A 57671-nucleotide genomic window follows, 5' to 3' on the forward strand; every position below is an offset into this window, starting at 1 on the left:
AAAAAAAAGCCCAGAAATGGGCTTTAAATATCTTCTTTATTGGCTACCCGTAGAAATCAGAAAGCCTGGCAAGTCCTTTTCGGTTCAATAAAATTATTTTCTTTCCTTGAAGGTCTATAAGCTTGTCTTTTTTAAATTCTGATAATAACCGAATCACTGTTTCAGTAGCTGTCCCAACAAGCCCGGCAATCTCTTCACGTGTAAGCGCTATATCAAGCCGCTGTCTATCTCCACCATCAACACCATAACTATCACCCAATTGTAGCAAGGTCAAAGCCAGACGTTCTCTAATCGATTTCTGGGTCGCATCTGTCAATTGGCTTTCCATAAGCCCCATGTCATGACAAAGTGCCTGGGTAAGTCGCTGATGAAAATCACCGTCTTCTGACATTACCTTCAAAAACACCTCCTTAGGTACAAAACAAACCCCTGCATCTTCCACAATGGTAGCAGTAGTCGAATAGGACTCCTCACCTATCAAGGATGAATACCCCACTAAATGACCCTTTTGGGCAAGTCGAATTATCTGGTCCTTGCCATTGGAGGCCGTTTTAAAAATCTTAACCACGCCACTATTGACACAGAAAACACCTAAAGGCTTGGTATTTTCATAATAAAGGATCTGACCTTTTTTGTGCGATATGAAATTTTTCCCTTCAGAAATATTGCATAAATGCTCATCTCCAAGTCCTGAGAATAAGGAAAGCTTCCTGCTCAAGCACATTTCGCAAGGGGTACTTTTAACTTTATTCATCATAATGAAACACCATTTAATAAGTGACTAGGCAAATTTAACAAATTACATGACTAACGTCACTTTTATTTTCAAAATTCAGGACCTTAAAATACTGAGATTTATTCAAATATTGGGAAATGACTAATTTGAGAATACTTGCCTGTTATTGGTTCTCGCTCAAGGCAGAAATGCATGCGACCGTTGCTTATGCAAATAAAGGGCGCTTTGAAGTTGTTATTGTATAGGCAAACCTGCTCAACAGTCTTTTGATTTAGTTTGACATCCGGCGCTTTGCATTCGATCAAAAAAAAGGCCTCCCCAGATCTGTCCAAGACCAATATATCAAAGCGTTTTTGCAAAGCATTGTATTTCAACCCTTTTTCTAAGGAGATCAAACTGCCGGGATAATTCATGTTCTTGACGAGATAATGGATTATGTGTTGCCTCACCCATTCTTCAGGGGTTAAAAGCAGCTTCTTTTTCCTAATCGGATCAAAAACATAATACTTACCTTGCTCTCCCTTTTCAATATCCATGGGATAAGCCGGTAAATTCAGCTCAATTGAGGCCAAATGTTGAACCAAATCCTTCATTGGACAAATTTCCAACAAATAATCGGACGGCAAAACTTATGGCAAGAATAAAACTCAAAAGGACAGGTAAGGCGTAATCCTATCAACCCAGGCCTCGTTGAAAATTTTAATGTTTAACAAATCCTTCGCTGAATCGTAATTCCCATGCTGATTTCTATAAGCCAAAATAACTTTGGCAGCTCCATAATCTATGTAGGGATGCTTAATTAACTGTTTAAAATCCGCCAAATTGACATTTAATTGTCTTTCAATCTTGGGTTCAAAGGTAAATACATCGTAAATTTTCTCTGCCAGTTCAGCATTCACACCATACACTTCCAAAAGTTGCTCAGGCGCATTGAAGCCCCCTAAATTGTCTCTGTATTCGGCTATTCGAGCAGACAAAACCGGCCCAACACCTTGCACCATCTGCAACTCCACAGCAGTAGTCTCAGCAAAAGATATTTTATTCAAGCTGGGTTTAGTAGGTCTTTTAAGTGTAGGAGTAGCATTGCCTTTCTTTTCACTTCCCCTCCGCTCCTGGCTTGACTTCTCATTGCTCTCCTGAGAAGAAGATTCTTGAGAAAATAAAGTTTTATTCTCAGCAATATAAGCAAGATAGGAAGCTTGGGCTGCTGAACGGTTATGCCTCTCAATAAAATAGGGAGCGGCATACAACAAGGTTAAAACGGGGATCACAAAGACAAATCCACGCATTTCCCGTCGGGTAAAACCCAAATAAGATTTCAACACATAAAACCATTTATTCAACATAGTTTTCCCTATTACATAGTTAAATTAAGAATAATGGAATGTTATTCCAAAAAATCGCCTTATTGTATAAGGAATAAAAAGAGGACGAATTTATTTAGAAGCATTATAAATTAAACTCCCTTTGCTGAATTAATTCATTTCGTCCCAATTCTATAATAAATTTGTAGCTGAAAGTTGGTTATCATGCAGTCAAAGTTTAAAGCTTTAAGTCTATCATATAAAAATGCCCCTGTAGCAATCCGGGAGTTGGTATCTTTGGATGATGGTGCGGTACGCTCACTTTTGGGAAAATTGAGAGAGTTTTTTAGTCTTACCGACACCCTGATTCTATCTACCTGTAACCGTACAGAAATCTATTACAGCCACGAGCTGGATCTTTCCACAGAAATCATCAAGCTTGTAGGGCTAGAGAGAGGCCTGATGGACACCATATCCTATCTGGAGTACTTTGACATCTTTCATGATGACAAATCTGCCATATCGCACCTTTTCAGGGTTGCAATGGGACTTGAGGCTCAGGTAATCGGTGACATGCAAATATCCAATCAGGTGAAACGTGCCTATCAGACTTCGGTAGACATGGACATGGCAGGACCATTCCTGCATCGCCTCATGCATACCATCTTCTTCACCAATAAGAAGGTTGTACAAGAAACGGCCTTTAGGGACGGGGCTGCTTCAGTATCCTACGCAGCAGTAGAGTTGATTGAAGAGCTCACCTCCAACACCCATCAACCAAGAGTACTATTAGTAGGCTTGGGCGAAATTGGAGAAGATGTAGCCAAAAACCTGGTTTACCTGAAAGACGCAAAAGTAAAAATTGCCAACAGGACCTATTCTAAAGCATTGGAATTGGCCATTGAATATGATTTCGAAGCCATCCCTTTCGAGGAATGTTTTGAAGCGATGAAAGAGGCAGATGTAATCATATCCTCTGTAGCAATGCCTGAGCCATTGATCAGCAAACAACTTATCAGCAGCTTCAATATTAAAAGTTATAAATTACTGGTAGACCTTTCTGTTCCTAGAAGCATAGATACGGCAGTGGAAGACCTCCCTGGAGTATTGCTTTACAATGTGGACAATATCCGTAGCAAGGCTACCGAAACCTTGAGCAAAAGGAAAGCGGCTATACCTCACGTAGAAAACATTATTGTAGAGAACATTAAAGAGTTTTACGATTGGAAAAAAGAAATGATGGTCTCCCCTACCATCAATAAACTTAAAAACAGCCTTGAGCAAATCCGTAAGGAAGAGCTTGAAAGATACCTTAAGAATGCTGATAGTCAGCAATACGACATCATAGACAAGATGACCAAAAGTATGATGCAAAAGATCCTTAAAGTACCTGTGGTGCAATTAAGGGCTGCCTGCAAACGTGATCAAGCTGAAGAAATGATCGGTATCATCAATGACCTTTTTGATTTAGAAAAGGAAGAAGTCAAAAAAACAGATCACTAGTAAAATTCCACCACCCGAAAGATTTAGATTTTTTATGAGGCAATTAAAATAGCCTTATTGTTTTATTCGGAAAGCTGTAATTTCTTTTTTACTTTCACCCCAAAACACGCTAAAATGCACAAAATTCACCTGTTTAAATTTTTTATAGCCTTGCTATTGTTTGTTATGTTTGCGAGGGAAGGGTCTACCCAAACCTGGGAAGTATTTGACAGCAACTTTCACTTGGAAAAAAAGCTTTCAAAGGGTGAGATTTTTTTACTTGGGAATAGCCTTAGAATCAATGTATGGAACAATGATCTTTCATTTTTGGATTCAAAATATGAACCCTTTACCGTTATAGAAGATGCTAGTCTATATCAATTTCTTGAACCTTGGATCATCATCAAAAATAACGATAAATTCGGGGCGCTTCATGAATATGGCGAGCAGGTTTTACCGGCCATTTACGATGAGATAGATACCTATTACACCCTATTACTTGCCAGAAAAGGAGAAGAATACTTCGTATACGATCGGGGAAAAAGATCAACATTTTCAATTGGGAATTTTGCTTCAGCAAGAATAGCCAGAAATGGACAGGTAATAGCACAAAACAGCGATGGGAGCTTTATTTTACCCCTCTCAGAAACGCCTGAACACAAGTATGTGTCACTGACCGATCCAACAGACGATGTAATTGTTGCCAGGGAAGCAACAGGCCTTGGTCTAATCAATATGGAAGGGAAATACATTCTCAAACCTGTAATTGATGAATTGACCCATTTGGAAGACAGTTATTTTTACGCCAAAAACAGCAATGAATACCTTTTGATCAACGCTCTGTCAACCACTGCCGACATCAGGTACAATAGCTTTCACCGGATCAGCATAGAAAATGATGTGATGGTAGAATACATTCATGGTAAGTTAAGGCGAATCATGAAAAATGACGGTATCCTTTTGGATATCGTGGGAATGGATTCCGTACGAAAATCAGGAGATTATTTCAATGTTCACTTTAGGGATGGCACTACAGGATTACTTAACAAAGAAGGTGACTGGGAAGTAAGGCCAACAAAAACAGCTACCGGTATTTTGCCTGGAAATGAAGGTGCTTATGGAGCGAAAATAGGAGATGGTTTTGGCTTTATCAATGCCAATGGAGATACCTTGGTTTCTCCCAAATTTGATCAGGTAAAAATATTCTCCGAAGGTATGGCCAGTGTAAAAACAGGAACCAAATGGGGCTATATAAACCAACAGAATGAGTTGGTTATTCCTTACACTTACAACACAGTAGGGCCATTTCTTCAGGGCATCGCTATAGTTCAAAATGATGGCACCTATAATTTGATCGATAAAAGTGGGGAATCAATGCTTGAGACCCCTTACACTAGGGTCAGCAGAATGATGGATGGTTATTACTTGTTGGAAGATAAAGGGCTCTTTGGCCTTGCAAAGCCTGATGGCACCGTTATAAGCAACCCTGTTTATGAAGAGATCAGAAGAGAAGCAAAGGATAAAATATTAATAAGGAAAGATGGTAAATACGGCGTTATAAAAGAAAATGGGGATTTCGAATTGCCACTTTTCTACAATGCCATTCTGTTTGACAATAAAAACGATAAGATTTTAGCAAAAAGCGAAACAGAAGCAGTTCCTGAAGTATTGAGTAAAAAAGAATTGAAAAAAGAATGAGAAAAAAGAAAGGGGCTTAAAACCCCTTTCTTTTTTGTTATTTATTTTTATCGTTTCCTCGTGACCTGTCTGACGATTTGTTTTCATCAGATTTTGCTATTGAATCACGCATGCTGGTATCAGATTTTACATTTTCCATTTTGTAATAATCCATTATACCAAGATTACCAGATCTAAAGGCTTCAGCGATCGCTTTAGGAACCTCAGACTCAGCCTCGGTTACTTTCGCTTTCATCTCTACATTTTTAGCCTTCATCTCTTGCTCTAGCGCTACAGCCATAGCTCTTCTTTCTTCGGCCCTTGCTTCAGCTACTTTCAAATCTGCAGTAGCCTGATCTATTTGAAGTTTTGCTCCAATATTTGATCCAACATCGATGTCTGCAATATCAATTGATAATATTTCAAAGGCAGTACCAGAATCAAGTCCTCTTTCCAAAACAAGTTTTGAAATTTTATCAGGGTTTTCAAGCACACTCTTATGGTTCTTTGCAGAGCCTATGGAAGTCACTATACCTTCACCAACCCTTGCCAGGATGGTCTCTTCACCTGCTCCACCTACAAGCTGAGCAATGTTTGCCCTAACAGTCACTCTCGCCTTAGCGATAAGCTGAATACCATCTGCAGCTACCGCAGCTACATTGGGCGTATTGATTACTTTTGGATTTACAGAAATCTGTACCGCTTCAAAAACATCTCTTCCCGCAAGGTCTATTGCTGTTGCTTGCTTAAAGGAGAGGGAAATATTGGCCTTGTCTGCAGAAATCAATGCCCTGATTACATTGGGCACATTACCACCGGCCAGAAAGTGTGTCTCAAGATCATTTGTTGTAAGGTTGAGTCCGGCCTTCGTTGCAGTGATCAGAGAGTTGACAATCACCCCTGGTGGCACTTTTCGAATACGCATACCTACTAGTTCCAATAGTCCAACTTTAACATTTGAGAAAATAGCAGTAATCCAAAGATTTACCGGAACGAAATAGAGAAATACAAATAATAAAATTAGACCGCCAAAAGCAGCGACCAGTACTAATACCGAATTAGAAATATCCATAATTTAGGGTTTTATGATGATTTTATTGTTTTCAATTTTTGAAATGGTAACGCTTGTTTTTGAGGGAATAAATCCACCTTGAGACTTTGCCTCATAAATCTTGTCTGCTATAATTATTTTCCCATAAGGCTTAAAATCAGAAATCGTCTCACCTACTTGCCCCACTTCGAGTCCAAGCAAACGGTCTTCATAAGCACTTCCGAGAGAGGTGTCTTTAAGTGCAAAACGATCCCAAACCCCGGATTTGAACCCGTAAACGATCATCCCGAAATTAATCAGTCCCGCAGCCGCCAATACCCCATAGGCTACCATAGGGGTGAAATTTTGAAAAGCATGATAAATGCCCAATGCGGTAAATATCAGCCCTAATATTCCTACAACAGTGGTCCCAGGAACAAAAATAACTTCCAACATTACCAAAAGTGCACCAAAAACTATTAAACTTATTAATATTAACCAGTCCATGAAATTCGTTTTTTAAAGGCGCCCCTATTTTCTATGAGGTTAGCTTTCTGTAAAATTACGAGAATTCGCAACAATAGAAAGCCAAATGAAATGAATCATTTGGCTTTCTATTGAGGAAAATCCCCAGAAATCATAAGTACTTCACAATGCTTAACTAAAACTTCTTCAGAATCAGACCTAATGGATGCTATTCAATGCTACCCCAAGGTGAAAGCTTTTTATTCAAAACATGCTGTAAAGCCGCTAATATGCGATGAGAAAGTTTCTTGTGATTTCATCATTGATTTTTACAAGATTCTACCCATAGCTCCCATTTCCCTACAAGATTTTTCACCTTTTCTGGATAATTATTAGCAAGGTTGGTTGTCTCGGTGCCATCAGCAGCTAAATTATAAAGTTCCCACGGACTGTTTTCATCCTCCGAAATGATCTTCCAATCACCGGAACGTAAAACCCTATTTTCAGGCACTCGCCAGGCTAAAAAATCAGGAGGGGAAAGCTTCTTTCCTTGAAAAATTGGGCTAAGGCTTTGGCCATCAAGTGGGAGGGGCTTACGACCTTCAAGTTCGCTTGGATAAGTTCCATTTGCTAATTCAAGAAATGTTGGCATAAGGTCTATAATATGCCCCACATCATTGACTATTTCACCACGAGCCTGAATACCTTTGGGCCAATGCGCTATTAAAGGTGTTCTGATACCACCTTCGTACCCCGTCATTTTAGTAGACCGAAAGGGAGTATTGCTCATAAGTGCCCAATCGAGGCCATAAGCCTGAAAGGAATCTGCCGGACCAGGAAGATTGTCAGGCCCACTCCCTAACTGTACAGCTTCACCGTTAAGACGCCAGGTTCCACTCTCATTTTGTCCAAAAAATCCATTTGTCGTTGGTTTCTCTCCACCATCAGGGGCCGCACCATTGTCGGAAAGGAATAGGATTAAAGTATTTTCAAACTGCCCACTTTTCTTCAGCATATCAACAATCCTCCCTGTACTTTGGTCAATGGATGCTACCTGAGCAGCATATACCGCCATTCGCTCAGCCTCCCAGTTCTTTAAGGAGTCCATCGTCCAGTCATCATCATTGTCTGGCCGAGGATTAATAGGCCAATTTTGGGGGATCAATCCTAATTCAGTTTGTTTTTCTAAGCGCTTAATGCTCCATCCATTCCATCCCTCTTCGCGGTAGCGACTACGATGGGGAACAATATCGGCTTCATTAGCATGTAATGGCCAGTGTGGGGCAATATGAGAAACATAAAGAAAAAATGGTTTTTTATCTGTGGCAGCTTGCAGCTCGGACTCCTTTAAGAATTCAAGGGCATAATCTGTAAGGTCATCTGTAAGGTAAAAGTCATCAGGTAGCTCAACCTTGGATTCATTGAGAAAAAAGGGGTTGGGCTCCACCTCGTCAAAATAACTGATTTTACCTGCACACATGGGGCCATAAAAACGGTCAAACCCACGTTTGGTAGGCATATCAGGATCTTGCCATTTCCCAACCATCATCGTATGATATCCTGCCATTTGTAGCCCCTCACCCAGATTTATAGACCGTGAATAATCTGTGGGTTCATTCCAGTTAGTACCTGTATGCCCAATTCGTTGCGCATATAGTCCTGTCAACAGGGATGCCCGTGAAGGCCCACAAACAGAATTGTTGTAAAATTGAGTAAAGCGCAAACCATCGGCTGCCAATGCATCAAGGTTAGGGGTTGGGATTTCTCCACCATAACAACCTAAATCAGACCAGCCGAGGTCATCTGCAAAAATGAGAACGATATTAGGAACCTTTGCTTTATTAGTAGGGATATCATCAATCAGACCACCTGGTGTTTTTTTATTAGGTGCTTGTTGCGAAAAAACATTTTCAGTGAATAAGCCACTGATCAGGGCCATAAACAGTAAAAAAACATTAACGATTGGTCTATAATTTACCTGCATATCTAATATTAGTTAATAAGCTTCACAATAACTTGTCCCCCTAAGTAGAAGTATTTCAATTCTTAATGTCCTAGCATTATAAAAAAATAGGGCCATAATCTAAAATTATGACCCTATTTTCATCTCCTATCTTGTAATCGGGAAAAGTCTGTCCAAGGGATTCAACTTTTTCCTTAAGGGAATAAGCCCCCCTTAATTTTATCAGAATCATTGTTTTATTATTAAATTCCTATCAAAACCCGATTCAAGTAAATTAACATTGGCAATCAATGCTTTTAAACTTTCTTGATCAATAAGCTCTTGCGAATAGCACTCTTCCTGTAGAAGGTTTTCCTGAAACGATACAAAGACCGTCCTCTTTTACCTGATCAAGAGGAATACATCGAATAGTCGCTTTTGTTTTTTCCTTGATCTTTTCCTCAGTTTCAGCAGTACCGTCCCAATGGGCCGCTACAAATCCCCCTTTGTTATCCAAGACATCTACAAATTCCTCCCATGTATCCACAGAAGTTGTTTTTTCATCGGTAAACGATTTGGCCTTTTGGTAAATGCTATCTTGGATATTGTCCAGGGTATCTTTAATAATAGTTATCAAATCTTCTGTTTCAAAATTGATAACAGTTTTGGAAAAATCATCCCTACGGGCTAATTCTACTGTTTTGTTTTTAAGATCCCTGGGCCCTATTCCAAGCCTCAACGGTACGCCTTTCAATTCATATTCAGCAAATTTCCATCCTGGCTTATAGGTGTCTCTGTCATCAAATTTCACAGAAATACCTATATCGTCCAATTGATCAACTATTTCTTTCGCCTTAACGCTAATTTCTTCGAGTTCTTCTTCACTTTTGAATATTGGCACGATTACTACCTGAATTGGAGCCAATTTAGGAGGTAATACCAAGCCTTTATCATCAGAATGAGCCATGATCAAGGCACCCATTAATCTGGTACTTACTCCCCAGCTGGTTCCCCATACATGCTCCAGGCCTCCTTCTTTGGTAGCAAACTTTACATCAAACGCTTTGGCAAAATTCTGTCCTAAGAAATGAGAGGTACCAGCCTGCAAAGCTTTTCCATCCTGCATCATCGCTTCTATACAATAAGTAGACTCAGCTCCTGCAAATTTTTCACTTTCGGTTTTTACTCCTTTAATGACAGGCATGGCCATAAATTTTTCGGCAAAATCCGCATAGACATTTAGCATCTGTACTGTTTCTGCTTCTGCTTCTCTTTTGGTAGCATGAGCAGTATGCCCTTCTTGCCATAAAAATTCTGCTGTCCTAAGAAAAAGCCTTGTTCGCATTTCCCAACGCACCACATTTGCCCACTGATTGATAAGCAAAGGCAAATCGCGGTAAGATTGAATCCAGTTTTTGTATGTACTCCAAATAACAGTCTCTGAGGTAGGTCTAACGATCAACTCCTCTTCTAATTTTGCTTCCGGATCTACGATTACTCCTTTTCCTGAAGGATCGTTTTTAAGTCGGTAATGCGTAACGACAGCACACTCCTTGGCAAAGCCTTCTACGTGGTTGGCTTCTTTGGATAAAAACGATTTTGGGATAAATAATGGAAAATAAGCATTGCTATGACCAGTTTTTTTAAACTTGCGATCCAGCTCTGCCTGCATCTTTTCCCATATACTAAATCCGTATGGTTTTATAACCATACACCCTCTAACGGCACTATTTTCAGCGAGGTCTGCTCTTTTCACCAATTCATTGTACCACAGGGAATAATCCTCACTACGCTTGGGTAATCCTTTACTCATTATTATTTCTTTGTTGTAATAAAAAAACTCTTTATCTTAGATTCTTGATTTGTGACAAATATAAATTAAAAAATGATAACCTTCTTGTTATATCGTCGTATATAGTAAGTGAGGAATAAACTAAATATCTATATGATTAATTTCAATCCAATTCGGACAATAGGCGCATTTGCGATTTTAGGCCTTGCTGCCTGTAGCACTAGCTACCAAGCCAGCAATATGGGCGGTGAAGTCGACAACTTGTACTTTATGGCTTCAGATTCAAGAATAGCGACTGAATTTGCTGTGAAAAATAATAATCCGGAAAATTTTAAGGAAATTGAACAAATCCGTGATATTGACGGAGACGTAGAAAATTTTTCTGCAAGAAATGTAAATCCGGAATATATAGCTAAATACCAACGGTCAGCGGATCCATCTGTTGACGAGTCTACGGTATATTTTGATGATTCTCAAAGTGGAACAAACTTAGCCACGGGAGAACCAAACATTAATGCCTATGACAACTACACAGGTACAAATGGAAGTTCTGTTACTAATAATAACTTCTTCATGAGCCCAATGATGAGTTATGGAATGTCTTCCATGATGATGGGAAGCATGTACAATCCTTACTTCGGATCAGGATTTGGTGGAATGGGTTATTATGATCCATTTTACAGTTCAGGATTCGGCTTTAACTCAGGTTTTGGTTACAGATCAGGTTTCAACCTTTCCCTTGGAATGGGATTCGGTTTTGGCAATCCTTATTTCGGACGTGGATTTGGAATGTATGACCCATTCATGAACTACGGATATGGTTACAGACCAGGTTTTGGAGGTTTATATGGAGGTGGATATTATTCTCCGGTAATTGTATTGCCAGGTGGATCTGAAGCAAACAGACGTCAGGTTGTTCAAGGAGCAAGGGGTTACAGATCTTCTTCTTTGGCCAATTCAAATTCCTCTAGTAGAAGCAGGAGTATTGCAAGCCCAACCTCATCAAGGGCTACTGCTAGAAGAGACGCATTGTCTAACAATTCTAGTGTAGTATCTAGAAACAGATCGTCTGCAACCAACAATTCATTCAGCAGATCTCAAAATGATTATTATAACTCAGCCTCTGCTACCCCTTCCAGAAGAAATATTAATTCTCCTGCAATGAACAGGTCAGGGAACACTTCTACAAGAAGTAGTTATGGTAACTCAAGTAATAGTAGCACATACAGATCAGCTGCGCCTTCAAGCAATAGCAGGTCAAGAAGTATAAACTCAACCAATAGCAGGTCTCAATATGCAGCACCTAGCTCAAGCAGTAGAAGTTCTTCACCTTCTTACAATAGAAGTAGGAGTTCAACTACACCAACTTATCAACAACGTTCTACTACACCTAGTAGAAGCAGTACATATTCTGCACCTTCCAGGTCTTCATCTACCTATAGCGCTCCAAGGAGTAGCAGTGGATCTTCATCAAGAAGTACCGGAAGCAGCAGTAGCAGTAGTAGAAGAGGGAATTAATTCCCTCTTTTTTTTCTCTTCTTTAAAAAATCACCCCCATCGTATATAGTACTTTTTTACACTTAATCCTCAGCTGTGGATGCTAGTGGCATCTTCTTATTGACTTTATTTACTTAAATACCTACCCTTGAAGTAACGTTTTACCTTAACCTAAACACGTGAATATCCGTTTCGGATAGTATCGCTTCATTATTTCAAAACCTAAGAAAAGATTGAGGGCAATGGAAACCCATGTATCAAATCACATGGGGATTAAAACAAAAAAAGGATTTAATAGAATTGACATGAAAGGATTTAAATTGATTTTATCTTTATCTGCTTTGGCTGCATTTCATATAAATGATGTCAAAGCTCAAAGTGGCTACGTCGAAGACGCACTCCGGTTTAGCCAATATGGATCTAATGGTACCGCAAGAATCACTTCACTTGGAGGCACTGGCAATTCACTTGGGGGAGACTTAAGTAATATTCATAATAACCCGGCTGGTTTGGGTTTTTATCAAAATTCAGAATTTAGTTTCACTGCAGGATACAGTGATTGGAATGCCTCCACTTCACTGTTGGGGCAAACAGAAAACTTTAATAAAACAAACTTTTCTTTACCAAACCTTGGCGTGGTCATTAGTAGGGCAAAAGGCCCATTAGAAGTAGGCGATTGGCGAGGAGGCTCCTTTGGTATCAGTATCAATAGACAGGCTACCTATAACAACGATTTTGGCTATTTCTCCAACCAATTTGACCAAGGATCCATTTTAGATTATTACGTTGATGTCTATAATGATATAGGTGTCCCTGGTGGAACCGATGGTTTGTTTTTTGATGCGTTCCTCATCAACCCTGTTAGTGGAGGAGGATATGATTATTCTCCAAATGCTACGCTGGCATTAGAAAAAACAGAGAAGGTACAGAATGAAGGGACCATGTCTCAAATTGGATTTTCCTATGGAGGAAATTATAAAAACAAGTTATTTATCGGTGCATCCATAGGGATCAATTCTATATCCTATAGCTCTACAAAGACTTACGATGAAGAATTTCTAGATGACAATAACCAAACTTCCCTTTTAGTTCTTTACAAGAAAACCTAACCCTTACAGGTTCAGGCGTCAATGTTGGATTGGGAATTATTTACAAGCCAATAGACGAATTAAACGTTGGGTTAAATTTCAAATCCCCTACCTGGACGCAGTTTAACGAGGAATATGATGCAGATATATTTGCCAATTTCTTCCCCCCTTTCCAAGATCCAGAATTCGGGAATGTCTCTGAGTCAGATGCGCAAACTGATATTTTTATGAGTAGCTATAGTTTAAGAACACCGATGCGTATCGGAACTGGATTAACCTATTTCTTCGGTAAAAATGGATTCATTACTGCTGATGCGAATTTCCTGGATTACAGTTCAGCCAATTTGAGGTCAAATGTATTCAATACGGAACAAGATAATATTGAAATCAGTAACCTTTATGGTCAAACGATAAACTATAGTGTAGGTGGAGAGTTGAGAGTAAAAATGTTTAGGCTACGGGCTGGCTACGCCTATTTCGGGGATCCAATTAAAGATCCTGGAAACCTTGACAGAAGCACCAATCAAATCTCGGGAGGAGTAGGCGTGAAATTATCGGGCTTTAGTATAGACTTAGGACTTGTGAATAGTAAATTTAACAGTTACTATTCTTCATTCCCTGGTGCTGATTTAGCCATCACTGACAATAACAGAACTACTGGACTGCTAACCCTAGGGTTTAGTTTTTAACAAAGGCAGCCATTCAGAAATCAACAACTCAGGGGAACTGTCTTCTCCCCTGAGTTTTATTTTTGCCATTTCATAAAATACACTTCTTTGTGCATGCATGTTTTTAAGCTTTAAAATTATTTGAGGAGTATCCAGACTTGAGAACAAAGGCCTAATAGACACTTCAGTATGCGTTAGCCGCTGAAGTATACTATTTAAAGGCACATCCAAGTAGACTGAAACCCCTTTATTATTAATCAGCTCCATATTGTCATTGTAGCAAGGAGCCCCACCTCCAGTTGCTAAAACAAAGGCCTCTTCTTTATTAAGAATACCCTCCAAAACGGTTGACTCCAATTTCCTGAAATACCCCTCACCTTCTGTTGAGAAAATTTCAGCAATTGCTTTTCCTGCTGCCGCCTCTATTAAATCATCTAAATCATAAAAAGGCCAATTTAACTTTAAGGCAAGGGACTTTCCTAAAGTGGATTTCCCACTACCAGGCATCCCTACAAGTATGATTTTTTTTGAATCCATTATTTAAAAAATATGTTTTTCGCTATTTCAGGTGATGGTGTATTTCGGTAATGAAACTTTTTGAGAATGGTTCCCTCTTCCAAAAACACCAAACCCGGATTGGACCTAATGATGGTCTTTACGACGGTTGCATCTGCCATATAGTAACCAATATTAAGGCCTTTATCCTTAAGATAGTTTTTCATTTCCTCCTCCGAAGAAGCGGCTACCAAAATCACCTTTACTCCAGTTCCCTGGAATGAATTGATCAACGCACTAATCCTGTCCAGTTCGTTTACTGAGAGTACTATCTTTTCTATATTACTGGATAGGATCAATAATTTTTTACCTTGAAGAATTTCATCGGTATGATCTCCAGCATCACTCCAAACAGCAAAATCAGAAATTTTAGGAAGCACTTCAGGATTCTTCAAAGTCATTTCCAAAAAGGTATAACTTTCATCAGAAGGGTATTGATCAAATGAAACTTTTTCCCCATCCTTTTCCATAAGGTAAGAATATTTCAGCTCGGCCGATGGCTGCATCGCTTGATTGATATTGACGCCTTCTTTAAAGGCTCTAAAATCAATGAATGGAAGATTTCTAATGGCATAGATGGCCATAGTAAGGGAGATAACGAAAGTACCTATCGTTACCCATTTGCCAAACCGTGAATAGTTACTTGGCAGGTATTCTTTAAATACCAGCATAAATACAATTAACACCAATAAGACAATGTCTTTGTAAAACGACTCCCAGGGTGTAAGTTTTATAGCATCTCCAAAACATCCACAATCCGTTACTTTATTAAAATAAGCAGAATAAAAGGTAAGGAAAGTAAAAAACAGAATCATCGCCACTAAAAGGAAAATGGCGCGTTTTAATCGCCAACCAACGATAAGCATCACACCCAAAGCAACCTCCACCACTACCAGAAACACGGCTATGGGTAAGGATATCGCTTTCAAGGGTTCAAATATGGGGGTAATGTCAGTGGCAAAAACATCGAAATATTCTTGCATTTTTATAGAAGTACCAACAGGATCATTTACCTTGATCAGCCCAGAGAATATGAAGAGCCCTCCAACCAGCACACGAGAAATTGCTATTAATGTTTTAATGATCATTTTGATTTAATTTAATCATACAAAAGACCGCATAGTTAAGCATGTCCTGATAATTGGCGATTACTCCTTCTGACACGAGCGTTTGACCTTGATTGTCTTCAATTTGTTTTACCCGGTAAAGCTTCATCAGAATAATATCTGTAATTGAAGAAATACGCATACCTCTCCAGGCTTCACCATAATCATGGTTTTTATTGGCCAATAAATCTTTAGTATCCTCTACCCATTTGTCATATACAGGCTCCAATTCTTCAAATGTTAACTCCATCCTTGAATCGGCTGCCAAATCATTTTGCATCAATGCAATCAGGCAATAATTAATTATCCCAATAAACTCATCTTTAATAGGGTCCTCGACCTTCTGGGTCCCTTTTTCCTGAATGGACCTTATTCGTTGGGCTTTTATAAAAATCTGATCTGTCAATGAGGGAAGTCTTAGAATCCTCCATGCAGTACCATAATCTTGGGTCTTCTTCTTAAAAAGTTCTTTACAAAGGCCAATAACTTCATTATATTCGCTTGCGGTTTGCGTTTCCAAAGCACCGGTGTTTTATGTTAGAAAATTCACATTCAGTTTACAAGTTCGAAGATACTTTATTTCCCCCAAAAATAACACTTCAAATCAAAGGAAAGCTTTTTGCTTTGGACCAGCCTTGGATCATGGGGATAATAAATAGTACCCCCGATTCCTTTTACAATAAGAGCAGAACTACTGGTCAAGAACAGGATATTTTAGCGAAAGCATCTAAAATGATCGAAGAAGGTGCTCATATTTTGGACATTGGAGGCTATAGTTCCAGACCTGGTGCTGCGCCTGTATCAGAAAAAGAGGAACTTAAAAGAGTAATTCACGTTATTAAGAGTATAAAAGATAGGTTTCCTGACAACTTGGTTTCTATTGATACTTTCAGATCCACAGTTGCCAAAGAAGCTGTATTAGCAGGTGCTGACATAGTTAATGACATTTCAGGAGGTGGACTTGATGCTGAAATGTTTGATACAGTGGGTAGTTTGGATGTTCCATATATATGTATGCATATGGTAGGAACACCTCAAACAATGCAACATTTTTCTAATTATATCGATATCGAAAAAGAAATTTCATATTATTTTTCGGAAAAAGTTAAAAAATGTCATAAAGCTGGCATAAAAGATGTAATACTTGATATTGGATTGGGATTTTCCAAAACCTTGGAACAGAATTACGAGCTTATTAGAAATTTTTCTTATTTTAAATCATTAAAATTGCCATTGCTAATAGGGGTTTCCCGGAAATCCATGATTTATAAATTGTTAGAAACCAGCCCTGAAAAAGCGTTGAATGGAACTACAGCCCTACACATGGCTGCACTCATCAATGGCGCAAATCTTTTAAGGGTACATGATGTAAAAGAAGCAAACGAAACTTTAAAATTATATAAACAAATCTACACTTGAATTTACTCTTTAAAATAGGCTTTCTGGACATCTCTCTGGTAAACCTCATAGATATTACACTGGTCAGTGTACTCATTTATCAGGTTTACAAATTGATGCGAGGTAGTGTGGCCATTAAGATATTTTTAGGATTTCTCTCCATTTATCTAATCTATTTGGTTGTAAGTGCTGCCCAAATGGAACTCCTTACAATAATCTTGGGGCAGTTCATGGGTGTAGGTGTATTGGCTGCTATTATTTTATTTCAACAAGAAATCAGGAAGTTTCTCCTCATTGTGGGTAAGTCTTCCATATTTTCAAATGAAAACCTATGGCAGGAATTATTGTTTTGGAGAAAAAGAGAAAGTCAAGCCTTCAATGTCACCCCATTAATAGAGGCGTCTAAAACCCTATCAGGTTCTAGCACCGGAGCATTGATTGTACTGTCAAGAAATTCTGAATTGAAATTCTATGCAGAGAGTGGGGATTTGATAGATGCTTTGGTTTCAAAGCGACTCTTGGTATCTATTTTTAACAAATACAGTCCCCTACATGACGGTGGGGTAATTATATTTAATGGTCGGGTAAAAGCAGCAAGGTGCATACTACCTGTCACAGAACGTGAAGTGCCAGCTCAATTTGGGCTTCGCCACAGAGCGGCCATAGGCATGTCTGAAGCTACAGATTCTTTAATACTTATTGTATCAGAAGAAACTGGCCAAGTCTCTTTGGCCAAAAATGGAAAAATACTTCACAACCTCTCTTTCCAGGAAGTACGGGAATTGATAAACAATTACCTGACCGGAGAAGAAATTGATGATAAATTCGAGCCCCTCAATCAATCAGAAAGAAGGGCTGAATTGAAACGAATTTCCGAACTATAGCAATCAATCAATTACACCTAAGGATTTGCCTACTTCCTGAAATGCGTTGATCGCTTTATCAAGGTCTTCTATTTCATGCGCAGCTGAAAGTTGTACCCTGATCCTTGCTTGTCCCTTAGGCACTACGGGATAATAAAATCCAATTACATAAATGCCCTTCTCCAACAATTGATCTGCCATTTTTTGGGCCAGCGGTGCATTATATAGCATGATCGGTACTATGGGATGGGTTCCTTCTTTTATTGCAAAGCCAGCTTTCTGAATCCCGGCTCTAAAATACATCGTATTTTCTTCCAGCTTGTCCCTTAGTGAAGTTGTTTCTGTTAACAAATCAAAAACACCAATTGACGCGCCGGTGATTGCCGGTGCTAGTGTATTGGAAAACAAGTACGGTCGCGATTTCTGGCGAAGCATTGCTATGATCTCTTTTCTTCCAGAGGTAAAACCACCCGATGCACCTCCCAGGGCTTTGCCCAAAGTTCCAGTAATAACATCAATTTTCCCCATCACACCTTTAAGCTCATGGACTCCCCTACCAGATTTACCTATAAATCCTGTGGAATGACATTCATCTGACATTACCAAAGCATTGTATTTCTCTGCGAGGGCTACAATTTTATCCATTTGAGCAATTGTACCATCCATTGAGAAGGCACCATCAGTAACGATCATCTTTTGCTTGGCACCTTTTTCGTCAGCGGCTTTAAGCTGCTCTTCCAAATCCTGCATGTCATTGTGCTTGTACCTAAAGCGCATGGCTTTACACAACCTTACGCCATCTATGATGGATGCATGGTTCAAAGCATCAGAGATAATCGCGTCTTCTGCACCGAGAATAGGTTCAAACACTCCTCCATTTGCATCAAAAGCTGCTGCATAAAGAATGGTGTCTTCCGTACCCAAAAATGCTGTGATTTTATCTTCCAGGGTTTTATGAATGTCCTGCGTTCCACAAATGAACCTTACGGACGACATCCCATAGCCATGGCTATCAATGGCAGCTTTAGCCGCTTCTATTACTTTTGGATGACTAGAAAGGCCAAGGTAATTATTTGCGCAAAAGTTTAATACTTCACGACCACCCTCAAGAGTGATTTTGGCTCCTTGTGGGGACTCAATAATCCTTTCATTTTTGTAAAGTCCTTCTGCCTTAAGGCTATCTAATTCTTTCTGAAGTTTTTCTTTTAATGTGCCAAACATAAGTCTGAAATCTGTTAATTAATGGGAACAGTTGATAAGGTTTCAATAGAACCTAAACTTACGATTTTTAAAGATTAATGACACATAATTGTAATAAAATTCTGAAATTGGCATTTATAACACACTGAATCAAAATAAAGCCAATGGACAAAATACTAGTAACTGGATCTGCAGGGCAGTTAGGAACTGAACTTATACAAATGCTTTGTGAGGTCTACGGACCTGATGCAATCATTGCTTCTGACATCAATCACAATGCTGCGAAAAAATTTCCTTTTTGTTCATTTATTGCCCTGGATGTTATGGATCAGGTGAGTTTGAGGAAAGTAATTATCTCTGAGAATGTTACGCAGGTTTATCATCTTGCCGCGGTATTGTCAGCCTCAGCTGAACAAAAGCCACTTATGGCTTGGGATTTGAACATGGACAGTTTGTTGATCTTACTTGACTTGGCCAAAGAACTAAAGTTGGACAAAATATTTTGGCCTTCCTCAATCGCTGTATTTGGTAAAGAAAGCCCTAAAGAGAACACTGGGCAAAATTCAGTACAGACACCTAACACCGTTTATGGGATTTCAAAAATGGCAGGTGAAAGATGGTGTGATTATTACCACCAACACCATCACGTAGACGTACGAAGCATTAGATTCCCAGGTCTTATTGGCTATAAAGCAAAACCAGGAGGAGGTACCACCGACTATGCCGTAGACATCTTTCATAAAGCAATAAGTGGAGCGTCTTTTCAGTCCTTTCTAAAAAAAGACACCCGATTACCGATGATGTACATGCCGGATGCTATTCAAGCCACTTTGGACTTAATGGAAGCGCCAAAGGAAAGCATCACAGTTAGATCCAGCTACAATCTGGCGGCCATGAGTTTCACTCCGGAAGAGATTTATTTGGAATTAAAAAAATATTATCCGGATTTTAGTATAAATTATGTTCCGGATTACCGACAGGAGATTGCCGCAAACTGGCCCCAAACCATCGATGACCTTCAAGCCAGGAAAGACTGGAATTGGCAGTCAAAATTCGACTTATCACAAATGACTAAAGACATCTTAACAAACCTCCCAAATTGGCTGGATAAATTCTAAACTCCATGAAGAACCAACTTATACTTGTTCTGGCGCTTTTAACTTTTGCTTGCGACAGCCCTACAGAAGAGAAAAAATACGAAGGAGAAGCTGAGCCCCTCACTGAAAAAGAAATCGTTCTTGATAACACAGGAACTACCTGGATGTATTATTCGGGAGTGCTTCCCTGCGCTGATTGTTCAGGAATTAAGACTGAATTAAAGCTTGAAAATAGTCCAGAGAAATTAGAGCGCAGCTATGAATTGACAGAAACCTATCTTGAAACCAAAGACGGTGACCGTAAATACGTTACTACTGGGATTTACGAAGTCATTTATGGCCTTGAAGACCAGCCTGGAGCCATGGCCATTAGGCTTTTAGATGACAGTTCATCAACTGTCAAAAGTTTTTCACAAGACAAAACTGGGAAACTCACCCTTCTGGACCAGGACGAGAAAACCATTTCTTCCAAGCTCAATTATTCCTTGGAAATGGTTAGTCCATAAACAGAATAAGCAAAACCTTAGGAAACGAATTTCAGTTCATATTGTACTTTTCTTTTCGCATTGGCCAATATTCAAGCTTCTTTTGCTTCTATTCCTATCAGATAAAGACCCATTAACTAAAAAAATAATGTCTCGGTACATTCTGTCATTCACAATTGTATTGCTGCTGTCCTCTTGTTCCAAATCAATACAGCCTAGGTTAGTTATTCCTTTTTCGGAAAATGAAATAACACTTGATGGCCAAATTGACTCACAGGAATGGGGTCAAGCTGCCTATATTGAGCATTTAATTGCTCCCTGGGAAAACAATTCCACGGATAAAACAGAATTCAAGGCTTTTGTATCTGACCATTATTTCAATTTTAGCTTTCAGGTTTCTGACCTTACCCTGGTTACCATCCCTTTTGAAAAAGAATTGTCTGTGGCTGCTGGAGACAGGGTTGAATTGTTTTTTTCTAACAATAAAACTTTGAAAAAGTATTATTGTGTTGAAATGGATCCAAATGGCAACGTGCTTGATTATGCAGCTAAATTTTACCGTGACTTTAGTGAGGCATGGGATTTTGAAAGTATAAAAGTGGCAACCAAAATCACGGAAGCAGGTTATGTTTTGGAGGGTAGAATCGCCCTAGAAGAACTTAAGGAATTGGGAATCTCAAACCCTTTTTATTTGGGGATTTTCAGAGCAGATTTTAAAAAACCACATGGGAAAGCGGTTAGCTGGTATTCCTGGATAAATCCCAATAACCCGACACCTGATTTCCATATCTCATCAGCTTTTGGAGAAGCTGAATTCATAGAAAAAACCAAATAAATCCCTTCGTTCTCGGTGCCTATTCCATGGAAATAGTATTCCCCCCGCAATTAATAACTTCACATCTTAGTGGAAAGCTAAACTTGATGAAAAATTGAGAATATAGCATTACAAAGAAATCCTATCCCAACTTCCAACCCATTGCAACGGTCAGCTTTTTAAATTATATTGACCCTTCTAAGCAAAGGTTCCCTGTCAAAGGAATAACGTTAAATGCAATATTTTAAGTATTTTGTTAAATCCGCTTAACTGGGTTGTAGCTTGGCCAGAAAGTCAATTAAAAGCCCTGACCAATAAACCCTTTCAATAACTGTATTGTCAATTAATTCCTGAAATAAAGCTATTTAAATGAATTATCACGGACAATCCACGTCAGAAATATATCAACAATTGGAGACCAGCACTCAGGGGTTGGAAAATTCGGAAGCTGAAAGAAGGCAAAGAAAATACGGCAAGAACGAACTGGCTCAGAAAAAGAAATTTTCAGTTTTTAACTTATTGCTTCATCAGTTTAAGGATGTGATGATCTTTATTTTGCTTGTAGCAGCATTAATTTCTTTTGTTGTCGGAGACAGCTCTGATACCATCGTGATTTTAATCATTGTTGTACTGAATGCTGTAATCGGTTTTGTACAGGAATATCGTGCTGAGAAAGCCATGGAAGCTTTAAATAAAATGTCCTCCCTTCATGCGACCGTTCGCAGAAGTGGAAACATTGTGCAGATACCTGCTATTGAAGTTGTACCTGGCGATCTTGTACTACTTGAAGCTGGGATGCTAGTACCTGCTGATCTTCGCTTGATAACAACCCATGCTTTAAAAATTGAAGAAGCATCACTCACAGGTGAATCTCATGCCGTCACCAAATCCACTGAAGCGATCACCGCTGATGATGTCCCCCTTGGCGACCGCTTAAACATGGCTTTTAAGAGCACAGTAATAACCAATGGAAGAGCCGAGGGAATTGTTGTGGCCACAGGCATGAATACAGAAATTGGGCGAATTGCACAACTTCTGCAAGAGGAGAAAATAAAAACACCATTGCAAAAACGATTGGCTAAATTTGCAAAAACATTGTCTTTTGCAGTTATAGGGATTTGCATTGCACTTTTCTTCACCGGTTGGATGCGTGGTGAAGAAGCAGTACAAATGTTGCTCACAGCCATATCCGTTGCAGTGGCGGCCATTCCCGAAGCATTACCAGCTGTAATTACCATTGCTTTGGCCCTTGGAGCAAAACGCATGGTGCGCAAAAATGCACTCATCAGAAAATTACCTGCTGCCGAAACTTTGGGAGCTGTAAGTTATATATGTACGGATAAAACAGGGACGATCACCCAAAATAAAATGACAGTGGTAGATTGTTGGGTATCCCCAGAAGCCAAAAAAGTCGCTGATTTTAATCCAGAAGAATTACTAATTCTGGCAATGGAGCTCAATCATGATGTTATAACGGATGAAAACAACAAACTGAAAGGCGACCCAACCGAAACAGCTTTGGTTGATTATGCTCGAAATAACAAGAATTATAACAAGCAATGGCGGACTGATTTTAAACGCTCCTATGAATTCCCTTTTGATTCGAAACGAAAGAAAATGACTACGGTTTACCCACTGAATGGAAGTTGGTTGGTGGTGACAAAAGGAGCGGTAGAAAGGCTACTCACAATATGCAATGCAAGTAATGCCACAGAAATAAATACTACTACAGAAAAATACGCCAAACAAGGAAAGCGAGTATTGGCTTATGCGCTTAAAGTAATTGACCAATTGCCCCAGCAATTAACGGTAGAAAATTTTGAAAGTGAATTATCATTTATTGGCCTAACCGCCATGATTGATCCACCTCGACCAGAAGCCATTCAAGCCGTTGCGGATTGCCATACTGCAGGAATTACACTGGTAATGCTAACCGGAGATCATCCGATAACCGCGAAAGCCATTGCTACCGAAACTGGGATTTTACAGCAGCCTACAGACAGGGTCATCACAGGCACTGAACTTGCTAAATTTTCGGAGCAAGAATTTCAAGAAAACCTGGAATCCATAAAGGTATTTGCACGTGTTTCTCCCGAGCAGAAACTGAAAATTGTAAAGGCGCTTCAGGGTAAAAATCATTTTGTTGCCGTCACCGGAGATGGGGTAAACGATGCTCCTGCATTAAAACGGGCAGATATCGGCATTGCAATGGGCATTACGGGAACTGATGTATCAAAAGAGGCCGCCGATATGATTTTATTGGATGATAATTTTGCTACCATAATACAAGCTGTCCGCGAAGGCCGCAGAATATTTGATAATATCCGAAAATTCATAAAGTATATCCTAACAGGTAATAGCGGTGAAATTTGGACAATTTTTTTAGCGCCACTTCTCGGTTTACCCATTCCTCTTATACCCATACAAATCTTATGGGTTAATTTAGTCTCAGATGGTTTACCGGCCCTGGCTTTTGCTTCTGAACCAGCTGAAGAGAACATTCTAAAACGCCCTCCTAGAAAACCAAATGAAAGCGTATTTTCTGGCGGCATTGGCATACATATTTTATGGGTAGGGTTACTTATGGGTGCGGTGTGTCTCGGAACACAGGCTTGGGCCATTCACGTAGAGAATCCCAAATGGGCAACCATGGTTTTTACAATCATTAGCATTTCACAATTGGGACATGCTTTGGCCATACGAAGCAATGATAAATCCATTTTCACATTAGGATTTTTTGGCAACAAGCAATTGGTTATTGCTGTTCTGGTAACAATTGGTTTACAGTTAGCTGTGATTTATCTACCATTTTTGCAAAGTGTTTTCAAAACCCAAGCCCTAACCTTTTCAGAATTAGCGATATGCCTAGGTTTATCAAGCATCGTATTTTGGGCTGTAGAATTCGAGAAATGGACAAAAAGGCTTAAAAAGAAAAATGCATCTTCAGAAAAACAGCTATAAAAGGCCATTCCCAACAATGAGCAACAAAGGACGTATGCTAATTATAATTACGTTTAGGTAAAAGGATATAAAAACTAATTGATAAATTAGACTTAAAGAACAACAATCTCTCTCCTAATAAAAGAGAGCAACAAGCAAATACAATTGAATGGACAATAATGACTTACTAAAGAAATTCTACACCTCCTTTTCAAAAGGTGACAGCAAAGGAATGGTCGAATGCTACCACAAAGACATCGTATTCAAAGACCCCGTCTTTGGAACACTCAAGGGAGATCGCGCATTCAAAATGTGGGAAATGTTGCTTTCCAATAAAAAGGCGGATACGAAGATTAGTTTTGACATCAGGCGGGTTTCTGATGAAAGAGGCAAGGTAAACTGGGTAGCAGAATACGTTTATGGCGAGAAAAAAAGAGAAGTAACCAATAAGGTTAGTGGAGAATTTAAATTTAAGGACGAAAAAATAATTGAACATATAGATTCCTTTAATTTGTGGAAATGGACCAAACAAGCGATGGGAATCGTAGGTTATTTGATTGGCTGGACCCCATTTATGAAAAGTAAAATTCAAAAAACAACCAATAAAAGATTGGATAAATTTATTGCTGAGCAAAGTAAAAACTAGATACCGTAGTATTCATCCCTTTTAACGAACCAAAACAATGTGATCCACCTGAAGCCCTCATCCCGTTGCTTAAACAAAACTTAATGGCGGCATAGGTTTGTCATGACAACTGTGGTCGAATACTGATTCCCAATTCCATTCATGAAAGAATGGAATTTAAATTTGCTGAAAAGCGGGTCTTCAACGAAGCAGTTTATTATATATCAAAGGTCTAAAGATCCCAAAAGGTGTTAATTCCTCCATTACTGGATAAAATATACCCCATGAAAAATTCAATTTTTATCATCTGCATCCTACTACTTTTCGGCTGCAATCAAGAGCGTACTATCGAAGACGATGAATCTCGGCCGAATATCATTTTAATAATGGTAGACGACTTGGGCAAGGAATGGGTCAATCATTATGGAGCAGAGGACATCTCCACCCCCAATATTGATGCATTGGCAGAAAGTGGCGTATCCTTCAACAATGTTTATTCCATGCCTCAATGTACGCCCACAAGGGTTACCTTATTAACGGGCCAATACCCTTTTAGGCATGGCTGGGTAAACCATTGGGATGTCCCACGCTGGGGAGGAGGCGCACATTTCGATGAAACAATGAATCCGTCCATTGGTAAGGAAATGAAAAAAGCAGGTTATACAACCTGTATAGCAGGTAAATGGCAAATCGATGATTTTCGAGTTGAGCCAGATGCACTGACAAAAAATGGCTTTGATGAATTTTGTATGTGGACTGGTTACGAATCAGGAATAGAAGCAAGCGCTAACCGCTATCAAGACCCTTATATCTATACAAAAGAAGGCAGTAAAACCTACAAAGGAGCATTTGGACCTGATGTATTTAAAGATTTCATTATTGACTTCATAGACCACAATAAAAAGAAACCATTGTTTATTTACTTCCCAATGGTCCTGACACATACACCCTTCGTGAATACACCAACAGACTCCGCTACGGACAATTTGGGAAAGCACAAAGCCATGGTAAAATACACTGATCGAATTACCGGTGAGATAATTCAGGCGCTGGAAGACGCAGGCATCCGAGACAATACCATTGTCTTTTGGACCACTGACAATGGTACAACTGGAGCGATCACAGGTAGAAGAAATGGGGTAGATGTAAATGGAGGAAAGGCAAAAACAATTGAACCAGGAATCAGTGCGCCATTTATTGCCAGCTGGCCTGGGACAATCAAACCAAATAGGGTTTCGAATGCATTAATTGACTTTACTGATTTTTTCCCAACTTTTCTTGACTTAGCAGAAGCAGGACCACAAAAAAAATTGACTGGTGATGACAATTCCTATAAAATCGATGGCCATTCTTTTAAGGATGTTTTACTGAATAACAATGAAGAATCAAACCGCGATTGGATCCTTGGTATGGGCGGAGGAAACAATGCCGCGCTCACCCAAAATGGGGTTGAAAATCAATACCTGTTCAGAGATAGGGTATTGCGAAACAAAAGGTTTAAACTGTATATCAATTCTAAAAGAGAGCCCGAAAAATTCTTCGATTTACTTGAGGATGCTGAGGAAAGCAAAAACCTGTTAGACAGCCTTAATTCTGAAGAGCGAAAAAATAACTTCAACGAACTTTACGAAGTTATAGCGACTTTCCCTGAAAAAGACAATGACCCCAAATATCATCCAAATCCCTCTCAGGCATGGGATGTAGAAGTTACTGAAGAAAGTCAACTTTGGAAAAAGTAGGCAGAACAGTCATTTGAGTATTATGCCTACTTTATAACAGCCAAAACATTTTACAATAACGCTTCCTAAAAAGCATCACTAGTCATTATCCCTGCCCACCCAATTGATTGCATTGCTTAGGATTTGTTGAAACTCAGGAGTGCTAAAAGACTTGGCATCATGACCTAAGAGCGTTTGAAAAACCCTCCCTTCACCATAGTTGTACACCCAAGCCAATGGTTCGTCCTTTCCTGTAACCGTAGAACGAGCACTAAACAAAGGCACAATTGGTTGATCCCCTTTTTGATTAAAATACAATTCATCAAAAGTAGAGAAATCCTTTACTCCTGAAGTAATAGGATGCTTGCTGTTTGAAATATGGACAGAAAACTCTCCATATTTATCGTGTCCACTATCGGCATCGTGATCCCAAATCCTACGCACTATTTCCCTGTACTCGGGCCAATCCGATTCTCCTGCATTTGGAAGAGAGGAATGAAACGCTCCATTGGCAAAATGAAGCACCATTAAGCCTCCTCCTTGATTCAGGTAATTTACAAATGAATCCTTTGATTTGTCTGAGAGTTGGTTGGGGTCTTCCCAATTCGCATAGTTTAAAATTAAAGCGTCATAATCATCTAGGTCATATTGAGAAAGATTTTCAATGTTTGTTGAAATGTCCACATAGAAATCACTATTGCTTTCAATGGCAGATTTAATGAGCGGAGATGTTTCCTGCCAGGGGTGTGCAGGATGATGATTCCCCGTTAATAGCAATGCTTTCCGTGACTTTTGATAAAGGTGCTGGGTTACTTCTTCATCTTCATAAAACTTTGCTTCTACTCCACTCGTGGGAACGTCGGCACCTGCAGCCCAGACGATTCCATTGAGGATCATTTTTCTGTAATTGGCATTTTTCCAGTTGGAATAGAAATGCCCCATGGTGGTGCTAAAGCCCCTACCGCCATCTTGTCTTTCAACTGCCCAAGCTACGGTGTTTCCACCCTCCTCTCGTCCTCCTAATGCTGGCAACTCAGCTATTCCCTTTAAGCGATTGTCAGGGTCTTGAAAACGAATATTGTAATAATATTCGTCTTTCAGTTTGAATGGTTGAAGGCCGGATAAAATGGGGTGATCAGCATTGGGGAATACAAGTTCACTCTCCATGGTTTTAATTGCGGAATACCAATTTCTTTCCCCTTGATCATCTTGCCAATCAAAATAACCCCTCCCCAATCCAAAACTTTTTCACCCATTTCGTCTGAAGCAAAAGTTGAGAAATGAATCAGCGACAGACCGCAGCCCCTATCCATCTGCCGCTTCATTACTTCCATGCGATCATTTGTCATGAATGGCACTTCATCAAATAAAGGACCATCACGGCCATCAGAAATATACAATATAAGGTCTGCATCTTCCAGGGTTAAAGGATCCTCTGGCCACCCATTAAAATGGATTTCAGTGGCTATTCCCTCCACATTGGAATTGTCCAGCATGGTTTTCATCAGCCTGACAGACTTAATGTATTCATGGGCCTTAGGGCCATGACTTTTTGGACCTGCTATCAACACTATCTTTTTTGCTTTCACAAGTGGGTCAAAAGCCACTGCCTCAGCAGGCAGGCTAGAAAAGGTTAAATAAAGCAAGAACAGTAACTGAAATGGAATAGATTTACTCATAATATTGACTGAATTTATACGCATTTTATTGTCTTTTTCATCCACTACAGGATCTTCAATTTTAATCCTCAATCCCAATAGCTAAGGTAACTTATAAGCGATATAGGCATCACCTGTTTTTCCTCCAAGTTTACCTCCACCTGTAGCTGGAATAACGATATATTGTTCCCCATCAACGGAATAAGTACTGGGGGTAGCGTAACCTCCATAAGGCAACTTCGCTTCCCATAATACGGCTCCTGTTTCCTTGTCAAATGCCCGAAATTTCTCATCTCTTGTTGCAGCCACAAAGACCAAGCCCCCAGCTGTTACGATAGCGCCACCGAAATTTTCTGTCCCAGTAATCGGATGCCCCTTTTCTGTGAGTGCTTCGTATTCACCCAAAGGCACTTTCCACTTTATCTTCCCTGTGCTGAGGTCCAAGGCATTGAGTGTTCCCCAAGGTGGTGCTGTGGCAGGATATCCATCAGGGTCTAAAAACTTGTTGAAGCCAAGCGACCTGAATACGGGTTTGTTATTTGATGCTTCGTCAACAGAAGGGCTTTCATTTTCTAACAAGAAATTGATCAGGTTGGTTAAATCTTTACCTTCAATCTGCGCAAAAGAAGGCATGCCATTTTTGCCTTCTTTAATAATTTTAACAAGCTCATTGGCTTGAAATTTGGTTTTTAACTTCAAAAGATTTGGCAATTCACCTTGCCCCTCCCTGTCAGCTCCATGACATCCTGCACAGCCCATCTTTAAATAAACGCCTTTCCCTGCAGTCACCTTTACTTCACCGCTTTTATCTGCATTAATATTCTTCATTTTGATTACCCATGCCAACTCATTGGCGTTCACAAACAAGACGTTTTCTTCTTCATCATAGGAACCTCCTCCCCATTCAGCTCCTCCATGAATGCCATAATAAAGGATATTCTTTTCCGATGGGGGAATAAACCAGCCTGCATCAGATTCGGAAAAAATGCCTTTTGCATAGGCTTCTGCTTCAGGAGTTCTTAAAGTTAAATCTGCCTCGGTAACAACTTGTTTTGAAAATGGCTCCGGCCATTTGACTAAGGGTTGGGTCGGATAGGCAAATTCACCTGGCAACTTTGAAGGAGGCACAGGCACTTCTTCCACTTCAGAAAGCATATCTCCATTAAGTCTATTAAAAATGAGGGTATTACCTGTTTTAGTCAACTGAACGACTGCCGGGACATTTTCTCCCTCTTTAATAAAATCTATTATGATTGGGGCTGCTGGCAAATCTAAATCCCAAAGATCATGGTGAATGGCCTGGTAATGCCATAACCTTTTTCCCGATCTGGCATTAAGTGCTACTATAGCATTTCCGAAAAGATGCTTTCCTTCATTTTCTGGTCTAAAGAAATCGTTCTTTGGTTGACCAGTAGAAAAATAAACAATTCCGTTCTCTTTGTCTACAGACAATCCAGCCCATGAATTTACCCCTGCACCAGTTTTCCAAAAATCAGGATCTCCCCATGTTTCATGTCCAAATTCCCCTGGCTTTGGAATAGTGTTGAAAATCCACTCTCTTTTACCTGAATGAACATTAAAAGCACTTACATTGGAAGGAGAGCTCCAACTCATCCCACCGACAATTACCAAATCCTCAAAAACAGCTGGGGCACCAGGGGAAGTTATTCCCATTTGCGCTTCAGGTTTTACCAAACCTATATTAAGGTTAGCCCTACCATTGTCTCCAAAGGATGCTACAGGAATCCCTGTCAACCTATCCACTGCAAAAAGATAATTCCCTACGGTGTAAAGCAGCTTACTCTCTCGTTCAGATTCCCAGAAAGCAATCCCTCTATTAATGCCTCCAAATTTTTCACCATCCCGTGCTGGGTTAAATCTCCAAATTTCCTTCCCATTTGTTGCATCTACAGCGATTAGTTCTTGCCCGGGGGTAGTGATATACATTATACCTGATATCACAAGAGGGTTGAGCTGAACATTCCCCGACATGTCTCCTGAATTATAAACCCAGGCAACCTCGAGATTTTTAACATTCTCTTTATTTATCTTATCTAATAAAGAGAATTTTGTTTGGCGAGAATTGCCTCCAGGTTGATCCCAATTCACATATTTATTTGCTGTGCTGAAGCAGGTGAATAAATAGGTCAAAACACCGATAATAATTAAAATTACCAAAAAGATCAGGCGCTTAATTCCATTCATACTTTAAAAATCATTTGGGTTTATTCAGGAATTATCAAACATTTAACTCCTCCAGAGTTAAAACTACAATAAATAAAAATATTCAATGTTGGTTTTCCAAATTTAATGCAAAGTTCAGCAATCCCTACTGGTGAATTAAAAAAATCAAGCATAGATAGCAAAAGGAAGTTTGGATATTGGGCCTGACCATTCAGTCCTTTGTGGAATTGGTATTATTGACTAAAAAAGTACTGCGTTATCCTGTTACCTTTTTCCTAAAAAGCAACAAACATAAAAAACAGCCAACCTGAAAACAGGTTGGCTGTCCAACTAATAAACCCAATTAACCAAACTCTAATTTATTTTTATATCCTCTACATTTTTAAAGTAGATTTTATTTTCAGCATCTAAGTCCACCAACACGGCTCCATCATTAACAACATGCCCACCCAAGATTTGTTTAGACAATTCGTTAAGAACTAGTTTCTGCATGGTTCTTTTCAATGGTCTGGCACCATATTGAGGATCGTATCCTACCTCTCCCAAATAATCCAACACTTCCTGAGTAGCATCAATTTCTATACCGGATTCAGCCAATCGCTGTTGAATCTCTCTCCATTGGATATCCACAATTTTTCGAAGAATACTTTTGCTGAGAGGCTCAAACATGATGGTCTCATCAATCCTGTTCAAAAACTCAGGCCGCATTGATTTCTTCAACATATTGAAAACTTCTTCTTTTGTAGTTTCCAACACTTCCTCCTTATTCTCTTCGGTAATGGTTTCAAAACGCTCCTGAATCAAATGTGACCCTATATTAGTGGTCATGATGATAATGGTATTTTTGAAGTTGGCTATCCTACCTTTGTTGTCTGTAAGCCTTCCATCATCCAAAACCTGCAAGAGAATATTGAACACATCTGGGTGAGCTTTTTCAATCTCATCCAACAATACCACTGAATAAGGTCTCCTTCTGACTGCTTCAGTAAGTTGCCCTCCTTCATCATAGCCAACATAACCTGGAGGCGCTCCTACCAGCCTACTAACAGAGTGTCTTTCCTGGTATTCAGACATATCAATTCTGACCATTGCATTTTCATCACTGAACAAATATTCAGCCAATGCTTTGGCCAATTCTGTTTTTCCTACCCCAGTAGTACCAAGGAAGATAAAAGAACCAATTGGTCGTTTGGGATCCTGTAAGCCTGCCCTACTTCTCCTCACAGCATCTGAAAGGGCTGTAATGGCTTCTTTTTGGCCAGCTACACGTTTCCCAAGCTCTTCCTCCAAATGAAGCAATTTTTCCCGCTCGCTTTGAATCATTTTAGACAATGGAATTCCAGTCCATTTGCTCACTACAGCAGCTATGTCCTCCGTATCCACTTCTTCCTTCAGCAAAGGAGATCCTTCTTGCATATCCTTCAATTGCTGCTTAAAAGACTCAAGCCTTTTCTCACTTTCGACAATTTTACCGTATCGGATCTCCGCTACTTTACCAAAATCGCCACCTCTCTCAGCTTGTTCTGCTTCTATTTTAAACTTGTCAATGTTTTCTTTCTCTCTTTGAATCCCCTGAATAACAGCTTTCTCACTTTCCCACTTGGCTTTAAGTTCTTGCCTTTTTTCTGTCAGATCAGCCAATTCCTTGCTTAGAACAGTTTCTTTATCCCTGTTTTTCTCCCTACGAATTGCCTCACGCTCAATCTCTAACTGCATGATACGCCTGTTCAATTCATCCAACTCCTGAGGCAAGGAATCAATCTCCATTCTCAACTTGGCACCTGCTTCATCCATCAAATCAATGGCTTTGTCAGGAAGGTAACGATCTGAAATATAGCGCTGAGAAAGTTCCACTGCAGCAATTACGGCATCATCCTTAATCCTTACACCATGATGCAATTCATACTTGTCCTTAATCCCTCTTAATATGGAAATGGCATCTGCAACATCCGGTTCATCCACAATCACTTGTTGAAACCTACGCTCAAGTGCTTTGTCTTTTTCAATGTACTTTTGGTATTCCTTTAATGTGGTTGCCCCTATTGCATGCAATTCACCTCTCGCTAACGCTGGTTTTAGTAAATTGGCTGCATCCATTGCTCCTTCTCCACCACCTCCGGCACCTATAAGGGTGTGAATTTCATCGATAAAGAGAATGATTTCTCCATCAGAATCGGTGACTTCTTTGATAACGGATTTAAGTCGCTCCTCAAACTCCCCTTTGTATTTCGCTCCTGCAACCAAAAGCCCCATATCTAAAGATATAATGATTTTACTCTTAAGGTTTTCAGGTACATCTCCACTAACTATTCGCTGGGCAAGACCTTCCACGATCGCAGTTTTACCTACTCCAGGCTCACCCAAGAGAATAGGGTTGTTTTTCGTCCTTCTAGCCAAAATCTGTAAGACCCTTCTGATCTCTTCATCCCTACCAATTACAGGGTCTATTTTCCCTTTTTTGGCTAAGTCATTAAGGTTTTTAGAATATTTCTCTAAAGACCTGTATTTAGATTCTGCATTTTGATCAGTCACTTTATTTCCTTTTCTAAGTTCTTTTATAACTTCAATTAATCTCTTTTCATTCAAGCCCTGATCTTTCAATAGCTGTGCTACTTTCTCAGAACCTGCTAAAACACCTAATAATAGATGTTCAACTGCTACAAATTCATCCCCAAAAGTCTTGAGGTATTTTTTAGCTTGCGTTATTACGTCGTTGGTTGCATTGGACAAATAAGGCTGCTGCCCACTTACTTTGGGATATTTACTTATAATTTCATCCAGCTTTAGAAGGATTAAATCCGAATTGACACCTAATTTCTTGAACAAAAATTCGGTGACATTTGCGTCTTCTTGAATAATCCCCTTTAATAAATGTCCTGGCTCTATAAGTTGTTGCTGCTCAGAGGTACAAAGCTCCACTGCCTTTTGAATCACTTCTTGTGATTTTATAGTAAATTGCTTGAAATCCATATTGATCAGGTTTATTACTTATTTGTTGTTATTTAATATACTTTAATCAAATATGGAACCAAAAGGATTTTAAGCCCATTTCCTGCAATTATGTCCGATTTCGGACATGATACCACCAGAATTCAGCCGTTTTGACAGGTAATTGTTACATTAATAGGCAAAAGTCTATCCTCCGTTAAAATCGCTACTTAAAATTTCATTGTATTATTTACCTTTGCATCATGTTACCTATTCGGCCCATGAAAAAAATATTCTTTCTTATCTATTTTGGTCTTCTTATAAGCTCCTGCCAGGAGAAAGAAGAGAAGAAACCAAATTTTGTTTTTATCCTTGTGGACGATTTAGGCTGGGCTGATGTAAAGGCCAATTATCCCGAAACCTTTTATGAAACCCCTCACCTGGATCAAATGGCAGCTGAAGGCATGCGTTTCACCCAAGCCTATGCTGCCCACCCCGTATGCAGCCCAACACGTGCGGCGTTAATGACTGGCAAACATCCAAATCGATTAGGCATAACAGATTGGATACCAGGCTTCGATAAGTTTGAGGAAAAGCGCCCTATCTCCACCCCTGCTATTAGGGATGAACTTGCCCTGGAAGAAACCACCCTCGCAGAGAAATTTAAAGGAAACGGTTACAAAACCTTTTTTATTGGTAAATGGCATTTAGGTGAGGAGGAAAAATATTGGCCTCAGCACCAAGGATTTGATATAAATATTGGAGGATGGCGCGTTGGTGCACCACAGCTAAAAGAAGGGGTAAGCAATGGCTATTATTCTCCTTATGGCAATCCTAAATTGCCTGATGGCCCCGAAGGCGAGTACCTCACAGATAGATTGACTAATGAAAGTTTACAATTGATTCGGGAAAATTCAGACGAGCCTTTTTTACTGTACCTCTCATTTTACAGCGTTCACACCCCTATTCAACCCGCCCCAAAACGCCATGATTACTTTATCAATAAAAAAGAAAGTATAAACTTAGCCGAAGGACAAGCAGCCTATAGGCAAGAAGGCGATGGCCAAACCAAGCTGGTTCAGGACAATGCCGCCTATGCATCAATGGTGGCTGCTATGGATGAAAACGTAGGCAAAATCCTTAAAGAACTAAAAGACAAAGGTCTTGATGACAATACATGGGTTATTCTGACCAGTGACAATGGCGGTTTATCAACTTTATATGGAGAGGGAGCCCCCACTGCTAATGGCCCCTTAAGGGCGGGCAAAGGCTGGTGTTATGAAGGGGGAATAAGAGTCCCTTTAATCATAAAAGGACCAGGGATAAAAACGCCAGGAAAAGTCACTGATTTACCTGTTGTAAGCATGGATTTCTTCCCAACTTTACTCAGTATTGCTGGCGCTAGCTTTGATGAAACGGATGGGAAAGACCTTTCTCCATTCCTTAGGGGAGGAGAAGCTCCAGAAAGAGATGTACTCTTCTGGCATTATCCCCAATACCACGGGAGTGCATGGAAGCCTGGATCTGCCATCCGAGAAGGAGACTGGAAGCTAATTCATGACTATGAAAGCGGCGAAAACAAGCTTTTCAACCTTGAAAATGACCCTGGAGAAAAAGAGGATCTTGCCAATAGCATGCCGGATAAAGCAATTGCGCTACATGGTAAATTAATGATGGAATTGAAAAAAACAGGCGGTAAATTCCCTACAAATAAGTAGCATTGAAATTTATGCCTTTAAAATAAGCGTTAGGATTTTGAACCTTTAGCAGGTCAGTTACTGTTAATGACGGGTTCGAAACAAATCAAAATCATGCAGGTAGAAAAAAACAAGACATTAGAAAATTAGCACTCGATGAACTGGAGGCTTATTTTCTTTCTGTAGGTGAAAAAAAGTTTCGGGCAAAGCAAGTCTATGAATGGCTGTGGAACAAGTCCTTAAAAAACTTTGATGACATGAGCAATATCTCTAAATCCACCAGAGAGATATTAAAAGCCAATTTCACCATTAACCACATACTTGTAGACCAATTTCAAAGGAGCAGTGATGGCACCATAAAAAATGCCGTCAAGCTATTTGACAATAATATCGTAGAATCGGTGTTAATTCCTACTTCGAAACGAATCACGGCTTGTGTATCTTCTCAGGTAGGTTGCAGTTTGGATTGCAACTTCTGCGCTACTGCCCGGTTAAAAAGAATGCGTAACCTTCATCCTGACGAAATATATGATCAGGTAGTTGCCATTCAGGAAGAAGCCAGCTTGTATTTTGATAGGCCATTAACCAATATTGTCTTCATGGGAATGGGTGAACCATTGCTCAACTATCAAAATGTTCTTGCTGCCATTGACAAGATATGTTCCCCAGAAGGGTTAGGTATTTCCCCAAAGCGTATCACTTTATCCACAGTTGGCATAGCCAAGATGATACGTAAACTAGCTGATGATGAGGTGAAATTCAATTTGGCCCTTTCTTTGCATTCAGCAATCGACGAAACGCGAACAAGACTAATGCCGATCAATCAGGCCAATACAGTTGAAGATCTTGCTTTGGCTCTGAAATATTGGTACAGCAAAACCAAAAGAAAAGTCACTTATGAATATGTCATTTGGGACGGGATCAATGATGATGAAAAACATGCCCGTGCTTTGGCTAAATTCTGCAAGCATGTGCCATCAAAAGTCAATATTATCCAGTACAATCCTATCGATGAGGGAGAGTTTAGACAAGCCTCACCTGATAAGATTGAACTTTACCTGACTATTTTAGAGGCAGCTGGTGTAGTCGCCAATGTGAGGAAATCTCGTGGCCAGGACATTGATGCCGCTTGCGGTCAATTGGCTAATAAAAACGAATTGTAATTACTTTTAGGGGCTTTGGATTGGGCGCGTAACGCAATTGTTTTAACTCGGAATATGCAATAAGATTCGTGATGACTTTTCCTGATGTTTCTCAGGACATACTGTGATCACATGAAAAGCAAGATGTTTCGAATTTAAAGTGATTTCATCACGTAATAGATTATCTATTGCCTATTTCGGATTTAAGCCACTTATTGTAATGAAGCCAAACTTGATCATTGACAAGATCCTCCCTGCATTAAAGGAGAAAGATTACCCTTTATTTGATTTGGATTCCATCCTGAATATATCAGAAGTTTCTCAGGAAGATTTTTTTTCAGTCTATACGGATCTAGATGACTTTATTATAAAAGCATTCTATCAACTATGCGCTGAGGCAGATGGGCTTTTCGAAAAAAATGGGCAAAACCTTCGGCATCCTTACACAGCTTATTCCGCAATATGGATGAGCTATTAAAATTACATTTAAAGTATCGTTTTTTCCTTTTAAACCTCTTGGATTTAATTAAAAATCAAGAACTTATAAGAGATCGGTACTTGGATATGATCGCTGTAAGGAAATCCCAATTGATACACCTTTTCACCCAAATGGCGACCGAAGGACTATTTGTCAAGGAGAGGTTCCCTGGAAATTTTGAAAACCTTTCCACCCAAATATTCATGCTTGCAGATTATTGGCTTAGCCATAACCAGTCTGTTTTTGGGCCTGAAGATGTTCGCTTACCCTTTTACAGCAAGCTTATTTCCTCCATGATAGTACCTTATTTAACTGAAAAGGGAATGGCGGATTATAAAAATACATTGAGTTCTGAAAGGGAGCTAAAATTAGTTTGACAATCAAGCGTCTTTATTGCTGAAGTCAAATAATTTTCGTTTTTCTTCTTTAGAAAGGTTATCATAGCCCTTATCTGCAATTTTATCCAGAATGCGGTCAATTTCTTCCTGGGTACTTCTACTTGTTGACGCAGTAGTTGAGTCACTTTTCGTCGTTTTTTTCCTGGTAGATTCACCATCACGTCGGTAGGTAACCTTTACATTAGGCTTTTGTGAAAATAATTTCTCAAAAAACAGCCCAACAGTTTGTACAGGTTTACCCAAATCCACGCCTTTATTCAATTGAAGGATGTAAATAAAACCCATAGCGGCTCCTCCTAAATGCGCCAGCTCACCACCAGCATTGGCCCCAGCTGAATTTGCAAAGGCTACCAAAACATAGAAAATGGCGATGTATTTGATTTTAACTGCACCGATTAGAAGCAATTGAAATTGAGTATCAGGACGGAGCGTAGCTGCTGCCACCACGATGGCATATACTCCAGCACTTGCCCCAAGCATTAAAGCACCATCTACTTTATCACTAAAATAGGGCGCAATATTATAAATGATCACATATAGTAATCCTCCAGCGATTCCGCCAAGGATGTACAAATTAACTAGTTTCCTACTGCCAAGGTATTCCTGAACCAATAACCCGAACCAATAGAGAAACAACATATTAAATATAATATGAAAAAAGCCTTCGTGCAGAAACATGTAACTTATGATGGCCCAAGGCTGCATAAGAAACTGAGAGACTGAAGCAGGCATCATGAAAAAGGAAATGATGGAGCTATAAGTAGCTTCTGACCCACCTATAGTCAAAAACACCCTAAGCACCATTAATACCAAGAAAGCCAGTAAATTAATCGCTATAATCTTGTAAAGACCATTGTCTTTATGGTCAAATGCATGTCTTATATGGTACCAAAACCCTCCGTACATATTTTTTCTAATAAAAATTTTGTCTATCCTTTTTCCAATAAGTCACTAAAACAGCTCCTATCAATAATCCAGATAGGTGGGCAAAATGAGCGACATTGTCTGTGGGATTGGATACAAATATATTATAAACTGTGTATAGTCCATAGAACAACACAAGGTATTTTGCTCTTATGGGTATTGGTGGGAATAGCAAAAACAACTGCGTATTGGGAAACAGCATCCCAAAAGCGATCAAGACACCGAACAAGGCCCCGGAAGCGCCTACCATTGGGATATCGGCTTGTATATCTCTAACCCCTAACATATTCCTTTTTGCCCTATCCTGCAACTCAGGATTGTCAGCATCACGGCTGTATTCATCTATAAATTCATAAATCCCTGCATTGAAAAGATGGCTATTGCTTGAAACAAAGCGATTGAATTCTTCAGGGTCTGGATTTGCCGTAAACGCTTCAATTTTATCATTCAATTTCCCCATATTATAGGCAGTGTATCCGGAATACAACACACCGGAACCAACACCGCAGACCATCCATAAGATGAGTATTTTTTTAGGGCCAAGGAACTGTTCTAGTAAAGGTCCAAATACAAATAGCCCAAACATATTGCTCAATAAATGCCAAAAATTTGCATGCATAAACATGTAGGTGACAAATTGAAAAGGCATAAAATACCTGCTTTCTATATAATACAAGGCAAAAAGGCCTTTCAATTGGGGAAGAAAAAAGGAAGCTATTACATGCATGCCCACCGTGATCAGTAATAGGTTTTTCACAATGGGAGTAAGGGCTCTAAACATAAGTTCTTATTTTGGTTCAGGAATAAAAAAAGCGATCGATTTTATTTAAATCCAATTTGATAAAGGTTTTGTTCCCTTCAGGACTATAATTTGGATTTTGACAGGCAAACAATTGGCCTGCCAGATTTTCCATTTCCTGGCTTTGGAGCTTGTCACCTCTTTTAATGGAGGTCTTTTTAGCCAAAGACCTGGCGAGGTTCTCTTTCCTATTTAGGGAAAGTTCATTTTTAAAATGTTTGAACTGCTCCAACAATTCTTCAAACAATATTTTTTCACTGGTAATATGTATATCAGCTGGTACACCATTGATAAGAATAGCATGCTGCCCAAACTCTGTCAATTGAAAACCCAAGTCATTAAGCTCTTCTTTAAGGTCCATAACCAAAGAAAAATCCGCAGGACTTAGCCTGATATTTTGTGGAAAGAGACATTGCTGAGAAGCCCCTTTTGACTGATCCAGTTGATTGGCATAACGTTCATACAAGATTCTCTGATGTGTCGCTTGCTGGTCAAAGATAAGCAGACCTGAGGATGTTTGGGTAATGATATAAGCATTATCCACCTGAAAGGTGTTTCCCGTTCCAATGGAAGGCTTGCTAATGTCATTTGTAGGAGACTCTTCCTTGCTATTAACTTTACTTGAGAAAGTTTTGAGCTCTTGCTGACCAGAACTTTCTTTTTCGGGATCAAAATTTATAGCCCGATCTTCATGGTCGTTTTGAAATAGCTGTTCCCAGCCCTTGACATCCTTATTGGCGAGACTCGGCCCTCTATAGGTCCTGTAATTGTTCTCCAAGCCTACCTCTTTTCGTTTTTCAGTATCACGACTCCAGTTATCTGTGAAGTTTACATCCAAGCTGAAATCTATGGTGGGAACCACATGGTGCGCTCCTAAGGCTTGTTTTACAGCAGCCCTTACTACGCCATATATGGTTCTTTCGTCATCAAATTTTATTTCCGTTTTTGTAGGATGCACATTTATATCTATATGCTTGGGGTCAATTTCCAGGAAAAGCACATAAAAGGGATGATGGTCATGCCCAATCAAAGACTCAAAAGCCGTACTGACCGCATGACCCAGGTAATTGCTCTTTATATAGCGGTTATTTACAAAGAAATATTGGTCTCCTCGGGATTTTTTCGCTTGCTCAGGCTTTCCGATATATCCGTGAATATTAATATGGGGAGATTCTTCCTGACAAATGATAAGCTTGTCCCTATATTGTTTGCCGAAAATCCCTACAATCCTTTTACTTAATTTCCCGCCAGCTAGTTTAAAGAGCTCCATGTCGTTTTGATAAAACGAAAACGATACCTCCGGGTAAGCCAAAGCCACCCGCTGAAATTCTTCTACCAAGTGTTTGGTTTCTACGGCATTGGATTTAAGAAAATTCCTCCTGGCGGGGACATTGCAAAACAAATTCTTAACAGAAACAGACGTTCCTCTCTGGTATACAATAGGTTCTTGTTTTTTGACCGTCGAACTTTCTATATGAATAAGGGTTCCCAATTCATCTTCGTCTCGTTTGGTCTTTAACTCCACCTGTGATACCGCCGCAATAGAGGCCATCGCCTCTCCCCTAAACCCGTGAGTCCTGATATTAAAAAGATCATCGGACTTTCTGATTTTGGAGGTTGCATGTCTTTCAAAACACATCCGGGCATCTGTAATCGACATGCCCAGGCCATCATCTATTACCTGAATAAGTGATTTTCCACCATCTTTAATCACTACCTGAATGGATTCAGCATGTGCATCAATGGCATTTTCCAAAAGCTCTTTCAAGGCTGAAGCCGGTCTTTGCACTACTTCACCAGCCGCTATTTGGTTGGCGATGGCATCCGGCAACAGATGAATCAAATCATTCATTTTTCTTTCGCGGTTTTAGCCTAAAGAAGGCAAATAATAACCCTCCGGCAACAGCCAAATAAAGGATATAATACACAACCACTGGGCCAAGGTAAATGTAAGAACCAAAGCCTCCGACCAGTAATACCACTATTATCATCCGGATCAATCCGGTTCTCTCCATGATCTTGGTAGGTTGTTTTTTGATTGGGCTTCCACTGGTGAATGCGCCTCGGATACTTGAATGGTTTCCCGAAATCCTTTTCTCCAGCAGTGCTTCCTCTTCAGGGGTAAGCACGCCACTCCTCTCCAAATCCCTCTTGATCATTTCCGTCCTGCCTTTTATCTCTTCCTTTACCGGATCGTAATGCCTTGGGTTGATATTAAACCTACTTGGCCGATTTATTCTAAATATGGATGGGAAATTCATTTTGTCTGATTTTTAATTGCTATATCATTGTCAAATTCAACAAGCAGGTCCTTTGGTTTTCTTCGATAACACCATAAAGACAACAAAACCAACTGAAACCTTAACTATCTAACTAATGTTTTATATAAAATTACTCCTATTCATCACTTTTACATAGGTAGAAGTAGGGAATTTATGTAAGTTTGAATCAAACACTGTGTGATTAACACAAAGTTATTCTTAAATTATTACCAATAAAATTTTAACACCCCCATGTGGCAAAAAGTTTACGCAATGTTTTTCTGTTGCCTTCTTTTGATAGGATTGGTATCAGGTCACGACGTCTCTGAACCAAGAGACCCATTGATTAGTGAAAATTCAGCAGCACAGCACCATTGGGTAGACAGTGTTTTTAATAGCCTCACCTTTGAAGAACGGCTGGGACAGCTTTTTATGGTGGCAGCCTATTCAAATAAAGGACAAGCGCATGTCAACAATATTTCAAAACTGATTCAGGATGAAAACCTTGGTGGAATCATATTTTTCCAGGGTGGACCGGTCAGACAAGCACACCTTACCAACCATTATCAATCCATCTCCAAAACCCCTCTCTTCATAGCTATGGACGCAGAATGGGGCATCGGCATGCGATTGGATAGTGTGCTGAATTTCCCAAAACAAATGACCTTGGGCGCAGCAAAAAATGATGCCTTAGTCTACCAAATGGGAAAAGAGATTGCCCGTCAATTTAAAGAAATTGGGATGCATATCAATTTCGCTCCTGTTGTGGATGTAAACTCTAATCCAGAGAACCCAGTGATAGGTTACCGCTCCTTTGGAGAGAAAAAGCAATTGGTGAGCAATAAATCCCTTGCTTATATGCGTGGAATGCAGGACAATGGTATCCTGGCAAACGCCAAACATTTCCCTGGACATGGCGACACCGATTCAGATTCGCATTATACCACCCCTGTCATCAATAATAGCAAAGCGAGAATTGTGGATGTGGATTTGTATCCCTACCGAGAACTGATTAATGAGGGGTTGATGAGCATCATGGTTGCCCACCTGCACATCCCGAGTTTAGGAAGTGAACCCAACCTCCCCACCACATTGTCACCAAAGGTGGTCACTCAATTGCTAAAAGAAGAAATGAACTTTAAGGGGCTTATTTTTACCGATGCCCTCAATATGAAAGGTGTCAGCAGCCTTTATAAACCTGGAGAAGTAGAGCTCATGGCTTTACTCGCTGGCAATGATGTCTTATTGTACGCAGAAGATGTCCCCAAGTCCAAGACGCTGATTTTGCAAGCTGTGGAAGAAGGAAGGATCAGCCAGGAAGAAATTGACCAAAGGGTTAGAAAAATTCTGAATGCAAAATATTGGGCAGGATTACATAAAAAGCAACAAGTGGACACACACAAACTTGTTGAACGCCTTTCCAATTTTGGCACCAAAGCGCTGATTGAACAAATGTACGCCTCATCTCTGACGGTGGTAACGAATGAAAACCAATTGATCCCAGTAAAACACCTGGAATTGGAGAAAATGGCATCCCTCACACTTGGTAGAAAAGGGGAAACCTTTAAAGACTTTCTCGGTAAATATGCCGAATTTGAACATTTCACCCTAAGACCAAACAGCAACCAGAACAATTTCCAGGCAATGGAAAAAAACCTGGAAGAATTCAGCACCATCGTTGTGGGAGTAATGGGAATGACCAATAATTCTAGACGGAATTTTGGATTAAAAAATGAGGAAATAGCTTTTATCAAGCGATTACAAGAAAATCACAAAGTGATAACTGTCGTTTTTGGAAATGCTTATTCTGCAAGTAAGTTTAAGGATCAGGAAAACCTGATTATCGCTTACGAAGAAAATGATTTCACAGAAAGCCTTGCTCCACAAGTCATTTTCGGTGGAAGAGAAGGCACCGGAAAACTCCCCATTAGCCTACAACAAGCCTGGGCAGAAGGCCATGGTATCGAGACCGAAACTTTACATAGGCTGGCCTATTCTACTCCAGAAGCGCAAGGTATGGACAGTAGAGAGTTAATGAAAATTGACGGCCTGATGGAGAAGGCAATTGCGCACAAAGCAACGCCGGGTGGATCTATCCTTATTGCAAAAAATGGGGCTGTGATTTTTGAAAAGACGTATGGCCATTATGACTATACCCATCAACAGGCTGTAACCGATAAAACATTATATGACCTTGCTTCCCTTACCAAAGTAATGGCAACCACCCAGGCCATTATGTTTTTGAATAGCAGGGGCATGATTGCTCTTGATGATCAACTGAAGCAATACCTGCCGGAATTGGAAGGGACCAACAAAGGAGACATTACGATTCGCAACATACTGACACATGAAGCGGGACTGATCCCATACATACCTCACTTTAACAACACCCTTGAAGGAACAAACTGGAAGCCTGAGTATTACAGTCACCAAAAGAACGAAAACTATTCCCTAGAAATAGCCGATGGAATTTATGGAAATAAGTCACTTCCAGACAGCGTTTGGAAATGGACCGTCGCTTCTAACTTGAGATACAGTGGCACTAAGAGCAGCAAATACAGTTACAAGTACTCAGATGTTGGCATGTATTTGCTGCATCGATTGGTTGAAACATTGGTAAACCAACCTATGAATGAATTTTTGGAGCAGCAATTTTATGCACCTTTGGGAATGTATCGATTTGGATACCTCCCTTTGCAAAGATTCAGTCAGGATCAAATTGCTCCTACTGAAGATGATCATATATTCAGGAAAACCATCGTTCAGGGATATGTCCATGACCCAGGTGCTGCACTTTACGGAGGAGTAGCTGGCCACGCAGGTCTATTTGGTAATGCCAATGATTTAGCAAAATTAATGCAGATGATGTTGCAAAACGGGAAATATGGTACAGAAGAGTTGATCGATAAAGCCACAATAGAAAAATTCACAAGCAAGCAATCTTTTCAGAGCAGAAGAGGCTTAGGCTGGGACAAGCCAGACCCAAAAAAAGACAGAGGCCCTACTGGTAATCTTACCTCTATGTCAACATTTGGCCACACTGGGTTTACAGGAACTGCAGCCTGGGCCGACCCCGAACAACAGTTAATTTATATTTTTCTTTCCAATCGGGTACACCCAAATGCAGGAAACAACCAACTTTTACGAGACAATGTTCGTTCTGACATTCAAGACATCATGTACAGAGCAATAAAAAATAGATTTCTTTTAGCTGATAAGTGAACAAAAATCTACTTAAGTGGTGTTTAAGTTTCTGATATTAAAATCTCATCTAATAAATTTAAAATGAAAATCGGGATAGTATGTTACCCCACCTTTGGTGGTAGTGGTGTAGTTGCTACTGAATTAGGCAAGGCCCTTGCCGCTAAAGGTCATCAAATTCATTTTATAACCTATAGTCAACCCACACGACTGGATTTTTTCAGTGAAAATTTATATTACCACGAAGTAGACATTAAAAGTTATCCGCTTTTTGAGCACGCTCCTTATGAACTAGCATTGGCTAGCAAGATGGTAAACGTGGTCAAATATGAAGACCTGGATCTTTTACATGTCCATTACGCAATACCTCATGCTTCTGCTGCCTATATGGCCAAACAGATATTGAAAAAACAGGGGATAGTCATTCCGGTAGTAACTACGCTCCACGGAACGGACATTACCCTGGTAGGGAAAGATCCTAGTTATGAACCTGTGGTAACCTTCAGTATCAATGAATCTGATGGTGTAACGGCTGTTTCTGAAGATCTGAAAAAAGCGACCTTAATGCATTTTGATGTAGACAACCATATTGAAGTAATCCCGAATTTTATAGACCTTAATCGGTTCAAAAGACAGAAAAAGGATCACTTTAAAAAAGCCATCTGCCCAAATGATGAAAAGTTGATGGTCCACACCTCTAACTTCAGGAAGGTAAAACGTGTGCAAGATGTAATAAAGGTTTTTTATGAGGTTAGAAAAACCATTCCTTCAAAACTACTGCTAGTAGGTGACGGTCCTGAAAGAGATAAAATGGAACGGCTTTGTAGGGAATTAGGAACCTGCGAAGATGTTCGGTTTCTCGGGAAACTTGAGGCCGTCGAAGAGGTATTGTCTGTCGCGGATCTATTCCTTATGCCTTCTGAGAAGGAGAGCTTTGGCTTAGCGGCTCTTGAAGCCATGGCTTGTGAAGTACCACTACTGACTAGTAATGTAGGGGGAATCCCTGAGTTAAATATCGAAGGAGAAACTGGTTTTTTATGTGAAATTGGCGACATCGCCACCATGACAGAAAAAGCTAAATTTATCCTTGCAGATGAAAACTTAGCAAATTTCAAGAAAAACGCCTTGGCCCGCGCAAAATTATTTGATGTTACTGCCATACTGCCTCTTTATGAAGCATTTTATCAAAAAACAATAGAAAAGGTTTACTCAGCCTTAAAAGATTGATGAAAAACAGTTTTTATTTTATTGATAAAATGAAACTACTTACCATAGTAGTTACGTTAAAAAAGCAAATACATTAATTCCGCCTTACTTTTTCGTAAATTAGGCACTATAATTGATTAAAATGTTGGATAAAACCACAACCCTGTAATGAAGAAAATTGGAAGATTGGATCGGCCCGACAATAGTGGATCAGCCCAACTGTTCACAAACCCAGTTTTGGAGCGAATGAGCAGAACGCATATAAGTATACCAATCGCCTTGTTTTTAGGTGTAGGGCTTTATTCGTTTTATATGGGAATTTCGACCACGACTATACCTTTCTTGGAAGCAATATCTTTGTTTTTTGGAGGATATATTGTTTTCACTTTAGTAGAATACCTTCTTCATAGGTATCTATATCATATGATTCCTGATACAAAATTTAAGGATAAACTTCAATACAATGTCCATGGTGTACACCATGATTATCCTAGAGATAAAGACAGGTTGGCAATGCCTCCGTTTATTTCTGGGCTTTATGCAGTAATCCTATATTTCCTATTCAACTTTTTATTGGGAGATCTTTCTTGGTACTTTCTACCTGGATTCCTAGTAGGCTATTCTTCATATCTTGGTGTGCATTATATCGTTCATGCTTTCCAACCGCCCAAAAACTTTTTCAAAGTCTTATGGGTAAATCATGCGATTCACCATTATAAAGATCCTGATGTTGCATTTGGAGTTAGCACAACTTTATGGGATCATGTGTTTGGCACTTTCCCTAAAAAATAATGGGCCAAAATTAATTTTGGCCTCCTCTAACTTTTCGAAATTCAAATAGCGTTAAATATCAATGTCAGGTTTTTCGATTTAGTTGACTTTTTTAGTCAATTAGAAGGAACAATTGAAAAGATGAAATTTGGTTCTTGTGAAGAGGTGGCCCTTGCTGAAATTAAGAACGCTCTTTAAATTTAAATCCACTCAAAACCAATCCAATGGACTTGGTCCATTTTCCTGGCAAATTTGACCCAGGCTTGGTAAGGAGCAATTAAAGCTGTTTGCTGGCCTATAGTACTATAAATTCTTGAAAGAGAATTGTTCCTAATCCAAATGATTTCAAATCGATTTGTAGTTTTGATAATAGCTCTTAATAGATTTTGTTATTTAAATAGTAAAAGGATCAAATGACCATAAGCATTATAGGACTGGGATGGTTGGGAATTCCACTTGCTGAAGCCTTTCAACAAATAGGCGTAAATGTAAAAGGAACGACTACCAGCCTTGGAAAAAAGCACTCTTTGGAGCAACAAGGTATTGTTTGTGAAGTGCTCAATTTAACGCCTGAGTTATCCGGTCCAGCACCTAAGAACATTTTTGATACCGATATTTTATTTATCAACATCCCTCCTTCTACCCGGACAAAGCCTTCAGGACACCATCCAAGGCAAATAGAAATCATCAAGGCTTTGGCCATGGAGCATGGCATTAAGAAGATCATATACATCAGTGCCACATCCGTTTATCCTACAAATAATCAAGTAGCTAAAGAATCAGACACTCTAGATTTAAACAATACTGGTAACCAGGCCCTATTTAATGCTGAGCAAATTTTACAGAAGGACAAAACATACGATTTAACCATTGTACGTTTTGGTGGCTTATTAGGAGATGATCGGATTCCTGGGAAATATTTCTCTGGTAAAGAGAACGTTTCTGGCGATGTTCCAGTGAATTATATACATCGGCAGGATGCCGTAAAATCGATCCTTTGGCTTGTTGAACACAACCTATGGAATGAAACCTATAATATTGTTTCACCTGAGCATCCTATCAAAAGGGAAGTCTTTGAAAAAAACGCTGCTGATGTAGGTTTTCCTCCACCAGCAACTTACGCAACTGAAGGCTCACAAACCTGGAAAGAAATTTCGTCGGAGAAATGGTGTAAAACCAATTTTCAATTTATTCATGACAACCCGCTCAGCTTCACCTATTCTGAGTCAAAACCTTGAGCTCATTGAATCAAAACCCGGTTTTTTATACCGAAATTTCTCAATATCAGTCCATCCTGAAAATTGATCCTATAAAAAAGAAAAAACTTTTCTCAATTCGCCTGAAATATGGCATAGCAATTCCAAAGCAACTTTTAAAAAACCCTATGGTTACGAATTTAATTTTTTCTTTAAAAAAATGGCGTACTATTATATGGTCGCTAAATTTAATTAGTGCTGATAATCAGCCATATTCGTTAATCCGAATAAGCGGTTTTTATTAAATAACTTATTAACCTAATTTTGCTGCGCAATATATAAATAACCTCATGGATAAATACTCTTATATTTCCAATGCCCATGTAGCTTACATTGATGAGTTATATGAGGACTATAAAAAAGACCCCGAAGCGATAGACAGCAGTTGGAAGGCTTTTTTTGATGGATTCGATTTTGCCATAAACAAATTTGGCGAGGAAGAAAGCAGAGGAGCTGCCACAAGTGCACCCCAGCCATTGAATGGTAACCTGGCAACAAAGGGCACCATCATGAACATGGAACACTTGCCTAAGGAAATTAAGGTGAGGGCATTAATCCATGCCTATAGGACCAGAGGTCACCTCAGGTCCACGACCAATCCGGTAAGAGAAAGAAGAGATCGACATGCCTTATTGGACTTGAACGATTTTGGCTTAGAGAAATCGGACTTGGACACCGTATTTCAAGCAGGAAATGAAATTGGAGTAGGCGATGCCAAATTATCCAAAATAATTGATTCCCTTAAGATCATATACGAAGGCTCCATGGGCTTTGAGTACATGTACATAAGAGATCCTGAAATGCTGGATTGGTTTAGAATCATGGTTGAAAAAGAATCACTTGAATTCAACCCACCATTAGAGGACAAAAAAAATATTCTATTCAAATTAAATGAAGCAGTAGTTTTTGAAAACTTTTTACATACCAAATACATTGGGCAAAAAAGGTTTTCATTAGAAGGCGGAGAAAGCACCATCCCTTTCCTGGATGCACTGATCAATAAAGCATCAGACCTGGGCGTTGAAGAGATGATGATCGGAATGGCGCACAGAGGTAGGTTAAATGTTTTGGCCAACGTTATGGGCAAGACTTACGAACAGATTTTCTCTGAATTTGAAGGCACTGCCACGCCAGACCTTACCATGGGAGATGGTGATGTAAAATACCATATGGGTTTCTCTTCTGAAGTACCTACAAGGAATGGTAAACTAATGATTTTAAAATTAGCTCCCAATCCTTCCCACCTAGAGGCGGTAAATCCTGTAGTAGAAGGTTTTGTTAGGGCTAAAATAGACGACCACTATAAAGGAGATGAGGACAAGGTAATCCCAGTTCTTATTCATGGAGATGCTGCTGTTGCCGGACAGGGAATAGTATACGAAGTCACTCAGATGGCCAATCTAAAAGGCTACAATACCGGAGGAACCATCCATTTTGTAATCAATAATCAGGTAGGTTTTACCACAGATTTTGACGATGCCAGAAGCTCCATCTATTGTACTGATGTGGCTAAGATAATTGATGCGCCTGTCATTCACGTGAATGGAGACGATCCGGAAGCGGTAGTATTTGCAGCCAAAATCGCTGTCGAATTCCGTCAAAAGTTCAATCAGGACATATTCATAGACATGGTATGCTACAGAAGGCATGGCCACAATGAGTCTGATGAGCCTAAGTTTACCCAACCGGAACTGTACAATATCATCTCTAAACATCCCAACCCACGAGAAATTTACAATAAAACGCTTCTCGACAGAGGTCAGGTAGATGCCAAGCTTGCCAAGCAAATGGACAAAGAATTCCGTCAATTGCTACAAGACAGGCTTGCGATGGTAAAAGTGAAGCCTCTTCCTTACACTATTTCACCTTTCGAAATGGCCTGGAAAGCATTGGATTATTCCAAACCTGAAGATTTTGAAAAATCTCCAGCCACCGCAATAACTACTGAAGCCATTGAAAAAGTGGCAGAAGCTTTGACCATACTTCCAAAAGGATTTAAACCGATCAAGCAAATTGAAGCGCAGCTTAAGCAGAGGAAAGATATGTTCTTCCAAAGCAAATCACTCAACTGGGCTGCTGCAGAGCTTTTGGCTTATGGTTCTTTATTACTTGACGGTAAAACGGTAAGAATGACTGGTCAGGATTGTGAGCGTGGGACTTTTTCTCACCGACATGCAGTCGTTCATGATGCGAATACCAACAAGCCTTATGACTCCTTAAAAGAATTAAAGGACAGTAAAGGTAAATTCTATATCTACAATTCCCTTTTATCCGAGTATGCGGTATTGGGCTTTGAATATGGTTATTCAATGGCCAACCCAAATGCGCTAAATATTTGGGAGGCTCAATTTGGAGACTTTGCAAATGGAGCACAAACCATGATTGACCAATTCATCACCTCAGGTGAATCGAAATGGCAAAAGATGAATGGTTTGGTGATGCTTTTACCTCATGGCTACGAAGGTCAGGGACCAGAGCACTCCAATGCAAGACCAGAAAGATTTCTTCAGTTGGCTGCTGAATACAATATTATTGTAGCCAATATCACTGAACCATCAAATTTCTTTCACCTATTGAGACGTCAGTTGACATGGAATTTCAGAAAGCCGTGCATCGTAATGTCACCAAAATCATTGCTTCGTCACCCAAAGGTTATGTCACCTTTAAGTGAATTCACAAGTGGTAATTTTAGAGAGATTTTGTTAGATGAGACCACAAACCCTAAAAGGTAAACAGAGTGGTTCTTTGCTCCGGTAAAATCTATTATGAACTCATCGAAATGAGAGAAAAGGAGAAAGTTGAAGACGTTGCCATCATCCGTGTGGAACAACTTCACCCGCTACCTAAAAATCAAATTCTTAAAGCAATTAAGGCTTATAAAAAAGATATCGAGACAGTTTGGCTTCAAGAAGAGCCTGAGAATATGGGCTATTGGGCATTTATAGTGAGGAATCTCTATAAGGATTTGGCCATGGATGTCATTGCAAGAAAACCAAGTGCTTCGCCAGCAACAGGATACCATAAGGTACATTTGGCAGAACAAAAGCAAATTTTGGAAAAAGCTTTGAAAATAAATCCTTAATTTCCCATTTCTTTTATCATTTATACATTAAATTTTGAAATTGTCGCCCGGAAGTCTTTTAAAACCCGGGAAAAATCAAATAACCGATGAGTATAGTAATCAAAGTCCCTGCAGTAGGAGAATCCATCACCGAAGTAACCATAGGTCAATGGTTTAAAAAAGATGGTGAATTTGTAGAAATGGATGAAGTCATTTGTGAACTGGAATCCGACAAAGCTACTTTTGAGCTTACGGCAGAATCGTCAGGAGTGCTTTATACCAAGGCTGATGAGGGAGACACGCTCGAAATTGGAGCAGTCATTTGTGAAATAGACACTGAGGGAAAAGAGCAAGAAGCTTCTCAAGCCACAGCCGTAGTTGCTGCGGAGGAACAAACGAGTACAGCAAGTAGCCCTGCACCTTCTAAAAGTACCGGTGAAGTTAAGGAAATGCATGTCCCTGCAGTAGGTGAATCCATTACTGAGGTCACTTTGGCTTCCTGGATCAAATCCGATGGAGATTATGTGGAATTGGATGAAATAATTGCGGAAGTAGATTCTGACAAAGCAACTTTTGAATTGCCTGCTGAAGCTTCTGGAATCTTAAGGCAAGTTGCCGGTGAAGGGGATACGTTGGAGATCGGTGGCTTAATTTGCAAAATAGAAGTAACAGATGGCGCCCCTGAGGCATCAAATGGGGCTACTGGAAATGCCGCAAGCACCGCCACTGAAGATAAAAAACAACTGGCAATGAAACATATGCCACAGGCCATGCCTCACCAGCTGCAAGTAAAATATTGTCAGAAAAAGGTGTTGACCCAGCAACTGTAAAAGGTTCAGGGAAAGATGGAAGGATTACCAAGGAAGATGCTGAAAAAGCAGAGAAAGCAAAACCAGCAGCTCCAGCAGCGGCTAAAAGTGCTTCTAAACCTGCCGCTACAGATGTGAAAGACACTGCGGTAAAAGGAGAACGTGGGGAACGAAGAGAGAAAATGACCTCTTTAAGAAAAACCATCTCCAGAAGATTGGTCTCTGTAAAGAATGAAACAGCCATGCTGACCACTTTCAATGAGGTCAACATGAAGCCAATAATGGATATCAGAAAACAATACAAAGACAAGTTTAAAGCCAGATACGAAGTCAACCTTGGCTTTATGTCTTTCTTTACTAAAGCAGCTTGTATTGCATTGGAAGAATGGCCGGCAGTGAATGCTCAAATTGACGGAAACGAAATCATTTATCATGATTATTGTGACATTTCTATTGCTGTTTCTTCTCCAAAAGGATTGGTAGTTCCTGTAATCAGAAATGCCGAAAACTTGTCCTTCTCTGGTGTGGAGAAAGAGGTTGTTCGTCTCGCTGTTAAAGCCCGTGATGGCAAATTATCCATAGACGAGATGACTGGAGGAACATTTACCTTAACCAATGGTGGTATATTCGGTTCCATGATGTCTACCCCTATTATCAATGCACCTCAAGCAGCAATTCTGGGAATGCACAACATCGTAGACAGACCAATGGCCGTGAATGGAGAGGTTAAGATTCTTCCAATGATGTACCTGGCTCTGTCTTATGACCACAGAATCATTGACGGTAGAGAGTCAGTTAGCTTTCTTGTTCGCTTGAAAGAGCTTCTTGAAGATCCAGCTAGATTAATGCTAGGTATTTAAAACTTAATTGAAATATTTCCTGCCTTAAAATAAAAAGGCGAGGTTCTAAAAGATGATATATAATGTATGACCTAATCGTAATCGGATCTGGACCAGGAGGCTACGTAGCTGCAATTAGAGCTGCTCAACTGGGCATGAAAACCGCTATAATAGAAAAATACCCAACACTAGGAGGTACTTGCCTAAATGTTGGCTGTATACCTTCCAAAGCACTTCTGGATTCTTCAGAACATTACCACAATGCTGCCCATACTTTTAAAAATCATGGTATAGACCTTAGTGCATTGAAAGTCAATTTCAAGCAGATGGTTACCAGAAAGCGTGAAGTAGTCCATCAAAATGTGGAAGGTATTCAATACCTGATGAAAAAAAACAAAATCGATGTTCATCAAGGAGTCGGTTCATTCAAAGATAAAACCACGATAATCGTCACTAAGGATGATGGCAAAACGGAGGAATTAAAAGCAAAGAATACAATCATTGCTACAGGTTCCAAACCTACAAGCTTACCCTTCATCACCTTGGACAAAGAGCGCGTAATCACCTCCACTGAGGCCCTTGAGCTAAAGGAAATCCCTAAGCATCTGGTAATCATCGGTGGAGGAGTCATTGGCTTGGAGTTAGGTTCAGTGTATGCAAGACTAGGAGCAAAAGTATCCGTAGTTGAATACATGGATGGACTTATCCCTACCATGGATAAAACCATGGGCAAAGAACTTCAAAAATCGCTTAAAAAACTTGGCTTCGAAATTTACCTTAAGCATAAAGTAACTGCTGTAGAAAGAAAAGGGAAAGAAGTCACTGTATCCGCAGAGAACAGCAAAAAGGAAACCGTTAAAATCAAAGGAGATTATGTCTTGGTTTCCATTGGCAGAAAACCTTATACCGACGGATTAAATGCAGCTGCAGCCGGCGTTAAAATCAACGAAAAAGGTCAGGTGGAAGTAGATGAACACCTAAAGACTTCTGCTGATAATATCTATGCTATAGGAGATGTTATTAAAGGTGCTATGTTGGCACATAAGGCTGAAGAAGAAGGCGTATTTGTAGCTGAAACTTTAGCTGGACAGAAACCGCATGTGAATTACTTGCTGATACCGGGTGTGGTTTACACCTGGCCAGAAGTGGCTAGTGTTGGTTATACTGAAGAACAACTCAAAGAAAAAGGTAAGAAATTTAAAACTGGTAAATTTCCATTTATGGCTTCCGGCAGGGCCCGTGCCAGTGGAGATGTAGATGGATTGGTGAAAGTTTTGGCTGATGCGGAAACGGATGAGATCCTTGGGGTACATATGATCGGCCCTCGTACGGCTGACATGATTGCTGAGGCGGTTGTAGCCATGGAATACCGTGCGTCTGCAGAAGACATCGCCAGGATGTCACATGCCCACCCTACCTATACGGAGGCATTTAAAGAGGCTTGTTTGGCAGCAACTGCCAATAGAGCCTTACATACATAAAAACCACAAACACGCTTACACAAGCCCTTTGATTGACGTCAAAGGGCTTTTTTTATTGTTACTGATAAGTGAAAGTATTCAAAACACTAAAATCAGTCCTAAAAGTGGCATTTACCTAACACCTATTTATGCAAAAGGGACTATAAGTACTGGTATTTTTGATTTTTTAATGATCTCGCCAGACACACTTCCTACAAATGCATTGTAAAAGAACCCATGCTGGTGATGTCCTGCCATAATTAGGTCAACATTCAACTTTTTAGATTCTTCTATTATCATTTCAATCGTTGCGCCTTGTACTAGCAACCCTTCTGAAACCACTCCTTTTTCCTTAAGGGCTGTACTGTATTTTTGCAGTTTTCGGTGTTCTTGCCGAAGGTCTTCTGCCCTACTGTCTCTTATGTATTGAGGTCCCACATCGTAACCTACAAAATCAGGATCTGGAGCGGCGATGTGCATTAGCCATAATTTAGAACCGAATGCTTCTGCCATTTGAACTGCTTTATCAATTAATAGTTCTTCACTATGATCAAAATCGATTGTAACTAAGATATTTTTCATTTCAATTTATTTTAATAGTCCATAACGGTTTGGCAATGCTTCACACCCTCGGCAGCTAGATATTAACCCGTGGATATAACTCAATAACAAGTCCATACAACTATAGGCAAAATACATAAAAATAACGATTTGCTCAATAGTCACCCCTATTCTGATAGAAATAGATAAAGAAAAGAATGAAGTACCAAAGAAAGACTAAATGAAAAATCAAAAACCATACCCCATTACCAAATTTATTAATGGAGAGAGTTCTAATAACGACAATTGGGTTACAATGAACCGAAACAATGTTTCGACTTACTGTAACCCAATTGTTAGGTACATTTATTAATTTTATTGTCTCTATTTAAATATACTTCAAGAAGCAATTATAGAACCAACTCCAATTGACTCAAATGCCCATCTATTATTGCAACTTCTTCCTTTGTCAAACTTGCATCAGTAGATTTAGCATTTTGAATGGCTTGTTCCGCATTCCTTGCTCCAACCAAAGTAATTGAAATGCCAGGTTGTTCAAGTGTCCATAAAATGACCAGCTGTGCCAAGGTGATGCTTTTTTCATCGGCAATAGGTTTGATTTTGTCAAGAAAGTCGTTGGTACGTTTAAGGTTTTCATCTTTATAAAATGCCCTTGTCGCGCGCTGATCCCCTTCACCAAATTTATACCCTGGTTTCATCTTCCCAGTTAACAACCCTCTTTCGAGTGGGCTGTAAGCCAGGATTCCTTTCCCATTTTCAAGGCTATAAGGAACAATTTCTTCTTCGATATCACGCAAAACCATACTGTAAGGAACCTGATTGGATGCCAGGTTAATGTATTTCTCTGCTGCCGCCATTTGCTTTGCATCGTAATTGCATACACCTGCATAACGAACTTTCCCTTGCTTGATCAGCTCGTCAACCGCTTCCATCGTTTCATCAATTGGCGTGGTAACGTCAGGCCAATGAAGTTGGTAAAGGTCAATATAGTCCGTTCCCAAGCGTTTCAAGCTATCTTCACACTCTTGTATGATGCTTTCCTTCCCGGCATATTTATAAATGCCTATGTCTTTCCCATTCCCATCTTTGCTATTAAAAACCAATGTGCCTTTTGCCAGGTCCCAACGCATGCCAAACTTGGTAAGAATTTGTACTTTATCCCTTGGGAGGTCTTTTATCGCATGGCCAACAATGTCTTCACTCAAGCCCTGCCCATAAATTGGCGCAGTATCAATGGAGGTTACACCCAAATCATAAGAAGCCTGGATAGCCTCAACAGCTGTATTCTGTTCCGTGCCTCCCCATAACCAACCACCTATGGCAAAAGAACCAAATGTGACAGTTGAAAGTTTAAGATCGGTGTTACCTAGTTTTCTGTATTTCATAAAAATGAATATATGTTAGTTATTAATGATTAATGCCTGTCAAAAGCACTCCAGCCTACTTACAAATGAATGCTGGCTTTAAAGTTAATTTGGGTGGTATCCTGGGCTTACCTCTATAAAAAATCATCAGCTTCAAAATAAACAACTTTGGAACTGTAAACATTCCTTACCATTCAATTAATTCTGGCTTTAATGAAAAAGTAACCTTAACCGGCTAACAATGAATAGGAATTTGTATGCCTCATCCCAAAAAAAATACACCAATACGCTATTCCAAGCCAGTTAACCGAAAAGCTCACTACCGATAAGACTTGATCATTCAACCCTAATTATAGCACAATCCAATAAAAAAATCAGGCTATTTGAAGACTGAATCATAGCTCCGCTAGGGCAAAGTCTAAAATAGCCTGATTATAAAGTGAGTTGATCACTTCAGCCTAGGTTCAATGCCTATTTCAGGTAAATCAAGCCAAGAACAAACCCTTAAATGTCCCTAGCCAAGGAAAAGAAACCTGCGCTACCCTTAAGACTAAGAAATGGCTTATTCCCCGGAAAGTCTAACGCTTATTTTTGTTGCCATACCTTCAACTGTCCAGGCCGGAATTCGAATCTCCAGGCGTTTAAGATTGTCTTTTTTTGTGTCTAGATAGAAGGGAGGAGGATTGAGGGAAATAACAGAAATGCTATAGCCTGGGTGTGATAGGTTTTCTAATTTTAAGCTTTTTCCATCTTGGGTTAAAATTGCACCACCATCAACAATCTCCACATCTGCTTGTGTCATTAATTGCCAGGTGATCAATTCTGTATCCTCCGACAATACAATGTCGTCCTCTATCAAGAGCGACCTTGGGCTGCTTTTCACAAACCTTCGGGTGGCACTTTCCAATTGCCCTTCAAAAATTGGAGACATGTCAAGGGTGACTTCCGGGAATGCTCCGTCCTTGAAATCTACAATGCTTGCTTTCCCATCTACAATGTGAAGTTGGTTATTCACTGAAAGGGTGCTGTGTCCGAAATTATTTTTATTGATTAGTTTCCATCGCTCACAATCCTGACACCTATCCCAGAGGTTAAAACCTGTCCTCTCAATCACTCCATAATGCTTATTTTTCCCCAGGTCCATACTCCATCGAACACCATCCAATTCAAAAACAAATGAACCGGCATCCATATTTCCGTGACTAATATTGCCACGTCCTCCTTTTCCTCCAAAATAAAACTTATTGGGATCATTTTCTCCTCCTGTGAAAAATGCGACAGGATTTGCTCCATTGCCGGCCCATGCAGAAGGCACAGTCGTCTCACTTTCCTCTTCATACTGGGACATCCACACCAATGCAGGCCCCATCAATCTTGACAATTCCCCCATTTCCTCATAGGGCCTCATGAATTTTTCCTTTTCAAAAAAGGTTTTGTTTCCTGTTTTAGAGGCAAACCAAGCCAGGGTAATGTCACCATTTTCCCCGCTATTGTCTCCACAATCTCCAAAATTATAAAACAGTCCCATCGGACTGTCAGACAGGACCCTAAACAAGGCACTCTCTTTAAATCCAGGATATTCAAGTATTCCAAAATCAGTACCAAAGGCACTTTCGAATATGGAAGCCGTTACCACTGAAAAAGAAGTCCCATACCGCCAATAGGTAGCACCTTCAGGATAGACTCCATCAGGTCCATATTCATCCAAGGCATTTGCCATACCGTCAATGGCTCTATAGATGGTCTTGGCCGCCAGTTCAGGCGCTTCCTCAGCTACTACAATCGCTGCCGCTACCATTCCACCATTACATACCTGATTCCAATTGTTATGTCCATAAGCCCACTTAGGGTCTTCCCCATTTTCCGGCCAACTTGGATTAATGCCTTTTTCAATCAAGGCTTTTTTAGCCAGCTTCACGGTCGATGCTGGCAAGTCCTTCCCTACCCAATCCACGGCCAGAGCAATTCCAAGAGACATTTCTCCTACATCAAGAAAATGCTTGGGGTTCCAGGTCGGGAAATTACAGGCGGCAATAACCTCCTCATTTATCCGAGCAAGCATACGAGGATCCTTTTCTATTCGGTAAACCATCGCCAGCATGCTGATTCTATGCAACAAGTCCCTGGAAATATCTAGCTGGTTGTTCTGTGACCTTTCTTCGAGCGGAATATCCAGGTTAATAATCGGCAGC

44 protein-coding genes and 2 pseudogenes (1 of these 46 cut by a window edge) are annotated in these 57671 nt (G+C 39.8%); 24 read left to right on the top strand and 22 right to left on the bottom strand.

What is annotated here, in order from left to right:
* Positions 1-43: 43 nt before the first annotated feature.
* The 3 genes from ADICYQ_RS09550 to ADICYQ_RS09560 all read right to left on the bottom strand — a co-directional run bounded on the left by ADICYQ_RS09550 (position 44) and on the right by ADICYQ_RS09560 (position 2082).
* A complete protein-coding gene (locus tag ADICYQ_RS09550) occupies positions 44-757 on the bottom strand; it encodes a Crp/Fnr family transcriptional regulator (protein WP_020888712.1) in 714 nt (237 codons plus the stop codon).
* Between the two features lie 98 nt (positions 758-855).
* The gene (locus ADICYQ_RS09555; RefSeq protein ID WP_040415414.1) at positions 856-1329 is read right to left on the bottom strand and encodes a type I restriction enzyme HsdR N-terminal domain-containing protein; all 474 of its coding nucleotides are present in this window, start codon (positions 1327-1329) and stop codon (positions 856-858) included.
* Positions 1330-1383: 54 nt separating this feature from the next.
* Positions 1384-2082: a ComEA family DNA-binding protein gene (locus tag ADICYQ_RS09560; RefSeq protein ID WP_020888714.1), complete on the bottom strand. Its 699-nt coding sequence runs from the start codon at positions 2080-2082 to the stop codon at positions 1384-1386.
* 183 nt (positions 2083-2265) lie between these two features.
* On the opposite strand from ADICYQ_RS09560, the gene hemA reads away from it, so the two are divergent.
* Together hemA and ADICYQ_RS09570 are read left to right on the top strand one after the other, a co-directional pair.
* Positions 2266-3543 carry a glutamyl-tRNA reductase gene (hemA, locus tag ADICYQ_RS09565; RefSeq protein ID WP_040415417.1) on the top strand — a complete coding sequence of 426 codons (1278 nt, stop codon included), beginning with the start codon at positions 2266-2268 and terminating at the stop codon, positions 3541-3543.
* Positions 3544-3657: 114 nt separating this feature from the next.
* On the top strand, positions 3658-5220 hold the full coding sequence (locus ADICYQ_RS09570) for a WG repeat-containing protein (RefSeq protein ID WP_040415420.1): 1563 nt from the start codon (positions 3658-3660) through the stop codon (positions 5218-5220).
* Positions 5221-5257: 37 nt separating this feature from the next.
* On the opposite strand, the gene floA is transcribed toward ADICYQ_RS09570, so the two are convergent.
* From floA to proS, 4 genes are all read right to left on the bottom strand, one after another.
* The gene (gene floA / locus ADICYQ_RS09575) at positions 5258-6271 is read right to left on the bottom strand and encodes a flotillin-like protein FloA (RefSeq protein ID WP_020888717.1); all 1014 of its coding nucleotides are present in this window, start codon (positions 6269-6271) and stop codon (positions 5258-5260) included.
* A gap of 3 nt (positions 6272-6274) precedes the next feature.
* Positions 6275-6736, bottom strand: coding sequence for an NfeD family protein (locus ADICYQ_RS09580; RefSeq protein WP_020888718.1), 462 nt, complete (start codon positions 6734-6736; stop codon positions 6275-6277).
* A 277-nt stretch (positions 6737-7013) separates the two neighbouring features.
* Positions 7014-8678 carry an arylsulfatase gene (locus tag ADICYQ_RS09585; RefSeq protein ID WP_020888719.1) on the bottom strand — a complete coding sequence of 555 codons (1665 nt, stop codon included), beginning with the start codon at positions 8676-8678 and terminating at the stop codon, positions 7014-7016.
* A 289-nt stretch (positions 8679-8967) separates the two neighbouring features.
* Complete coding sequence (gene proS, locus ADICYQ_RS09590; RefSeq protein WP_020888721.1) at positions 8968-10449, bottom strand: proline--tRNA ligase; 1482 nt, start codon at positions 10447-10449, stop codon at positions 8968-8970.
* A 132-nt stretch (positions 10450-10581) separates the two neighbouring features.
* Here proS and ADICYQ_RS09595 point away from each other — a divergent pair, with 132 nt between their 5' ends.
* The 3 genes from ADICYQ_RS09595 to ADICYQ_RS28455 all read left to right on the top strand — a co-directional run bounded on the left by ADICYQ_RS09595 (position 10582) and on the right by ADICYQ_RS28455 (position 13702).
* Positions 10582-11946 (top strand): DUF5320 domain-containing protein, encoded by a 1365-nt coding sequence (locus ADICYQ_RS09595; protein ID WP_020888722.1) that lies wholly within the window; start codon positions 10582-10584, stop codon positions 11944-11946.
* A gap of 284 nt (positions 11947-12230) precedes the next feature.
* Complete coding sequence (locus ADICYQ_RS28450; protein WP_235114531.1) at positions 12231-13034, top strand: hypothetical protein; 804 nt, start codon at positions 12231-12233, stop codon at positions 13032-13034.
* A gap of 29 nt (positions 13035-13063) precedes the next feature.
* Positions 13064-13702: a PorV/PorQ family protein gene (locus ADICYQ_RS28455; RefSeq protein ID WP_020888724.1), complete on the top strand. Its 639-nt coding sequence runs from the start codon at positions 13064-13066 to the stop codon at positions 13700-13702.
* On the opposite strand, the gene ADICYQ_RS09605 is transcribed toward ADICYQ_RS28455, so the two are convergent.
* The 3 genes from ADICYQ_RS09605 to ADICYQ_RS09615 are packed head-to-tail and all read right to left on the bottom strand — an operon-like array spanning position 13685 to position 15862.
* Positions 13685-14218 carry a shikimate kinase gene (locus tag ADICYQ_RS09605; protein ID WP_020888725.1) on the bottom strand — a complete coding sequence of 178 codons (534 nt, stop codon included), beginning with the start codon at positions 14216-14218 and terminating at the stop codon, positions 13685-13687. The two genes, ADICYQ_RS28455 and ADICYQ_RS09605, sit on opposite strands and share 18 nt — an antisense overlap.
* Entirely contained in the window at positions 14218-15324 is a 1107-nt protein-coding gene (locus ADICYQ_RS09610) for a BT_3928 family protein (protein WP_020888726.1), read from the bottom strand. Before ADICYQ_RS09610 ends, ADICYQ_RS09605 begins: the two co-directional genes overlap by 1 nt.
* Positions 15314-15862, bottom strand: a complete 549-nt coding sequence (locus tag ADICYQ_RS09615; protein ID WP_020888727.1) for a DUF1599 domain-containing protein — start codon at positions 15860-15862, stop codon at positions 15314-15316. Before ADICYQ_RS09615 ends, ADICYQ_RS09610 begins: the two co-directional genes overlap by 11 nt.
* Positions 15863-15876: 14 nt before the next feature.
* Between ADICYQ_RS09615 and folP the strand changes: the two genes are divergently transcribed.
* Positions 15877-16761, top strand: a complete 885-nt coding sequence (gene folP / locus ADICYQ_RS09620; protein WP_020888728.1) for a dihydropteroate synthase — start codon at positions 15877-15879, stop codon at positions 16759-16761.
* Complete coding sequence (gene cdaA / locus ADICYQ_RS09625; RefSeq protein WP_020888729.1) at positions 16758-17624, top strand: diadenylate cyclase CdaA; 867 nt, start codon at positions 16758-16760, stop codon at positions 17622-17624. Before folP ends, cdaA begins: the two co-directional genes overlap by 4 nt.
* 3 nt (positions 17625-17627) lie before the next feature.
* On the opposite strand, the gene kbl is transcribed toward cdaA, so the two are convergent.
* The gene (gene kbl / locus ADICYQ_RS09630; RefSeq protein ID WP_020888730.1) at positions 17628-18824 is read right to left on the bottom strand and encodes a glycine C-acetyltransferase; all 1197 of its coding nucleotides are present in this window, start codon (positions 18822-18824) and stop codon (positions 17628-17630) included.
* A 143-nt stretch (positions 18825-18967) separates the two neighbouring features.
* On the opposite strand from kbl, the gene ADICYQ_RS09635 reads away from it, so the two are divergent.
* The 6 genes from ADICYQ_RS09635 to ADICYQ_RS09660 all read left to right on the top strand — a co-directional run bounded on the left by ADICYQ_RS09635 (position 18968) and on the right by ADICYQ_RS09660 (position 26503).
* A complete protein-coding gene (locus ADICYQ_RS09635; protein ID WP_020888731.1) occupies positions 18968-19921 on the top strand; it encodes an NAD-dependent epimerase/dehydratase family protein in 954 nt (317 codons plus the stop codon).
* A gap of 5 nt (positions 19922-19926) precedes the next feature.
* Complete coding sequence (locus tag ADICYQ_RS09640; protein WP_020888732.1) at positions 19927-20406, top strand: copper resistance protein NlpE; 480 nt, start codon at positions 19927-19929, stop codon at positions 20404-20406.
* Positions 20407-20533: 127 nt separating this feature from the next.
* Positions 20534-21220 (top strand): sugar-binding protein, encoded by a 687-nt coding sequence (locus ADICYQ_RS09645; protein ID WP_051160161.1) that lies wholly within the window; start codon positions 20534-20536, stop codon positions 21218-21220.
* A 348-nt stretch (positions 21221-21568) separates the two neighbouring features.
* Complete coding sequence (locus ADICYQ_RS09650; RefSeq protein WP_020888734.1) at positions 21569-24160, top strand: calcium-translocating P-type ATPase, PMCA-type; 2592 nt, start codon at positions 21569-21571, stop codon at positions 24158-24160.
* 148 nt (positions 24161-24308) lie between these two features.
* Complete coding sequence (locus tag ADICYQ_RS09655) at positions 24309-24785, top strand: nuclear transport factor 2 family protein (protein WP_020888735.1); 477 nt, start codon at positions 24309-24311, stop codon at positions 24783-24785.
* Positions 24786-25048: 263 nt separating this feature from the next.
* Positions 25049-26503, top strand: a complete 1455-nt coding sequence (locus ADICYQ_RS09660; protein ID WP_040415503.1) for a sulfatase family protein — start codon at positions 25049-25051, stop codon at positions 26501-26503.
* A gap of 78 nt (positions 26504-26581) precedes the next feature.
* Here the strand turns inward: ADICYQ_RS09660 and ADICYQ_RS09665 are convergent, their stop codons facing one another.
* The 4 genes from ADICYQ_RS09665 to clpB form a co-directional block, all read right to left on the bottom strand.
* Entirely contained in the window at positions 26582-27649 is a 1068-nt protein-coding gene (locus tag ADICYQ_RS09665; protein ID WP_040415424.1) for a ThuA domain-containing protein, read from the bottom strand.
* A complete protein-coding gene (locus ADICYQ_RS09670) occupies positions 27580-28233 on the bottom strand; it encodes a hypothetical protein (protein WP_152520476.1) in 654 nt (217 codons plus the stop codon). The genes ADICYQ_RS09665 and ADICYQ_RS09670 overlap by 70 nt, the downstream gene beginning before the upstream one ends.
* Positions 28234-28242: 9 nt before the next feature.
* Complete coding sequence (locus ADICYQ_RS09675) at positions 28243-30345, bottom strand: outer membrane protein assembly factor BamB family protein (protein ID WP_020888739.1); 2103 nt, start codon at positions 30343-30345, stop codon at positions 28243-28245.
* A 333-nt stretch (positions 30346-30678) separates the two neighbouring features.
* The gene (gene clpB / locus ADICYQ_RS09680) at positions 30679-33294 is read right to left on the bottom strand and encodes an ATP-dependent chaperone ClpB (RefSeq protein ID WP_020888742.1); all 2616 of its coding nucleotides are present in this window, start codon (positions 33292-33294) and stop codon (positions 30679-30681) included.
* Between the two features lie 239 nt (positions 33295-33533).
* Between clpB and ADICYQ_RS09685 the strand changes: the two genes are divergently transcribed.
* From ADICYQ_RS09685 to ADICYQ_RS09700, 4 genes are all read left to right on the top strand, one after another.
* Positions 33534-34970: a sulfatase gene (locus ADICYQ_RS09685; protein ID WP_040415427.1), complete on the top strand. Its 1437-nt coding sequence runs from the start codon at positions 33534-33536 to the stop codon at positions 34968-34970.
* Positions 34971-35086: 116 nt separating this feature from the next.
* Entirely contained in the window at positions 35087-36112 is a 1026-nt protein-coding gene (gene rlmN, locus ADICYQ_RS09690; protein ID WP_040415430.1) for a dual-specificity RNA methyltransferase RlmN, read from the top strand.
* A 199-nt stretch (positions 36113-36311) separates the two neighbouring features.
* Positions 36312-36569, top strand: coding sequence for a hypothetical protein (locus ADICYQ_RS09695; RefSeq protein WP_020888745.1), 258 nt, complete (start codon positions 36312-36314; stop codon positions 36567-36569).
* Entirely contained in the window at positions 36554-36946 is a 393-nt protein-coding gene (locus ADICYQ_RS09700; RefSeq protein WP_040415433.1) for a TetR/AcrR family transcriptional regulator, read from the top strand. The genes ADICYQ_RS09695 and ADICYQ_RS09700 overlap by 16 nt, the downstream gene beginning before the upstream one ends.
* A 3-nt stretch (positions 36947-36949) precedes the next feature.
* Here ADICYQ_RS09700 and ADICYQ_RS09705 read toward each other — a convergent pair whose 3' ends face one another.
* The 4 genes from ADICYQ_RS09705 to ADICYQ_RS09720 are packed head-to-tail and all read right to left on the bottom strand — an operon-like array spanning position 36950 to position 40951.
* Positions 36950-37873: a rhomboid family intramembrane serine protease gene (locus ADICYQ_RS09705; RefSeq protein WP_020888747.1), complete on the bottom strand. Its 924-nt coding sequence runs from the start codon at positions 37871-37873 to the stop codon at positions 36950-36952.
* A 7-nt stretch (positions 37874-37880) separates the two neighbouring features.
* Positions 37881-38672, bottom strand: a complete 792-nt coding sequence (locus tag ADICYQ_RS09710; protein ID WP_020888748.1) for a rhomboid family intramembrane serine protease — start codon at positions 38670-38672, stop codon at positions 37881-37883.
* A gap of 16 nt (positions 38673-38688) precedes the next feature.
* Positions 38689-40542: a DNA mismatch repair endonuclease MutL gene (gene mutL, locus ADICYQ_RS09715; RefSeq protein WP_040415438.1), complete on the bottom strand. Its 1854-nt coding sequence runs from the start codon at positions 40540-40542 to the stop codon at positions 38689-38691.
* Entirely contained in the window at positions 40535-40951 is a 417-nt protein-coding gene (locus tag ADICYQ_RS09720; RefSeq protein ID WP_020888750.1) for a hypothetical protein, read from the bottom strand. The genes mutL and ADICYQ_RS09720 overlap by 8 nt, the downstream gene beginning before the upstream one ends.
* Before the next feature lie 273 nt (positions 40952-41224).
* Here ADICYQ_RS09720 and ADICYQ_RS09725 point away from each other — a divergent pair, with 273 nt between their 5' ends.
* The 7 genes and pseudogenes from ADICYQ_RS09725 (at position 41225) to lpdA (ending at position 53575) form a co-directional block, all read left to right on the top strand.
* The gene (locus ADICYQ_RS09725) at positions 41225-44173 is read left to right on the top strand and encodes a serine hydrolase domain-containing protein (RefSeq protein ID WP_235114533.1); all 2949 of its coding nucleotides are present in this window, start codon (positions 41225-41227) and stop codon (positions 44171-44173) included.
* 63 nt (positions 44174-44236) lie between these two features.
* Positions 44237-45379 (top strand): N-acetyl-alpha-D-glucosaminyl L-malate synthase BshA, encoded by a 1143-nt coding sequence (gene bshA / locus ADICYQ_RS09730; protein ID WP_020888752.1) that lies wholly within the window; start codon positions 44237-44239, stop codon positions 45377-45379.
* A 147-nt stretch (positions 45380-45526) separates the two neighbouring features.
* Positions 45527-46150 carry a sterol desaturase family protein gene (locus ADICYQ_RS09735; RefSeq protein WP_020888753.1) on the top strand — a complete coding sequence of 208 codons (624 nt, stop codon included), beginning with the start codon at positions 45527-45529 and terminating at the stop codon, positions 46148-46150.
* A 392-nt stretch (positions 46151-46542) separates the two neighbouring features.
* Positions 46543-47367 carry a Rossmann-fold NAD(P)-binding domain-containing protein gene (locus tag ADICYQ_RS09740; protein ID WP_020888754.1) on the top strand — a complete coding sequence of 275 codons (825 nt, stop codon included), beginning with the start codon at positions 46543-46545 and terminating at the stop codon, positions 47365-47367.
* A 308-nt stretch (positions 47368-47675) separates the two neighbouring features.
* Positions 47676-50467, top strand: a pseudogene (locus ADICYQ_RS09750) (2-oxoglutarate dehydrogenase E1 component).
* 86 nt (positions 50468-50553) lie between these two features.
* Positions 50554-52115 (top strand): annotated as a pseudogene (odhB, locus tag ADICYQ_RS09755) (2-oxoglutarate dehydrogenase complex dihydrolipoyllysine-residue succinyltransferase).
* A 62-nt stretch (positions 52116-52177) separates the two neighbouring features.
* Positions 52178-53575: a dihydrolipoyl dehydrogenase gene (gene lpdA / locus ADICYQ_RS09760; protein ID WP_020888759.1), complete on the top strand. Its 1398-nt coding sequence runs from the start codon at positions 52178-52180 to the stop codon at positions 53573-53575.
* Between the two features lie 126 nt (positions 53576-53701).
* Here the strand turns inward: lpdA and ADICYQ_RS09765 are convergent, their stop codons facing one another.
* The 3 genes from ADICYQ_RS09765 to ADICYQ_RS09775 form a co-directional block, all read right to left on the bottom strand.
* Positions 53702-54136, bottom strand: coding sequence for a universal stress protein (locus ADICYQ_RS09765; RefSeq protein ID WP_040415444.1), 435 nt, complete (start codon positions 54134-54136; stop codon positions 53702-53704).
* Between the two features lie 368 nt (positions 54137-54504).
* On the bottom strand, positions 54505-55500 hold the full coding sequence (locus ADICYQ_RS09770; protein WP_020888761.1) for an aldo/keto reductase: 996 nt from the start codon (positions 55498-55500) through the stop codon (positions 54505-54507).
* 541 nt (positions 55501-56041) lie between these two features.
* Positions 56042-57671: the 3' portion of a heparinase II/III domain-containing protein gene (locus ADICYQ_RS09775; RefSeq protein ID WP_235114535.1), read on the bottom strand. The gene runs 272 nt beyond the window's last position; 1630 of the gene's 1902 nt are visible here — the last part of the coding sequence; its start codon lies off the right edge, out of view; the stop codon is at positions 56042-56044.

Source organism: Cyclobacterium qasimii M12-11B (assembly GCF_000427295.1).
Lineage (GTDB): Bacteria > Bacteroidota > Bacteroidia > Cytophagales > Cyclobacteriaceae > Cyclobacterium > Cyclobacterium qasimii.

Excerpts from the sequence above, each read along its gene's own strand:
- ADICYQ_RS09605 (WP_020888725.1), bottom strand. The coding sequence starts at position 14,218 with ATGGATTCAAAAAAAATCATACTTGTAGGGATGCCTGGTAGTGGGAAA.
- ADICYQ_RS28450 (WP_235114531.1), top strand. The coding sequence starts at position 12,231 with ATGAAAGGATTTAAATTGATTTTATCTTTATCTGCTTTGGCTGCATTT.
- folP (WP_020888728.1), top strand. The coding sequence starts at position 15,877 with ATGTTAGAAAATTCACATTCAGTTTACAAGTTCGAAGATACTTTATTT.
- kbl (WP_020888730.1), bottom strand. The coding sequence starts at position 18,824 with ATGTTTGGCACATTAAAAGAAAAACTTCAGAAAGAATTAGATAGCCTT.
- ADICYQ_RS09695 (WP_020888745.1), top strand. The coding sequence starts at position 36,312 with ATGAAGCCAAACTTGATCATTGACAAGATCCTCCCTGCATTAAAGGAG.
- ADICYQ_RS09660 (WP_040415503.1), top strand. The coding sequence starts at position 25,049 with ATGAAAAATTCAATTTTTATCATCTGCATCCTACTACTTTTCGGCTGC.
- bshA (WP_020888752.1), top strand. The coding sequence starts at position 44,237 with ATGAAAATCGGGATAGTATGTTACCCCACCTTTGGTGGTAGTGGTGTA.
- ADICYQ_RS09580 (WP_020888718.1), bottom strand. The coding sequence starts at position 6,736 with ATGGACTGGTTAATATTAATAAGTTTAATAGTTTTTGGTGCACTTTTG.
- ADICYQ_RS09595 (WP_020888722.1), top strand. The coding sequence starts at position 10,582 with ATGATTAATTTCAATCCAATTCGGACAATAGGCGCATTTGCGATTTTA.
- mutL (WP_040415438.1), bottom strand. The coding sequence starts at position 40,542 with ATGAATGATTTGATTCATCTGTTGCCGGATGCCATCGCCAACCAAATA.
- ADICYQ_RS09610 (WP_020888726.1), bottom strand. The coding sequence starts at position 15,324 with ATGATCATTAAAACATTAATAGCAATTTCTCGTGTGCTGGTTGGAGGG.
- ADICYQ_RS09550 (WP_020888712.1), bottom strand. The coding sequence starts at position 757 with ATGATGAATAAAGTTAAAAGTACCCCTTGCGAAATGTGCTTGAGCAGG.
- ADICYQ_RS09765 (WP_040415444.1), bottom strand. The coding sequence starts at position 54,136 with ATGAAAAATATCTTAGTTACAATCGATTTTGATCATAGTGAAGAACTA.
- ADICYQ_RS09655 (WP_020888735.1), top strand. The coding sequence starts at position 24,309 with ATGGACAATAATGACTTACTAAAGAAATTCTACACCTCCTTTTCAAAA.
- ADICYQ_RS09770 (WP_020888761.1), bottom strand. The coding sequence starts at position 55,500 with ATGAAATACAGAAAACTAGGTAACACCGATCTTAAACTTTCAACTGTC.
- ADICYQ_RS09735 (WP_020888753.1), top strand. The coding sequence starts at position 45,527 with ATGAAGAAAATTGGAAGATTGGATCGGCCCGACAATAGTGGATCAGCC.
- ADICYQ_RS09560 (WP_020888714.1), bottom strand. The coding sequence starts at position 2,082 with ATGTTGAATAAATGGTTTTATGTGTTGAAATCTTATTTGGGTTTTACC.
- proS (WP_020888721.1), bottom strand. The coding sequence starts at position 10,449 with ATGAGTAAAGGATTACCCAAGCGTAGTGAGGATTATTCCCTGTGGTAC.
- ADICYQ_RS09725 (WP_235114533.1), top strand. The coding sequence starts at position 41,225 with ATGTTTTTCTGTTGCCTTCTTTTGATAGGATTGGTATCAGGTCACGAC.
- ADICYQ_RS09635 (WP_020888731.1), top strand. The coding sequence starts at position 18,968 with ATGGACAAAATACTAGTAACTGGATCTGCAGGGCAGTTAGGAACTGAA.
- ADICYQ_RS09740 (WP_020888754.1), top strand. The coding sequence starts at position 46,543 with ATGACCATAAGCATTATAGGACTGGGATGGTTGGGAATTCCACTTGCT.
- ADICYQ_RS09555 (WP_040415414.1), bottom strand. The coding sequence starts at position 1,329 with ATGAAGGATTTGGTTCAACATTTGGCCTCAATTGAGCTGAATTTACCG.
- hemA (WP_040415417.1), top strand. The coding sequence starts at position 2,266 with ATGCAGTCAAAGTTTAAAGCTTTAAGTCTATCATATAAAAATGCCCCT.
- ADICYQ_RS09645 (WP_051160161.1), top strand. The coding sequence starts at position 20,534 with ATGTCTCGGTACATTCTGTCATTCACAATTGTATTGCTGCTGTCCTCT.
- lpdA (WP_020888759.1), top strand. The coding sequence starts at position 52,178 with ATGTATGACCTAATCGTAATCGGATCTGGACCAGGAGGCTACGTAGCT.
- ADICYQ_RS09640 (WP_020888732.1), top strand. The coding sequence starts at position 19,927 with ATGAAGAACCAACTTATACTTGTTCTGGCGCTTTTAACTTTTGCTTGC.
- ADICYQ_RS09710 (WP_020888748.1), bottom strand. The coding sequence starts at position 38,672 with ATGTTTAGAGCCCTTACTCCCATTGTGAAAAACCTATTACTGATCACG.
- ADICYQ_RS09705 (WP_020888747.1), bottom strand. The coding sequence starts at position 37,873 with ATGTACGGAGGGTTTTGGTACCATATAAGACATGCATTTGACCATAAA.
- ADICYQ_RS09585 (WP_020888719.1), bottom strand. The coding sequence starts at position 8,678 with ATGCAGGTAAATTATAGACCAATCGTTAATGTTTTTTTACTGTTTATG.
- ADICYQ_RS09570 (WP_040415420.1), top strand. The coding sequence starts at position 3,658 with ATGCACAAAATTCACCTGTTTAAATTTTTTATAGCCTTGCTATTGTTT.
- ADICYQ_RS09700 (WP_040415433.1), top strand. The coding sequence starts at position 36,554 with ATGGATGAGCTATTAAAATTACATTTAAAGTATCGTTTTTTCCTTTTA.
- ADICYQ_RS09665 (WP_040415424.1), bottom strand. The coding sequence starts at position 27,649 with ATGGAGAGTGAACTTGTATTCCCCAATGCTGATCACCCCATTTTATCC.
- ADICYQ_RS09685 (WP_040415427.1), top strand. The coding sequence starts at position 33,534 with ATGAAAAAAATATTCTTTCTTATCTATTTTGGTCTTCTTATAAGCTCC.
- clpB (WP_020888742.1), bottom strand. The coding sequence starts at position 33,294 with ATGGATTTCAAGCAATTTACTATAAAATCACAAGAAGTGATTCAAAAG.
- floA (WP_020888717.1), bottom strand. The coding sequence starts at position 6,271 with ATGGATATTTCTAATTCGGTATTAGTACTGGTCGCTGCTTTTGGCGGT.
- ADICYQ_RS09675 (WP_020888739.1), bottom strand. The coding sequence starts at position 30,345 with ATGAATGGAATTAAGCGCCTGATCTTTTTGGTAATTTTAATTATTATC.
- ADICYQ_RS09720 (WP_020888750.1), bottom strand. The coding sequence starts at position 40,951 with ATGAATTTCCCATCCATATTTAGAATAAATCGGCCAAGTAGGTTTAAT.
- ADICYQ_RS09650 (WP_020888734.1), top strand. The coding sequence starts at position 21,569 with ATGAATTATCACGGACAATCCACGTCAGAAATATATCAACAATTGGAG.